We start from the raw sequence: 57,671 nt of genomic DNA, 5'->3' as shown, positions 1-57,671 counted from the left end.
ACCCAGGGGGGTACTTGACATACCCTAGGGGGTATATGCCACCCTTGTCTACATCGAGACCGAAACGACCTTTACGGAGGAGTCCATGATTCTCGAGCAGTACTACATCGAGTGCCTCTCCCACGCGTCCTACCTCATCGGCGACGAGAGCGCGGGCCGGGCGATCGTCGTCGACCCCCGTCGCGATATCACCGAATACCTCGACGACGCAAGAAAATACGGACTGACCATCGAAGGCGTCATCAACACCCACTTCCACGCCGACTTCGTCTCCGGCCACCTCGAACTGGTCGACGCCACCGGCGCGTGGATCGGATTCGGCGAAGCCGCCGAGACCGACTACCCCATCCGCCGCCTGCACGACGGCGAGAAGCTGTCGCTCGGTGAGGTCGAACTCGAGATCCTGTCGACCCCGGGACATACCTGGGAGTCGATCTCGGTGCTGGTGCGCGAGCATTCCGAGGCTGTCCCGGCCGCGGTGCTCACCGGCGACTCGCTGTTCATCGGCGATGTCGGCCGCCCGGACCTGGTCAACCTCGGGGACGGCTCGACCAGTGATCTGGCGCGGGCGATGTTCCACACCGTGCACGCGAAGCTGCTGACGCTGCCCGACGAGGTCGTCGTCATGCCCGCCCACGGTGCCGGTTCGTCTTGCGGGAAGAACCTGTCGACCGAACTCACCTCCACCATCGGGGAGCAGCGCGCCACCAACCCGTCCGTGCAGCCGATGAGTGAGGACGACTTCGTTGCCCTGGTCACCGAAGGTCAGCCGGCTGCCCCGGCGTACTTCTCGGTCGATGCAGCGATGAACAAGCGGATCCGTCCGCTCCTGATGCAGGACCATATGATTCCGGAGTTGACTCCGGAGCAGGTGAGGGCCGAACTCGTCGTCGGCACGCGTGTTCTCGATGCGCGCAGCGTCGATGATTTCGCCGCCGGGCATCTGCGTGGTTCGGTCAACGTCGGGTTCGACGGGCGTTTCGCGGAGACCGGTGGCATGGTCGCCGAGGTCGGTGAGAAGATCGTGCTGATCACCTATCGCGGTGAGGAGCAGGACGCCGCGATGCGTCTGGCCCGTATCGGATCCGACGGCGCAGTAGGCTATCTGAATGTCGACCACGATGGGGTATTTCCCGCGGAACTGGCCGATTTGATCGAGACTGCACCCCGGACGACGGTCGACGAGCTCGACCGGTTGCTTGCTGCCGATACGGTCACCCTCGTCGATATCCGCAATCCCGGTGAACTCGAATCCGGAACCATTCCGGGTGCGGTTCCGATCCCGTTGGCGCAGTTGCGTACTCGACTCGACCAGGTTCCTTCCGGTAAGCCGATCGTGGTGCACTGCGCGGGTGGGTGGCGTTCGAGCGTGGCGGCGTCGCTGCTGCGTGCTCAGGGTTTCGAGAACGTCACAGATCTGCTGGGAGGCTACAACGCGTGGGCCGAATCCCACGTACCCGCCTGATTGTTCCGGCGTCGAAGAAGGAACGGAACCCATGACAACGAAGAACCTCACGATGGCGGACTTCGAATCCACCATCGCCGGCAACGGCATCGTGCTCGTCGACTTCTGGGCACCGTGGTGCGGCCCGTGCCGTGCTTTCGCTCCGGTCTTCGAGAAGTCGTCACAGACGCACCCCGAGATCGTGCATGCCAAGGTCGACACCGAAACCGAGCAGCAACTCGCCGCCATGGCGAACATCCGCTCGATTCCGACGATCATGGCCTTCCGAGAAGGCGTGCTCGTCTACTCACAGCCCGGCGCGTTGCCGGCACCTGCTCTCGAGGACCTGGTCACCTGGATCGAGGCCCTCGACATGGCCGAGATCCACAACCGGATTGCCGAACAACGCGCGGCCTCTCGCTCCTGACCCCTGTACGGCAGGATCCAACTCTCATCGAGGAGAACTCTCATGTGTTACCCCGTCACCTGCTCGAACTGCGGAAGAACCGGATGGGGTGGATGCGGACAGCATGTCGACGCGGTCATGCGTTCCGTGCCCGCCGCCGATCGCTGTACCTGCGGCCAGGTCACCGCCGAACGCCGCACCTTGCGTTCGCTGTTCCGGCGCTGACCATCGCCGCACACACGATGTCCATCCGTCGACTCCTAGTAGCGGTCGAAGCGGTGCTCTCCGGCCCGGAGACGGGATCGTCAGCCCAGGCCGTGGAGGCCGGGTCGTGAGCACCAGGGACACCCCCCGGCCTCCGGTGCTGGGTCTACGTGCCAACGCCGCCCAGTTCGCACTCCTCGTGGCCGTCAATGCTCTGGTCGGAGGCATGGTCGGTCAGCAGCAGACGGTACTTCCGTTGCTGGCTGAGGGCGAATTCGGTTTGAGCGGTTACACATTCATTTTCACCTATGTAGCGGCCTTCGGTATCACCAAGGCGATCGCCAACTACTTCGCCGGGACCTTCTCCGACCGCTACGGACGCAAACCCGTACTACTGGCGGGATGGTTGTTCGCCCTACCAGTGCCCCTGATGCTCGTTCTCGCCCCCGACTGGTGGTGGGTGGTGGCCGCCAACGTGCTGCTGGGTATCAATCAGGGACTGACCTGGTCCACGACGGTCGTGATGAAGATCGATCTGGTCGGCCCGTCGCGGCGCGGCCTGGCCATGGGCCTCAACGAGGCTGCCGGTTACGGCGCCGTCGCCGTGACTTCGTTGTTCGCCGGTTACCTGGCCGAGCATTTCGGTCTGCGGCCAGCGCCCTTCTTGCTGGGGCTGGCATATGCCGCTCTGGCACTGCTGTTGTCGGGTGTCTTCGTGAAGGAGACCCGGGCGCACGCGCTGCTCGACGCCGGGCATCACGTGGCTCGCGCCGACGGTCTCCACGACCATCTCCACGCGGATCTGACCGACCGGCAGATCCTGGTCCAGACGAGCCTGCGGGAGCCCGCTCTGTCCTCGGCGAGCCAGGCAGGACTGGTCAACAACCTCAATTTCGGTCTCTCGTGGGGTTTGTTCCCATTGTTGTTCGCCACCGCGGATCTCACCGTGGCACAGATCGGCCTGCTGTTCGCTCTGTATCCGGCAGTGTGGGGAGCAGGCCAATCTGTCACCGGAGCCGTCTCGGACCGAATCGGACGCAAACATCTGATCACCGCAGGGATGATCACTCAGGCGGCCGCTCTGGTGGTCATCGCGCAGAGCGACACGTTCACAGGCTGGGCGATCGGCACCGTGCTGCTCGGTGCGGGTACCGCCATGGTCTATCCGACCCTTCTGGCTGTGATCGGCGACGTCGCTCACCCGCTCTGGCGTGGACGCGCCGTCGGCGTCTACCGTGTCTGGCGCGATCTGGGCTATGCGGTCGGGGCGATCCTCGGTGGGATCGTCGCCGACCTGATGGGACTGCACGCGGCCGTCTGGATGGCCGCCGCTGCCAGCGCTACGTCCGCGCTGATCGTGTCGGTGCGCATGTACGAAACCCACCAACCGCTCCCGGCCGATCGGTAGGACAAGGACCGCTGCACGATCGGGCGCTCGGTGTCCTCCCTCAGTCTCATCGACGGGGCACCGCGGACAGGGGGCAACCGACGCTGCTCAGTCTCTGGGCCTGGTGGTGCGCACCGGGTCGCAGCGAAACCGACTACCTTGAAAGGGCTTTCGGCGCTAGCTGCAACCTGGACGTGCAGTTTCTCGGAATCAACGTCCGCGATCCCCAGCGTGACCAGACGCAGGACTTTGTCATCGACATCCAGGTCACCTACCAGACGATCTACGACCCGCCGATGCGCGCCCTGACCGTCCTCGGCGACAATTCCCCACCAGGGTCATCCCGTGCTCGGTCGGCAGCATCGGGTGGCTGCGGTATTTCTACGAGCGCTGTTGAAGAGGACCTGCAACCGGTCATCGAACGAGTAGCGGCCGAACCGGCGGCGGTCGAACCATGATCGTGCTCGCCCGAGGAATCGGTGCCGGTTTTCAGGACCCGGCTGCGTCCGGGCCCTTGCCGTTGGTCCACGGCAGGCCCCGCCGCAGGCACTACGCGACGATCAGCAGCACTCCGCGGGCTGCGGTGGCGCCTTCGGTGCGGCGGCCCCGGACAGCGTCGGGCCCAGGTACGGCGTCCATCCAAGAGTGAACACCACGGTGCATCCCTCGACGAACAGACCGGCGGCGACGGTGACCCGCCCCCGCGGTACGCATCCGATGGTCATGGGCGGGTCGGTGCGTTCTTCAGTTGTCTGCCGGGGCATCGGCGCCGGAGATTTCGGCCAGATACGAGAGGTAGCCCGCGCCAAAGGCACCACGCACGGGAAGGCGAACGAGATCAACCCCACCAACACACACTCGCCGACCCGCTTCGCCCGCGGCGACATCGACATCGACGAATTCATGGCCAGCCGGCAGGTGCTGATGCACCCTGACGCCACCGCGACCGAACACCCGAGGGGCAGGTTCATGGCTGAGCTGGCCCGCCGATCCTTCCTTCTCGGATCAGTACCTGCCGGCGCCGGAGTCCTGGCGGACTGTTCCGGATCGGGAGCGGCGACCGGCGTCCCCGTGCAGCCCTCGTCGAATGCGGTGCGTCGCGCCGAGCAAGCGCGCCGCACCCCTGGTGGCCGGCAGGTGGTCACGGCCCGGTTGACGCCGCGCCCGGTCCAAGTGGACCTCGGCGGGCGCATCTTCTCGACCTGGGGCTACGACCAGAATCTGCCCGGGCCACTGATCCGGGCCCGTGCCGGGGATCTGCTGCGGGTGGAGGTCGACAACCAACTTCCGGCCGAGACGAGCGTGCACTGGCAGAACCTGGATATCGGCGATGATTCGGAACACACTGTCTGACCGGTTCCGTCGGCATCTCGCCACCGTGCAAGCGAAGCTGGGGGAGGACGTGGTACCGACCATCCGGGTGCATGACCTGCGCCACCCTCACGCGTCTGGTCTGGTGCGTGAGGGTTCCCGGCGAAGGTGGTGGGACCACGAGCGGTGTCTATGAGGCGGGAAGAACCACTGGCGGGACCACGGCCACTGTCTACCACGCGGATAATGTTGTGACCTGTATGAACCTTGGTGCCCCCGGTGAGACTCGAACTCACACTGGACGGGTTTTGAATCCGTTTCCTCTGCCAATTGGGATACGGGGGCGTGGTGCGGAGACCACTGTAAGGGATGGGTGTGCGGGAGGCGAACACCGGTACCCTTCTAACGTTCGATTCCCTCACGGGGGCATCCGCAGCGAGAGGGGAAGGGTCCGCCATGACAGCCGTGCCGCAGGACGACAACGCCGGGGCGAAGAGAGTCGTCGTCGCCGAAGACGAGGCGTTGATCAGGCTCGATCTGGTCGAAATGCTGCGCGAAGAGGGATACGACGTGGTCGGCGAAGCGGGCGACGGGCAACGCGCCGTCGAACTCGCCGAGGAGCTGAGACCCGACCTCGTGATCATGGATGTGAAGATGCCGCGCCGCGACGGAATCGACGCCGCATCGGAGATTGCGCAGAAGCGCATTGCCCCTGTGGTCATTCTCACAGCATTCAGTCAGCGCGAACTCGTCGAGCGCGCGCGCGATGCGGGGGCGATGGCGTATCTCGTCAAGCCGTTCTCGAAGAGCGATCTGGTTCCGACCATCGAGGTGGCGGTCAGTCGGTTCGCCGAAGTCCGTGAACTCGAACGCGAAGTACAGGGGTTGTCCGAGCGGTTCGAGACCCGCAAGCTCGTCGACCGGGCCAAGGGAACGTTGATGGACAAGCATGCGATGACCGAGCCGGAGGCGTTCCGCTGGATCCAGCGCGCGGCGATGGACCGGCGCACCACGATGAAGCAGGTCGCCGAGGTGATCATCGAGAGCTTGGGGGAGACCGCCGGCTGAGTGTCGACGCGGGTCGCACCGCGCAGTTCGTCCGGGTGGTCGTGGACGTCGTACGCGGTCCCTAGACTGACACGCGTGACCCGTGCATCCGCTTCTCCCTCGACCACCCCGGCCGCCGACGACCGCCCGACCCTTCTGCTGCTCGACGGCCATTCGCTGGCGTTCCGCGCGTTCTATGCGCTGCCGGCCGAGAACTTCAGAACTACCAGCGGGCAGACCACCAACGCGGTGTACGGGTTCACCTCGATGCTCATCAATCTTCTGCGCGACGAGAAGCCGTCTCACGTCGCGGCAGCATTCGACGTGAGCCGCAAGACGTTCCGGGCCGAGATGTATGCCCCCTACAAAGCGCAGCGCAGCGCAGCACCCGACGAGTTCAAGGGCCAGATCGACGTCACCAAAGAGGTACTCGGCGCCATGGGCATCCCCGTCATGGCGGAGGAAGGGTACGAGGCCGACGACATCATCGCGACCCTCACCACCCAAGCCACCGCCCTCGGTTACAAGGTGCTCATCGTCACCGGCGATCGCGATGCTCTGCAGTTGGTCACCGACGACGTCACCGTGCTCTATCCGAAACGGGGCGTTTCCGAACTGACGCGCTTCACCCCCGAAGCCGTCGAAGAGAAGTACGCACTCACCCCGGCGCAGTACCCGGACTTCGCCGCGCTGCGCGGCGACCCCAGCGACAACCTCCCCGGCATCCCCGGAGTCGGCGAGAAGACCGCCGCCAAGTGGATCCGCGAGTTCGGTAGCCTCACCGACCTCGTCGACCGGGTCGACGAGGTGCGCGGAAAGACCGGGGATGCGCTCCGCGAGAACCTGTCGAACGTGCTGATGAATCGTCAGCTCACCGAGATGGTGCGGGAAGTGCCGCTGCCGTACACACCGGAGGCTCTCGCGCTCGCACCATGGGACCGAGACAAGATCCACCGGCTCTTCGACGACCTCGAATTCAAGGTCCTGCGTGATCGACTCTTCGAGACCCTCGCGTCTGCCGAACCCGAAGCCGACGAAGGATTCGAGGTGCGCGGCGGCGTCGTCGAGCCGGGTGCCCTCGGCGACTGGCTCGCGGAGCACGCCGTTGCAGGGCGGCGGCACGGACTGTCCGTTGCCGGGCCGGGTACTCCGTACGGCGGCGATGCAGTGGCCGTCGCGATCGCGGCCGACGACGGAGAGGGCGCCTACGTCACGACCGTGGCCCTGACACCGGAAGACGACAGTGCGCTCGCTGCATGGCTCGCCGACGCCGCCGTGGAGAAGGCCCTACACGAGGCCAAGTCGGCCATGCACGCGCTGCGTGGGCGGGGCTGGACTCTCGCCGGAGTCACCAGCGACACGGCGCTGGCGGCGTATCTTGTGCGCCCGGGGCAGCGCAGCTTCAAACTCGACGATCTCTCGCTGCGCTATCTCAAACGGGAACTGCGAGTGGAAGATTCCGGCGCCCAACAACTTTCCCTGCTCGACGACGAAGACGCGGCGGACAACCAGGCCGCAGAAGGTGAAATATTGCGGGCTCGCGCGGTCGTCGACCTCGCGGCGGCGCTCGACTCCGAACTCGCAGACATCGAATCGGTGCGGCTACTGACCGAGATGGAGTTGCCGTTGCTCGAGGTCCTGGCCGATCTCGAGGCCACCGGCATCGCCGTCGACGCCGATCACCTGCACGACCTGCAGGCAGGCTTCGCCGCCGACGTCGCCGCCGCCGCGAACTCCGCGTACGAGGTGATCGGTAAGCAGATCAACCTCGGTTCGCCGAAGCAACTGCAGGTCGTGTTGTTCGACGAACTCGAGATGCCGAAAACCAAGAAGACCAAGACCGGCTACACCACCGACGCCGATGCTCTGCAGAACCTCTTCGAGAAGACGGAACATCCGTTTCTCGAGCATCTGCTCGCGCACCGTGAATCCACCAAGATGAAGACCACCGTCGACGGTCTCATCAAGTCGGTGGCCGACGACGGCCGCATTCACACCACGTTCAACCAGACGGTCGCGGCGACCGGACGACTGTCGTCCACCGAACCGAACCTGCAGAACATCCCGGTCCGCACCGACGCAGGCAAACAGATCCGCAACGGCTTCGTCGTCGGCGCCGGATACGACCTGCTCCTGACTGCCGATTACAGCCAGATCGAGATGCGCATCATGGCGCATCTATCCGGCGACGAAGGCCTGATCGAGGCGTTCAACACCGGAGAGGATCTACACAGTTTCGTCGGTGCCCGAGCGTTCGGCGTGCCGATCGAAGAGGTCACCCCCGAACTACGCCGACGGGTCAAAGCAATGTCCTACGGTCTGGCGTACGGTCTGAGCGCTTACGGTCTCGCGCAGCAGCTCAAGATCTCCACCGACGACGCCCGCGAGCAGATGGAGGCATACTTCACCCGTTTCGGTGGTGTGCGCGACTACCTCCACAACGTCGTGGAAGAGGCACGCAAGGTCGGTTACACCTCCACCCTCTACGGGCGTCGCCGGTACCTGCCCGACCTGACCAGCGACAACCGGCAGCGGCGCGAGGTCGCCGAGCGAGCCGCGCTCAACGCGCCGATCCAGGGCACCGCAGCCGACATCATCAAAGTTGCGATGATCGAGGTGCAGAAAGCACTCGACGACGCAGGCCTGCGCTCACGGATGTTGTTGCAGGTCCACGACGAACTCGTTCTCGAAGTCGCCGAAGAGGAGCGTGAACGTGTCGAGGAGATGGTCCGCAGCAAGATGGACTCGGTGATCGACCTGTCGGTGCCGCTGGAAGTATCGGTCGGCTACGGCCGCAGCTGGGACGCCGCCGCCCACTGAGCCAAGCGCCCGCGCAGGAGTGCCACTCACAGCGACGCGGCTCGATTCCCGTACAGGAATCGAGCCGCGTCGCGGTCGTCCGAGTCAGCTCTGAGCGTTCGACGCTTCGTCGATCTGCTTGCGCACATCGTCCATATCGAGAGCCTTGACCTGTGAGACGAGGTCTTCGAGTGCTGCAGGTGGCAGTGCACCTGCCTGGTTGTACACCAGAATTCCTTCACGGAAAGCCATGATCGTCGGGATCGAGCGAATGTTCGCGGCTGCCGCGATCGACTGTTCGGCCTCGGTGTCGACCTTTGCGTGCACAACGTCCGGATGCTGCTCGGACGACGATTCGAAGGTCGGTGCGAACTGCTTGCAGGGGCCACACCAATCGGCCCAGAAGTCGACGAGCACGATGTCATTGCTGGTGACGACCTCGTCGAAGTTCTGCTGAGTGAGAGCTTGGGTTGCCACGGTGGTCCTTTCGGTTCGGGCGTGTCGACGGGTGCAACAGCGAGCCGCCCCCATTTCTTCCGCCACGCTACGCGAGGTGGGCAACCCGGGGGTGGCGGTTGCGGGGTTCACGTCACTCCACCGGGGCCGACTCCGCGGATCGAAAGGTTCGGCGGTACTCGTGGGGAGTGGTGCGGCGAAGACGCAGGAAATGCTGCCTGAGCACCGGCGCGGTGCCGAAGCCGACTCGGTCGGCGACGACATCGATCGGCAGATCCGTGCTTTCGAGAAGCTGCTGCGCTGCGAGCACCCGCTGCCCGCGTATCCACCGCGCCGGGGTGGTGCCGGTTTCCTCCGTGAACCGTCGCGCGAAGGTCCTGGGCGACATGTGTGCCTGCTCGGCGAGCACGGTCACCGGCAGTTCGCGGTGCAGATTCTCGGCGATCCAATCGAGCAGCGGGCCGATCGAGTCATCGGTGCACTCGGGAAGTGGTCTGGATATGTACTGGGCTTGCCCGCCGTCGCGGTGCGGTGGTACGACCATGCTCCGCGCGATCGTGTTGGCGACCTGCGAACCCTGGGTGCTACGCACGATGTGCAGGAGCAGATCGATGCTGGCGGCGGTGCCCGCACTCGTCAGCACCGGATGCTCGTCGACGTAGAGCACATCGCGATCGACTCGGGCCGACGGATACATCGAGGCGAGCCGGTCCGCGTACCGCCAATGGGTGGTGCATCGGCGGTCGTCGAGGAGGCCGGCGGCGGCGAGAACGAATGAGCCTGTACACAGACTCGCTACCGGAGTGCCCCGATCGACCGCGGTCCGCAGTTTCTCGAACAGCGGCTCGAGGACAGCTAGGTCGGAGCTCCCGCTGCGCACGAACTCGGGATCGGTCAGGTCGCCGGCCTCGGTGCCGCCGGGCGGCACGATGATCAGGTCGGCGTCGTCGAGGCGGTCGAGGTCGTACGGCACATCGATGGAGTAGCCGTACTTCGTGGTGACGGGTTCGGTGCTACCTGCGACGTGCACGAACTCGTAGTCGGGCAGGCCGTCGTCCGCGAGGTCACCTCCGAAGACCTCGCAGGCAACGCCGAGTTCGAACATCACGATGCGTGGGAGGACGGGCACGACCACGTTGCGGAGCACGAAACCCAGTCTCCCCGCGCAGTGGCAGAAAATCGAACGATTGCCTGAAATCTGCCACCGAGGCCGTCGGTCGGGTCAGCAGAGCCGCCACTCCCGTTTCGCGGTGCCGTCCCAGCGCCGGATTCGGTCCGCCGTACCGGCCGGGTCACCCGGGGTCAGGTGGGCGGCGACCACTGCGGCGCCGACCCGATCGGCGGGGACCCGCCGTGCCAGCGTCACATGCGGAGTCCATTCACCCGGACGGATGTGCGCGGGAATCCCGGGACACTGCGAGAACGTGGCGAACAACCGGGCCTGCAGGTCCAGCAACGGCGCCGAGGGCACAACGAGGCGCGCCACCGTCGCGTGGCGCCCCCCGAACAGCACCACACCGCCGAGGAGTATCGGCAGTTCGACACTCGAGACGGCTTCACTCGCAGCCTCCTCCACAGCAGGCGAAATCGTTTCCGCCACGAACAGCGTGACGTGTGGCCGATTCGATTCGGCCCGGACCCGCTGCTGACTGTCGATACCGGCCGTGTGCAGGCTCTCCCACTGCGCGCGGACATAACCGTCGAGGCGGTCATCGAGTAGTAGCTCCACCGACTGCACCATGATGCGCAATGATGGCGCGGTGACCCACGAGACTGCAACGGCAAACCATGAGACTGCACTCTCGCAGCCCCAGCGCATCGGCCTGATCGAAGGTGATGGCATCGGCCACGAGATCGTTCCCGCAACCCGCCGTGTCGTCGACGCGGCGGTCGCCGCTGCGGGAGGGCCGGGCGTCGAGTGGGTGCCGTTGCCGCTCGGGGCCGATGCCATTGGCAGTCACGGCACCCCGGTACCGGAATCGACTCTCGAGGTGCTGACCGAGCTCGACGGCTGGATCCTGGGGCCGCACGACAGCGCGTCCTACCGCGACCCCTTTCGCACAGCGCTACCTCCGGGTGGCCAGATCCGGAAGCACTTCGACCTGTACGCGAACATCCGTCCCGCCCGAGCGCTGCCGGGCACCGGCGCCGTGGTACCCGAGATGGATCTGGTCGTCGTACGCGAAAACACCGAAGGCTTCTACGCCGACCGCAACATGGCGGAAGGCAGCGGTGAATTCATGCCGACACCCGACGTCGCCCTCGCCGTCGGTGTTGTCACCCGTGCGGCCTGCGAACGAATTGCGCACACCGCCTTCGATCTGGCCTCACGTCGACGAAAACGAGTCACCATCGTGCACAAGGCGAACGTGCTGTCGAAGACGACCGGGTTGTTCAGGGATGTGTGTCGCGAGATCGGACGCATGTATCCGAGCGTGGACGTCGACGACGAGCACGTCGATGCGATGGCCGCGCTGCTCGTCCGACGCGGCGGTGAGTTCGACGTTATCGTGACCGAGAACCTCTTCGGAGACATCCTGTCCGACCTCGCAGGTGAACTGTCCGGCTCACTCGGCAGCGCCCCTTCGATCAATGCGTCCGCTCGTAGGACGATGGCGCAGGCGGTCCACGGCGCCGCACCCGACATCGCCGGATCAGGTCGCGCCAATCCGACCGCCCTGTTCCTGTCCTCGGCGATGCTCCTCGACCGCCTCGCCGTCAGCGGGGACCCGTTCCTCGGCGGTGCGGCGCGCGCGCTCGAGCGAGCCGTCACGGAGACGATCGGAGCCGGTGTCGCCACCGCAGACCTCGGCGGGAGGGCATCGACAATCGAGTTCACGGATGCGGTGATCGAGCAGATCAGCGCCCCATGAGGGAGTGCGTGCGACGTTCGTAACACGGCACTGGATCGGCCCGCGACATCACACAGCACAGATTTGCAGACACACAGAGCGCTCCGGTCTACTGTGCGGATGTGGATGGACCAGCTCACTCTCGTGCCCGACGGCCCCGGCTCGCCGGCGTCGTAGCCGCAGTGCTGCTGCTCCTCGTGGCCGTGACGGGTTGCGTGGTCAACACCGAATCCACCGTGCCTCCCGGCGACCGGGTACATGCCCAGCGCGTCGATGCGCTCGCTGCGCAGCTCCCACCCTCGACGGCGGCGGCAGGCGTATTGAAGGTCGGCGCGAATGTGCCATACGCACCCAACGAATTCAAGGACGACGACGGCACCATCGTCGGGTTTGCCGTCGAACTCGTGCAGGCCCTCGGCGATGTGCTCGGTGTCGAAGCCGTGTTCTACGAGTCGGACTTCGACCGGATCATTCCCGCAGTGCAGTCCGGTACCTTCGATGTCGGCTCGTCGTCGTTCACCGACACTCTCGAGCGCGAGCAGTCCGTCGACTTCGTCACCTACTTCAGCGCAGGAATTCAGTGGGCGCAGCGGGTCGGTGAACCGGTCGACCCCGACAACGCCTGCGGATTGAGAGTGGCCGTGCAAACGACCACCATCGAAGACATCGAAGAGGTCCCCGCGAAGAGCGAGGCCTGTGTGGAGGCGGGCCTTCCGCCCATCGAGAAGATCAAGTACGACAGCCAGGACGAAGCCGCCAACGCCCTGATCCTCGGCCGCGTCGACGCGCTGTCCGCCGATTCCCCGGTGACCGCCTACGTGATCGAGCGCAGTGAGGGCCGGCTCGAATCTGCCGGCCCGCTGTTCGACGCCGCACCCTACGGATTCGTCGTCGGAAAGGGTGCTCCGATCGGCCCTGTCCTGCAGCAGGCGATGCAGCACCTGATCGACTCGGGGACGTATCAGCAGATCGCCGACCGCTGGGGCATGACCGAGGGGACGATCACCATGTCGCAGATCAATGCGGCGACGAGCTGAGGAAGGGTTCCGATGAGCCAGCACACGCACTCCGGTGCGGCCGAATCCGAACCGGAACCGATCCGGGCGGTCCCGCTCCGTCGTCCCGGTAGGTGGATCGCGGGCGTCGTCGTCGTGATCGCGGTGGTGTTGCTCGCGTGGGGGGCAGCCACCAACGACGCCTACCGCTGGGACATCTACGGGCAGTACCTGTTCGACCGCCGGATCACCGAGGCGGCATGGAACACGGTGCAGTTGACCGTGCTTGCCATGTTCATCGCCGTCGTGCTCGGCGTGATCCTCGCCGTGATGCGCTTGTCGTCGAATCCGGTGCTCAAATCTGTGGCGTGGGTGTATCTGTGGGTCTTCCGCGGCACTCCGGTGTACGTCCAGCTCGTGCTTTGGGGTTTGTTCCCGTCGATCTACAAGCAACTCGACATCGGAATCCCGTTCGTGCATCAGTTCTTCCACATCGATCTGCAATCGCTCAATGCGGCATTCCTGTTCGCTGTGATCGGCCTTGCGCTCAACGAGGCCGCGTACATGGCCGAGATCGTCCGCGCCGGAATCGGTTCGGTGCCCGAAGGTCAGCTGGAAGCCTCCACTGCGCTGGGAATGTCGTGGTCGCAGACGATCCGACGGACGGTGCTCCCTCAGGCCATGCGTGTGATCATCCCGCCCACAGGCAACGAACTCATCAGCATGCTCAAGACCACCTCGCTGGTCGCTGCCGTCCCGTACACCGCCGAGCTGTACGCCCGGGCGCGAGACATCGCGGGCGCGAACTTCCAACCGATTCCGTTGTTCCTCGTCGCAGCGACCTGGTACCTGGTGATCACCAGCATTCTCATGGTCGGTCAGTACTTCGTCGAGAAGCACTATTCGAAGGGCATGACCCGACGCCTGACCGCACGCCAGCTCCAAGCCATCGCCGACGCCGAGGGCAAGGCCGTCGTCATCCAACCGGAACCGCCGACAGACCCGACCATCCCCGGAGGTGAGCGCAAATGACCGCGCCAGGCCAGATGACCGAGCCGGAGAACGCTCCCATGGTGCGGGCCGATAGGGTGTGCAAGAACTACGGTGCCGTCAAAGTGCTCAAAGGTATCTCGCTCGAGGTGCAGCGCGGGCAGGTCACGTGCCTGATCGGCCCGTCCGGCTCGGGTAAGTCGACGTTCCTGCGGTGCATCAACCACCTCGAACGCGTGAACGCCGGACGGCTCTATGTCGACGGCACGCTCGTCGGCTACGCCGAACGCGGAGGCAAACTCCACGAACTGCATCCCCGCACGGCCGCGAAACAACGCCGCGACATCGGGATGGTCTTCCAGCATTTCAACCTGTTCCCGCACCGGACGGTGCTCGCCAACGTCATCGAGGCGCCGATCCTGGTGAAGAAGATGCGTCGCAGCGAAGCCACGGAGCGGGCACATGATCTGCTGTCGAAGGTCGGGCTGGGCAACAAGGCCGACGCCTATCCGGCCCAGCTGTCGGGTGGTCAGCAGCAGCGTGTCGCGATAGCGCGAGCGCTGGCGATGGAACCGAAACTCATGCTGTTCGACGAACCCACCTCGGCGCTGGATCCGGAACTGGTGGGGGAGGTGCTCTCCGTGATGCGCGATCTCGCCGATGGCGGCATGACCATGGTGGTGGTCACCCACGAGATGGGGTTCGCTCGGGAGGTCGCCGATCAACTGGTGTTCATGGACGGCGGAGTCGTCGTCGAGGCAGGGCTGCCCCGGGACGTGCTCAGCAATCCGCAGCAGGAGCGGACCCGCGAATTCCTCGCCCGCGTGCGGGGTTGACGACGAATAGCCGAGATCAGAGCCCGGATACCGGGCTCGACTCCCCACTGTTCGCGATGCGGGCGCAGAAGATCGCGGTGCCGGGAAAGATCTCGCCGCGCAGCGGGCTCCACTGGCCCCACTCCCGGTCGAGATGTTCGGGCCAGTCGGGTTCGACGATGTCGTAGACCTCGAAACCGGCTGCGACCAGTTCCCGGACCCGATCGCCGATGGTGCGGTGATGCTCTACGTAGGTGGCGACGCCGTCGTCGTCGACCTCCACATACGGGGTGCGGTCGAAGTAGGGGAACATTGCGACCAGTCCGCGCTCGCCCGGATCATCGGGGAATATCCACCGCATCGGGTGGTTGACCGAGAACACCCACCGTCCGCCGGGACGCAGCACCCGCGCGACCTCCCGCATCACCTGTGCCGAATCGGCGACGAACGGGACCGCACCGAAGGCCGAACACGCGATATCGAAACTGTTGTCGGCGAACGGCAGGTTCTCCGCGCCGGCCTGCACGAGAGGCACGTGCGGACCACCCCGGTTCATCGCGTCTACGCCCCGCGAGAGCATGCCCATCGACAGGTCGAGTCCGACGGCACGGGCACCCTCCTCGGCGAGCCAGCGTGCGCACGGTGCAGACCCGCAGCCCAGTTCGAGGATGTCCTTGCCGTGGACGTCACCGAGGAGATGGACATCGCCTTCGTGCAGGCCCTCCGGGCACCACACGAATTCGCCCGCGACCGAATCCACTCCGAGGAACTCGCCGTGTGTGCGGTGGTAGTCGCCGGCGTCGGCGTCCCACCAGGTGCGACTCGCGTGTTCACTGTCGCGGCTGCCCACGCGTGCGCGGCCGGCCTTCGATGTGCCGAGCAGTGCGTTGGCGGTGGCGTGACGAGGATCGGGTGGCAGGGGCGCGTCGGACATGTAAACAGCGTAGGACGTGCACTGTAGACGGTTCCCCATCGGGATTCGCAATTGGAAGGCGTTGCCGTGAATGGCGCGCGATGATGCAGGAGCAGAGCAGAGAATCGGGTCTGATGACCATCATGCTCGCGGAACGCGGGGCGGTTCCTGCCGGGTGAGTTTGCCGGGGCGATACCGGACCGCGTAGCCTGGTGCACGCGAGTATCCCGAGTTCTGTCCTTCACCGGCCTGCACGAGGGTACTCGTGGTGGAAAGCGCGTGATGTGCACGTCGGCGCCGGTCCACCTGTCCGAAAGCGTTAATCAACCGACTATCAACCCGTCCGGAGCAACTCAAACACATGGCCTCCACCACCGTCACCTCGCCGCAGGTAGCCGTCAACGACATCGGCTCCGCCGAGGATTTCCTCGCCGCCATCGACGCCACGATCAAGTACTTCAACGATGGCGACATCGTCGAAGGCACCATCGTCAAGGTCGATCGCGATGAGGTGCTGCTCGACATCGGTTACAAGACCGAAGGCGTCATCCCGTCCCGCGAGCTCTCGATCAAGCACGACGTCGACCCCAATGAGGTCGTGTCGGTGGGCGACGAGGTCGAGGCCCTGGTCCTCACCAAGGAGGACAAGGAAGGCCGCCTGATCCTGTCCAAGAAGCGTGCGCAGTACGAGCGCGCGTGGGGCACGATCGAGGAGCTCAAGGAGAAGGACGAGGCCGTCAAGGGCACCGTCATCGAGGTCGTCAAGGGCGGCCTGATCCTCGACATCGGTCTGCGCGGCTTCCTGCCCGCATCGCTCGTCGAGATGCGTCGCGTCCGCGACCTCCAGCCGTACGTCGGCAAGGAGATCGAAGCCAAGATCATCGAGCTCGACAAGAACCGCAACAACGTGGTTCTGTCGCGCCGCGCATGGCTCGAGCAGACCCAGTCCGAGGTCCGCAGCGAGTTCCTGCACCAGCTCCAGAAGGGCCAGGTCCGCAAGGGCGTTGTGTCCTCCATCGTCAACTTCGGCGCCTTCGTCGATCTCGGCGGTGTCGACGGCCTCGTGCACGTCTCCGAGCTGTCCTGGAAGCACATCGACCACCCGTCCGAGGTTGTCGAGGTCGGCACCGAGGTCACCGTCGAGGTTCTCGACGTCGATCTCGACCGCGAGCGCGTGTCCCTGTCGCTCAAGGCGACGCAGGAAGATCCGTGGCGTCAGTTCGCCCGGACCCACGCGATCGGCCAGATCGTTCCGGGCAAGGTCACCAAGCTCGTTCCGTTCGGTGCGTTCGTCCGCGTCGAAGAGGGAATCGAAGGCCTCGTGCACATCTCCGAGCTGGCCGAGCGCCACGTGGAGGTTCCGGACCAGGTTGTCGCAGTCGGCGACGACGCGATGGTCAAGGTCATCGACATCGATCTCGAGCGTCGTCGTATCTCCCTGTCGCTCAAGCAGGCGAACGAGGACTACACGGCCGAGTTCGACCCGTCGAAGTACGGCATGGCCGACAGCTACGACGAGCAGGGCAACTACATCTTCCCCGAGGGCTTCGATCCCGAGACCAACGAATGGCTCGAGGGCTTCGAGAAGCAGCGTGAGGAGTGGGAGTCCCGCTACGCGGAGGCCGAGCGTCGTCACAAGATGCACACTGCGCAGATCGAGAAGATGGCTGCCGACGAGGCGGCCGAGGCTGCTGCAGGCGTGTCCAGCAGCAACTACTCCTCGGATTCGGCCCCCGAGGCCGGCGAGGCCGAGACCACCGGTGGCGGCTCGCTCGCCAGCGATGCTCAGCTCGCTGCACTGCGCGAGAAGCTGTCGGGCAACGCCTGATAGAGCGCTTAGATGGACGACCCCGCACCGGAAGGTGCGGGGTCGTCCGCTTTTTCCGGGACCGTGTGGCATGGCGCAGATGGGCCGGGGGAGTGAGCCCCTGTGACGTCGACGGCCCCTCCCGCAGGGGAGGGGCCGTCGGTCGAGTCGTGCCCGGCATCCGTGTGGTGTCGGATGCTCTCCGGGTGATCAGCCCACAGCGGGTGTCGCCCACTGGGCAGGCAGTCCGGTTGCGCGCTTACGAATGGCGGCCTGGCTGTGGCGCGCGTTGGTCAGGAGCATCGTGAACCAATTGCGTCGGTGCTCTGTGAGTGCGGCGGCCACCTCGGGGATGAGGATGCAGTGAACACCGTTTTCCATACCGAGGCGATGCCGACCGGGTGATGACTGGGAGGATCGCATTCTTGCCTTCTCGAGTGGACTGGACTCCGTGGTCGGACGCTTCTGGACGACGATATCCGACCGAGAGACGCGAATGCTGCATTTGGCGCAGGTGAGAGGCGTGTTTCACTCGCGGTGGATCAGTCGCGATCGGCCTGTGACCCGCTCGTGACCGCGATGTGACTGCGGCAGCCCGAGTTCCGGTATCACGGTCGGTGATGCAAGACTGGGCGACGTGTTGCGAATGGGGTTGACCGGAGGCATCGGCGCGGGGAAGTCGACCGTGGCGAGGGAGCTTGTTGCACTCGGAGCGGTTCTCGTCGACGCCGACGTGATCGCGCGGGAAATCGTGGCGCCGGGATCGGAGGGGCTCGAAGAACTCGTCGATGCGTTCGGCGACGAGATCCTGCTTCCGGACGGTTCTTTGAATCGCCCGGTGCTGGCGGAGAAAGCGTTCGTGACCGACGAAGCGCGCGCGGTGCTCAATGCGATCACGCACCCCCGGGTCGGTCGTCGTACGGTCGAACTCGTCGAGGAAGCCGCAGACGATGCGATTGTCGTGCAGGATATTCCGCTGCTCGTCGAAGGTTCCATGGCCCCCTCGTTCCACCTCGTCGCGGTCGTGCATGCCGGTGAGCAGGAACGCCTGCGTCGCCTCGTGACGCTGCGGGGTATGCCCGAATCCGATGCGAAGGCCCGGATCCGCGCGCAGGCCACAGAAGAGCAGCGTCGTGAAGTTGCCGACATCTGGCTCGACAACACCGGTGAGCCCGACGCCGTTGTCGAGGTGGTCCGACAGCTGTGGGAGCAGCGACTGGTGCCGTTCGAGGAGAACCTCCGCACCCGCACAGCCGTGTCGGCCGAGCCGGTTCTCGAACCGGCACAGGCTCGATGGGAGCCGGAGGCCCGGCGTCTCGTAGCGCGACTGGCTCTCGCGTGTGGTGGGCTTGCGGTGCGCATCGACCACGTGGGATCGACCGCGGTGCCCGAACTCGACGCGGTGGACATGCTCGATCTTCAGGTCACCGTCGCCGATCTCGCGGACGCCGATGCATTGCTCGAGCCGCTCGCGGCGGCGGGCTTCCCGCGGATCGAGCAGATCGACCATGACACCCCGAAGCCGTCCTACAGTGCGAGCGGTGAGACCGATCCCGCAGTGTGGTCGATGAGGTTGCACGGTAGTGCCGATCCCGGCCGCCCCGCGCGGGTGGCGCTGAGAGTTGAAGGGTGGCCCGGGCAACGGTTCTCCTTGCTTCTGCGAGATTGGTTGCGGGCCGACGCGGAGGCCGCTCAGGAGTATGCGGAAGTCAAGCGCGCAGCGGCGCGGTCGGCTGCCGACGAGCCCGATCCCCTGCGTGCCGCGGCGGTGTACCGAGAAATCAAGGAGCCGTGGTTCGACCGGGCTTACCGCCGGGCGTCGGATTGGGCTGACGCAACCGGCTGGTCGATCTAGTACCTTAGGCATCGACGAGGCAGGTCGTCGCGCCGAGCGAACGCAGTCAGGGAACAAACCGCCGAAGCGGACCGTTAAGGTAGTTGACTGTTCAACGATCTAACGGAGGTTCGGGGCATGCAATTCGGGATTTTCACCATCGGAGACGTGACCCGCGATCCCACGACGGGGCAGGTACCCACCGAACACGACCGCATCGTCGCCATGACGAAGATCGCTCTGAAGGCCGAAGAGGTCGGGCTCGATGTCTTCGCCACCGGCGAGCACCACAATCCGCCCTTCGTGCCGTCCTCTCCGACGACGATGCTCGGCTGGGTTGCAGCCAGGACCGAGAACCTGGTCCTCTCGACAGCGACGACCCTCATCACCACCAACGATCCGGTCAAGATCGCCGAAGACTACGCGATGTTGCAACACCTCTCCGGCGGGCGCGTCGATCTGATGATGGGACGCGGCAACACAGGGCCGGTCTACCCGTGGTTCGGCAAGGACATCCGGCAGGGCATCCCCCTTGCGATCGAGAACTATCACCTGCTGCGCCGCCTGTGGCGTGAGAAGGTCGTCGACTGGGACGGCAAGTTCCGCACCCCGCTGCACGGCTATACCTCCACACCGATGCCCCTCGACGGCATCCCGCCCTTCGTCTGGCACGGATCGATCCGCTCACCCGAGATCGCCGAGCAGGCCGCCTTCTACGGCGACGGGTTCTTCCACAACAACATCTTCTGGAACAGGGAACACATCCAGCAGATGATCTCGCTCTACCGCACCCGATTCGAGCAGTACGGGCACGGCGCCGCGGAGCAGGCAATCGTCGGGCTCGGGGGACAGGTGTTCATGGCCGACACCGAAGCCGAGGCCAAGAGCCGCTTCCGGCCGTACTTCGACAACGCACCCGTGTACGGGCACGGACCGTCGCTCGAGGAGTTCGGTACGATGACGCCGCTGACGGTCGGTACGCCCGAGCAGGTCATCGAGCGTACCCTCGGATTCGCCGACTACGCCGGAGACTACCAGCGTCAACTCTTCCTCATGGACCATGCGGGTCTGCCGCTCGATGTCGTTCTCGAACAGATCGAGATCCTGGGTCGCGAGGTGGTTCCGGTGCTGCGTACCGAGTTCGAGCGTCGCCGTCCGGCGCACGTGCCTTCGGATCCGCCGACCCATGCCTCCTTGCTGGCGGCCGGACCGGACTCGCCGCATCGGCTCGTCGTGCCCGCCACGATCGACACGGAGACCACCGGAGCGTCGACCACGGGAGCGTCGAAGTGACTCGCCGCGTGATCGTGGTCACCGGGGGGCTGTCGCAACCGTCGTCCACCCGACTGCTGTCCGATCGGATCTCCGGCGCGGTGATCGCCGCGATCGAGGCGCGCGGTGAATCGCTGGACGTCGATATCGTCGAAGTGCGTGACGTTGCCGGAGACCTTGCAACCATGATGAGCACGCAGGTGGCGACATCCGCGCTGGCCGACATCCGTGAACGCGTGTCACGCGCGGACGGGCTCATGGCTGTGACCCCGGTGTTCACCGCAAGCTACAGCGGACTGTTCAAGATGTTCTTCGACGCCCTCGACCCCGATGTGCTGCGCGGCACGCCGACGATCATCGCGGCCACCGCGGGCAGTGCACGGCACTCGCTCGTGCTCGACCACGCGATGCGCCCGTTGTTCGCGTTCCTGGGCGCGGTCGTGGTGCCTACGGGAATCTTTGCCGCCACCGAAGATTTCGGGGGCGGGGCGAACCGGGGTGAGGACGGACTGCCGCGACGTATCTGCCGAGCCGCCGACGAACTCGCGGCGATGATGGTGACCGGCAACACCGCGTCCGGTGTGTCGGAGGACAGGAGCGGTTCGGCATTCGAAGCGTTCCTCGGGTCTCATCTGAAGTGACCACTGTCCTTGCGTGACTAGGCCCTTGAGTGACTCGGCCCGCAGGACGACGGCAGTGTCGTTCCTGCGGGCCGAGTCGGATGCGCCACGAAGGTGGATCAGACCAGATCCTCACCGTTCCGCCGGGATTCGAGCCATTCCTTGGCGAAGCCGCGGCCGAGAACGAGTAACACCAGCGCCACCAGAAGCGGCCAGATCAGGACGTAGATGGTCAGGGCAACGGTACTCATGCGCGGTCCTTCGTCAGGGTCGGGTCGTTGTCGGGATCCTCGTCGGAGTTGGCCTCCGCGGGGTCGAAATCGCCGACACGCTGTGCGATGACATCGAAATCGAACTCTTCCTTGCTGTTCACCGACATTGCCCAGCACGCCACCGTGCTCACCGCGTACGCCACCAGCGACGCGCTGAGGACCGCGTAGTCGTGCAGGAAGCCGATCGAGAACGGAGCGGCGATCAGCGCGGCCACGACGCCCACGATCTGCGCGACCCGCAGTCCGAAGAAGCCGAATGCCATCAACCCGGCGATCACGCCTACGCCGACGACCGAGACGACATCGACGAGGTAGCCGACCGCGCCGTCCATCGCGATCCACTCGAATCGCACCGGAAGGAACAAGGCGAGTGCGAGCACCACCGAGGTGGTGAACGCCTTGTTGGTGACCTTGCCCCAGTAGAAGCTGGCGATCACGGGAAAGACGAGTGCGCCCCACAGCGCGCCGACGAACACCAGCAGGTCGAGGATGTTCAGGCGCATACTGGCGAATCCGACTGCTGCCGCGGTGGCAAGCACCATCGTGGCCCGACCTACGAACAGCATGCGCTGGGGGTCGGCGTGCTTCTTGCCGCCGGCGATGTTCTGGCCGTACACATCGGCCATCATGATCGACGAAAGGGCGGCGAGATCGGAATCCGCCGTCGACGAGAGTGCCCCGATGATCATGACGAAGAACAGCACCACCAGGACCGTCGGTAGATACGAGGCGACCATCTGCGGAATGATGTTGTTGACGTCCCCGTCCATCGGGTCGATCCCGAGGTACAGCGCGAGGACACCGAACATTCCGACGCCGATGACCGTCGCGCCGTAACCCACGGTTGCGGTGATGAACGTGGGCTTGATCAGGTCTTCACGTACCGCGAACAGACGCTGTGCGATGGTCTGGTTTCCGATCGCATAGGCGAGCACCGCTGCGATATAGGGGGCACCCTGGTTGAGGAACGCGTCGCTGGAGAAGAAATTGCTCTGCTGCTCGCTGAGGTTGCTCGCACCTGTCTCGAAGGCGCCGGGGAATCCTGTGATGAAGAAGACGGCCGGGATGATCACCACAACTGCTCCGAGCATCGCCACCACTTGGACGAAGTCGGTGAGTACCGACGCTCGGAACCCCGACCACAGCGTGTACAGGAGCACGCCGGCTGCGATGAACACGATGCCCTGGACGAACGAGAACGGCGAAAGCATCGAGATGAGGACGCCGCCCGCGATGAAGTTCGACATCAGACTGATGAGGCTGCCCACCACATTCGATCCGGCGAGCATCAACTGGCTCGACGCGCCGTGTCGTGCGTACATCACCTCGGCCAGGGTGTGTGCCTTGGGTGCGACCGCGCGGATCCTCTTGCCGAAGGGGTAGATGAACAGAATCATCAACGCGCCCCAAAGTCCGTAGTGGATAGGACCGGAGATTCCGTAGGTATATCCCGAGGTTGCGGACGCGTAGAGCGAGGACGCCCAGATCCACGTGGCCGTCATACTCGCGGCCGAGACGCCGAATCCAATTTTGTTTCCGGCAGTCATGTACCCGTCGGCATTTTCTTCTTTTTTGCCGATCCGGGCCGAAATGATAAAAGTTCCACCATAGAATAAGACAAGCAACAGAACAACTGTCACGGCACTGAACTGAACGAGCTCGGTGCTGTTCAATGCAACCTCCTTCGTATCGACATGGTGCCCGGCGCGGGCACAGTGCGACTCGAAATCGGTTTCGGCTATCCACCGGTGGGCGGACGGTATACCCGTACGGCCAGGGGATGCGACGCTGCCGCGGCCCGCTCCGGACACGCGGGGCACGTATCCTGCTGGTCAACGCCCATTTGTGGGCGCACGTCAACGGGACAGCAGCGGTGCTGCTGCGCGCTCGAGAAAGTGTTTCGGCGCCACGCGTGCCGGCAGGAAGGGGTTTCCTCGCTCTGCCGGCACCGATTGCCCTCCGGTCGTTCGTCCGGAGATTTTTCACGTGTGATGCAAATGCTCGCTGACCGCGAAACAGTAACATGCGGGGTCTGCAGATATTTGCGTGGGTCTCGTCGCGGCTGTCGAATTATGCGATTTCCAGGGGTTTTCGGATGTTATGCCCAGCGATATCGCGCGAGAATGCGTGTGAACGGTTCATTGTGCGCATCGAATCGTTTCAGCGCCATTCGACAGGAAAGCCCTGGGCGGTGAGCCACGCGTCCAGATCATGACCGTGGGAGGCGATTCCGTCGACCGCCGCGACAGTGGTGGCGACCGCTCGCTCGGCATCGTCGGTGTCGAGCACACCGGCTGCCACGGCCGCGAACAACTCGTCGATGTCTTCGACACGGGTGCTGCGCCCCGTCGAAACCACCAGATCGAGGTAGTGGTCGCGTGAATGCCAGACGTCACCGTCGCGCCAGAAGGCTCCGACGTCGACGTAGCGGTCCTGATCGCGTTCGTGTCCGGGCCGGAAGTGGAAGATCGATGCTCGCAGATGCAGAGAGGGCAACAGCCAGGATTCGAGGTAGTCGAACTGGACATGATCTGCGGTTCGGGCCATGTACAAGCCCCACGGAAGCACTCGGAAACACTCGACCGGTCGCACTGTGCCCTTCGGGTCGGTGTTGGTCCGGGCGGTCACGTCGAATCGTTCCACCTTGATCGGATGAAGACGGTGCGCCATGTGGGCACGCTACCGCGACCTGTTGCCGGCCAGTGCGGGACCGTGTGCTCGGTGGTGCCGGAATTGTCGGTGGCAGCGCCTACCCTGGATCGCATGGCGTTCGCAAGCGAGCATCCTGTTGTTGCCCATTCCGAGTTCCGCCCGGTCGGAGAGATCGAGCGCACCGACGCACGTTTCGAAGTGGTCAGCGAGTACGAGCCCGCGGGCGACCAGCCCGTCGCCATCGACGAACTGGAGCGCCGCCTGAAGTCGGGGGAGAAGGACGTAGTACTCCTCGGTGCCACGGGCACCGGTAAGTCCGCGACCACCGCGTGGCTGATCGAGCGGGTGCAGCGCCCCACCCTGGTGATGGCACCGAACAAGACTCTCGCCGCGCAGCTCGCCAACGAGCTGCGCGAGATGCTTCCCCACAATGCGGTCGAGTACTTCGTGTCCTACTACGACTACTACCAACCCGAGGCGTACATCGCCCAGACCGACACCTACATCGAGAAGGACTCGTCCATCAACGACGACGTCGAACGATTGCGGCACTCCGCCACCTCGGCGCTGCTCTCGCGGCGCGATGTCGTGGTCGTTGCGTCCGTCTCGTGCATCTACGGACTCGGCACGCCGCAATCCTATCTCGACCGGTCGGTGCAGCTGGAGGTCGGTGTCGAAGTACCCCGTGACGCCCTGCTCCGTCTGCTGGTCGACGTGCAGTACACGCGCAACGACATGGCATTCACGCGCGGATCTTTCCGCGTGAAGGGCGACACCGTCGATATCATCCCTGCTTACGAAGAGCTCGCAGTCCGCATCGAGTTCTTCGGTGATGAGATCGACGCCCTCTATTACCTGCATCCGCTCACCGGCGACGTGATCCGCAAGGTGGATTCGCTACGCATCTTCCCCGCAACGCACTACGTGGCGGGTCCCGAACGCATGGAACGCGCCTTGAACTCGATCGAATCCGAACTCGAGGAGCGTCTCGCCGATCTCGAGAACCGCGGAAAGCTCCTCGAGGCGCAACGGCTTCGGATGCGCACACAATACGATCTCGAGATGATTCGTCAGGTCGGCTTCTGCTCGGGCATCGAGAACTACTCGCGACACATCGACGGGCGCGGTCCGGGGTCTGCGCCCGCCACCCTCATCGATTACTTTCCCGAAGACTTCTTGCTGGTCATCGACGAGTCCCATGTGACAGTGCCGCAGATCGGCGCGATGTACGAGGGCGACATGTCGCGCAAGCGCAACCTCGTCGAGTTCGGGTTCCGGCTTCCGTCCGCCGTCGACAATCGTCCCCTGACCTGGGAGGAATTCTCCGAACGGATCGGCCAGACCGTGTATCTGTCGGCGACCCCCGGCGAGTACGAACTCGGGCAGGCCGGCGGCGAGTTCGTCGAACAGGTCATTCGTCCCACCGGGCTCGTGGACCCGAAGGTTGTCGTCAAACCCACGAAGGGGCAGATCGATGATCTTCTGCACGAGATCAGGGGGCGTGTCGAGCGCGACGAACGCGTTCTCGTGACCACTCTGACGAAGAAGATGGCCGAGGACCTCACCGACTACCTTCTCGAGCTCGGGGTGCGCGTACGGTACCTGCACTCCGATATCGACACCCTGCGGCGCGTGGAACTGCTCCGCCAACTCCGACTCGGGGAATACGACGTCCTCATCGGCATCAACCTTCTTCGAGAAGGTCTCGATCTTCCCGAGGTGTCGCTCGTGGCGATCCTCGACGCTGACAAGGAAGGTTTCCTCCGCTCGACCCGGTCGCTGATCCAGACGATCGGTCGTGCGGCCCGCAACGTTTCCGGCGAAGTTCACATGTACGCCGACAAGATCACCGACTCGATGGCGCGCGCCATCGACGAAACCGAACGGCGCCGTGAGAAGCAGATCGCGTACAACGTCGAGCACGGTATCGATCCGCAACCGTTGCGCAAGAAGATCGCCGATATCCTCGATCAGGTCTACGAGGAGGCCGAGGACTCCGAGAAGATCGAGGTGGGCGGGTCGGGCCGCAACGCCAGCCGCGGCCGCCGGGCCGCAGGCGAATCGGGCAGGACCGGCAGTGCAGGTGTGGTCGAGGGTCGCGACGCGAAATCGATGCCTCGCGCGGAACTCGCCGATCTCGTACAGCAACTGACCGACCAGATGATGCAAGCGGCTCGCGACCTGCAGTTCGAGCTCGCCGCCCGTCTACGCGACGAAATCTCGGATCTCAAGAAGGAGTTGCGAGGTATGGACGCCGCTGGACTCCAGTAATCACCCCCGACGGCAATCACGTCCGGGTCGCGCCGGCCGGGTGCCGTAGTGTCCCGATTCATGGATTCTGCTGCCGCCGGTCGCGCCGCTCGCGCCCTCGAGCTCCTTCATTCGTTCACGTATTTCGCTCCGGAAGTGCATTCGGAGCTGGGGGAGCTCGGGCTGAAGGGCTCTGCGATGAAGTATGTGGCGTCGCGGGTCGCGCCGATGGGCACGGTCGGGCCGGCTGTTGCGACCGCCACCTTCTACAACTTCGCGCCGCGACTGATCGGCGCGGCGTTGCCCGCGGCATGGGAGATCGCCGCACCGTCCGCGGTGTATGCCGCTCGCGTACGTGGAGTGGATGCCGCGATGACCCGGTGGCTCGGAGCGGATGTCATCGCTTCACCGGAGATGGTCGAGGCCGCGGAGTTGGCTGCGACCATTGCCCGGTCGATCCCCGGCGTCGACGGCAGGGCACTCTACGCCGGGTACGCCGATCAGCCGTGGCCGGAGGCGCCGCACCTGGTGTTCTGGCACGCGTTGACCCTGCTTCGTGAATACCGTGGGGACGGACACGTCGCAGCGTTGCTGGGCGCCGGGCTCACGGGACTCGACGCGCTCGTCACACACACCGCCAGCGGGATCGGTTTCACCGCAGAATTCGTGAAGGCGAACAGAGGCTGGACCGCCGAAGAATGGGACGGGGCCGAGTCCGCCTTGCGTGAGGCGGGACTGCTCGACCGCGCAGGTGCGTTGACGGGCGACGGATTCGAAGTGCGTGAGCTGGTCGAGGACCTCACCGACGATCTCGGGGTTGCGCCGTGGGCGGCAGCCGGTGAGGAGGTGGTCGAGCGGCTGCTCGACCTTGCCGTACCGTGGCGCGACACGATCGCCGATGGCGGGCCGCTCCCCGGAGGCATGTTCGGACCACGTTTCGGTGACGCGAGGTAACACACACAATGGGGGCGGATGAGGTGTCCACCCCAAACACCCCACCTGTATCCCCGCGACCGCTAGTGTCTTTGCCAGCATCAGGTGTGGGGGATCGCCTGTTCGATCCGTCGCCACCGATCGGCCACCGCGCCGACACATCATCGATGGAGGACTGAATGACCGCTTACCGGACCATTGTCGTCGGCACCGACGGCTCGGAGTCGTCGTACCGCGCCGTGGAGAAGGCAGCTGCTCTCGCTGCGGACGCCGGGGCCAAACTGGTGATCGCATGCGCGTACTACCCTGTTGACGCCCGTGATACCGCCCAGGCGGCCGACGTCCTCCGCGACGAGGCGTACCAGGTCACCGGGTCCGCACCGACCTACGACATCCTCCGCACCGCTCGGGAGAAGGCGACGGTAGCGGGCGCGAAGGACGTCGTCGAGCGGCCGATCGTGGGCGCGCCCGTCGACTCCCTGCTGACCCTCATCGAAGAGGTCGAAGCAGACCTCGTCGTCATCGGCAATCGCGGACTCAACACTCTGACCGGTCGCCTTCTCGGGTCGGTGCCGTCGGACGTTGCCCGCAAGTCCACCTCCGACGTGTTGATCGTGCACACAGTGCGCTGACGTCAGCAGAACTTCTCGCGCGTGATCATGATGTAATGCCGGGCGGCGTCGTCGCCCGGCATCGTCGTCTCCGAGACCGTCGCGGCATACGCCGCGATCGGTCGGACCATCCCGATCACCTCGTCCTCCGGAGCGCCGGATGCCAGTCGACTGCACACCCCTCGGCCCACGGCGAGCAGTGTCTCGTCGGGTACGCCGGCTGCCAACCCGGAGTCGGCCAACGCATTCTTGAACCGAAGGGCATGCGCATCGAGTAACGGCGCCTTCTGCTCCGGACGGGCAGTCGTCGTCGAGGTCGTGGCGGCGGCGTGTGCGTGTTCCACGTGATCGGGGGAGTCGGCACACGAGGCCGCCGCGGCGACGAACCCCGCCAGCACCGCCAGCACCATCGGCCGAGCTACTCGACGGCCGACCTCCCGGGGCGACGATCGCCCACGGATCAGCACGGCGCCGGATTCTCCGCCGCGTCACTCGCCCCGACCGAGGTCGCGAGCCCGCCGAGTACCTGTGGGAGTGGTGCAGTGTGGACCACCCCGAGGCGCTGGGTCGCGCGCGTCAACGCCACATACAGGTCGTTGAGTCCGCGCGGAGATTCCTCCTGGATCTCGGCCGGCTCGACGAGCACCACTGAATCGAATTCGAGTCCCTTCACATCCTTGACGGTTGCCACCCGCACCGACTCCGAGGCCAGGTGCGCCCATTCGTGCACCAGGCGCGGCGGAACGATCACCGCCGTGAGGCCGGGGCCGACCTCGGCATCGAGGGCCTCGCGGACCACGTCGACGAGGTGATTCCGATCGACTTGGCGTGCCCAGGGCTCGAATCCGGAATCGCGCACCGAGCGAGGCGGAACCTGGTCGGGATCGATCTCGGCGAGCACGTCGTGCGCGATTCGCATGATCTCGGCGGGTGTCCGATAGTTGACCGTCAGCTCTGCCTTGCGCCACCGGTTCTTCACGTAGGGCTCCAGGATGCGGTGCCACGACGAGGTTCCGGCAGGGTCACCTGTTTGAGCGGTGTCTCCCACCAGGGTCATCCACCGGTTCGGGATCCGGCGCATCAGCATGCGCCACGCCATGGCCGACAGTTCCTGCGCCTCATCGACGATCATGTGCCCGTAGGTCCAGGTGCGGTCACCCGCCGCTCGCTCGGCCGTGGTCCGGTGCTGCTTCATATCCTGACGCTCGGCGAGTTGCGACGCATCGATCAGGTCGTATGCCATCAACAGTTCGGGATCGAGTTCGTCCTCCAGATCCTGTGGCGCCGAACCGGTGAGGATGTCCAATGCACCTTGGGCGTCGGCGATCTGCCTTCGCCACCGTTTGGCGGCCCCTTCGCGTTCTGCCGCATCGTCGATGCCCAGCAGTTCGGCGAGCTCGTCGAGCAATGGCGCGTCCGCGGCACTGAAACCGGCGTGCGGACCTGGGCGATGGAGGGCGTCGATCTGCGCTTCGGTGAGACCGGGGGCGGCTGTGGTCAGACGCTTCTTCGACGCCAGCAGGTCTGACAGCACGCGTTGCGGTGACAGTGTCGGCCACAGTGCATCGATTGCGGTCACGATGTGGGGATCGGACCGCATCTCCGAGCGGATGTCGTCGATGTCGTCGCGGCTCAGGAGATTACCGCCATTGACGAGATCCGCTCCGATGAGCTCCGCCATCTGATCGGCGAGCGCTTCGATGACAGCGGAGACGAAGATGGGCCGTGCCAGATTGTGGGGGCGACGGGACGACCGCGCGCGGCCTCGGGCGCGCGTGACGATCTTGCGGTCGAGCGTGAGTCGATAGGTGTCGAAGGTGAGGGGCACGGGCTTCGGTGGCACTTCCTGCCGGTCGCGGACCGCCGTCTTCAGGATGTCCACCATGTCGAGGGAGCCTTTGATCGCACCGGCCTCGAAGCCGTCGTCGAGGGTGGCCGTGACCCCGGGATAGAGGTCGCCGACAGTGGACAGCAGCACGCCGGTTTCGCCGAGGGACGGAAGCACCTGACCGATGTAGTCGAGGAACGTCGAGTTGGGCCCGACGATGAGCACACCACTCTTGGCGAGTTGTTTGCGGTAGGTGTACAGAAGATAGGCGGCGCGATGCAGAGCGACCGCGGTCTTGCCGGTGCCGGGCCCGCCTTGAACCACGAGCACGCTCTTGTGCTCGGAGCGGATGATCGCGTCCTGTTCCGATTGAATGGTCGCGACGATGTCGTGCATCTGCCCCGTGCGGGCTGCGTTGAGCGCGTCGAGGAGCGCAGACTCACCGGCCATGCCACCTGCGGAGCTGACGCTCGCGTGCTCGCGTGCAGTGTCGAGGTCGAGGTACTCGTCGTTGAGGGCACTCACGGTGCGGTTGCGGCTGCGGATGTGTCGGCGCAGTACCACCCCCTCCGGTGCTGCGGGTGTGGCCAGATAGAAGGGTCTGGCGAGAGGAGCGCGCCAGTCGAGCAACAACGATTCGTAGTCGTTGTCCTCGTCGAGGATGCCGATGCGTCCGACGTACCGCGCTTCTATGCTCTTGCTGTCACCGTCCGGATCGCCGTTGTGTGCTGATTCACGGACGTCGACGCGGCCGAAACACAGTCCGTGTTCGGCCGCGTCGTACTTGGCGAGATCCTCGGTGTACATCTGGGTGAACGATTCACGCTCGCTACGCGCCTGGGGGGTGCCGCCCGTCTCCAGTAGCACTCGCTTCAAGCGCGTGCCGGTGTACTCCCGCAGCGCGTCGAGGTGTGTGTACAACATCGACAGGTAGCGCTGCTCGTGCTCGAGGTCGGGATGGGGCGCGCCATCATCCGGCACATGAACTCCTCGGGTTGGAACGATTCGAACGCGCAGGCACGTCGAGGAAAGTGTCCAAGGAGTCTAGTTCGGCGGGCGCCGGTGTGCAGAAATCTCGGTGTGTCAGCCGAGGCTCCGGTCGCTATCCGAGTTTCTTCTGAAGCGTCTTCTCGGCCTTCGCTCGCGCTTTCTCTGCCTTCGTCCGCGCCTTCTCCGCGCGTGCTTGTGCCCGGTGCGCGTTCTCGAGCGCTTTCGCGTTCAGTTCCGAGGTTCGTTCCTCGGCCAGATGCGCCAGTTCGGTCCCTCGATCGCGGGTTGTCTCCCACAATTTCGAGCCGCGCCGACGCGCGACCTCGGCGTACCCGGGGGCGCGGTTTCGTGCACGTTCGAGCAGTTCGCTGCTGCGATCCTTTGCGGCGTCCGTGAGCTCAGGGGTGTGCTCCCTGGCTGCGTCGATAAGCTCGGCGCCGCGTTCACGCGCGACCGAGGCGAGCTCAGGACCTCGCTCACGGGCAACCCCCAGGATCTCCGTTCCGCGCTCGCGCGCTACCTCGGCGAGTTCGGGTGCACGTTCCTTGGCCTTCTCGAGGAGAGCGCTTCCCTGCTGGCTCGCGTCATCGGTGAGCGATTTCACTCGCTCGGAAACAGTGTGCAGGGCGTCGCCGGTCGCATGGTCCGACGTCGATCCGGGCAAGGCTGCCACAACGGCTTCCTGGGCATGACGCGCGGCGCGCCTGCCTCGCCAGCCGAGTGACGGCTTGCCTTCGGTATCGACGGATGCGAGGAGCAGTCCACCGAGTAGACCAACGTTCTTGAGGAACTGTGTGCGGTGCTGGGCGCGTGCGGCTGGGTCGTCGTAATTCCAGAAATCGTGGCCGGCGATGGTGGTCGGGACAACGGAGCCTGCCAAGGCCAGGGCAGAGATCCGGGGCCACTTGCCGATGGCGAGAAGCGCGCCGGCTCCGATCTGGACCGCGGCGTTGATCTGCACCAAGGTCTCCGGATTGCTGGGTAGCCGGTCGGTCACCGAATCGGGTGCGACGCCGAGCATCTGGTCCAGCCCTGTCTGGGCCGCGGTGGCCTTCGGGGTGGGATTGCGCAGGGCATCGACTCCTCCTGCGATGAAGATGGATGCGAGCATCGGGCGAGCAATCCTTCGGACGATCATGTGCAGCCTCTTTCTCCGCGGTCGCTTGTTTCAGACCCTGCCATGTGTACCCGGATCGGGTCGGAAGTATGCGAGATCTTGCTGCCGGATGTGCTCTCACCGAATTTCGGATAGGACGGAATCGCAGAATATATCGAACAAATGTCGGTGGGTGACTACTCGCCGCCCCCCGACGGCCTCGCTCATGATCCCGGTCCGCGTCTCCCGCCGGTCATCCTCGAATCGATGAAGCGACACGGATGGACAGGCGGGAGACACGCGTTGCGCTTCCGTGAACGCGCGGAGGTGGAGTGCTGGCACCGATATGTGCGTATGCGGTTGTGCTCCTGCAGGATCCGGGATCGGGCAGACGGGTCGACTCAGGATGTCCGGCGGTGATCGTCTCGGAGGCTACCCCTGCGACGTCACCAGCCGCGCTCACGCCACTGTTGCAGATGCGGACGCTCGGCTCCGAGCGTGGTGTCCTTGCCGTGGCCGGGGTAGATCACCGTGTCGTCACCGAACCGTCCGAAGAGCTTCGCCTCGACATCGTCGAGCAGTGAAGTGAACTTCTCTGTGTCGGCGGTCTTTCCGATCCCACCGGGGAAAAGGCAGTCGCCGGTGAACACGTGATGACGTCCGGTACCGGCCTCCTCGAGCACGAGTGCGATCGAACCGGGGGTGTGCCCGGACAAGTGCAGCACCTCGAGGTCGAGCTCGCCGATCCGGATGGTGTCGCCCTCTTCGAGGAGACGATCCGGGGTCACCGGCAGCGGTTCGGCGTCGAGCGGGTGCGCAGCGGTCGGTACCTTCGTGGCGGCGGCGACCTGCTCCAGCCCTTGCCAATGGTCCCAGTGCTGATGCGTGGTGAGGATGAGTTCGAGATTCGGCGCGTGCTCGGCAAGATAGGGCACGAGCAGGTCCGGTTCGTTGGCTGCGTCGATGAACAGCGATTTGCCGGTTCGGGTGTCGGTGATGAGGTAGGTGTTGTTGTCCATCTGGCCGACCGAGAGCTTGACGATGGTGGCACCGGGGATGCTGCGTCGCTGCGCGGGGCCGCCTGGGGAGACCTCGCCGGTGTAGTGGTCATCGATGATGAGGGGCTGCTGCGTCATGTGCCGCACGTTACCTCTGCGCCGCATCGCCCGAGGTCGAGTGGTCGCAGACCGGAACGTGTCGGTGCACGCGCCTACGATGGGCAAGGGCCCGAATGCGGCCTTGTCGACAAGGAAGGAACTGGCGTGGCGGATCGCCTGATCGTACGAGGGGCGCGCGAACACAACCTGCGCGGTGTCGACCTGGATTTGCCGCGCGACAGCCTCATCGTGTTCACCGGCCTCTCCGGGTCGGGTAAGTCGAGCCTTGCATTCGACACGATTTTCGCGGAGGGCCAGCGCCGCTATGTCGAGTCGCTGTCCGCGTATGCGCGGCAGTTCCTCGGCCAGATGGACAAGCCGGATGTCGACTTCATCGAGGGGCTTTCGCCTGCGGTGTCGATCGACCAGAAATCGACCAACCGGAACCCCCGTTCCACTGTCGGCACCATCACCGAGGTCTACGACTACCTCCGACTGCTGTATGCGCGTGCCGGTACCCCGCATTGCCCCGTGTGCGGCGAGAAGATCGCCCGCCAGTCGCCGCAGCAGATCGTCGACCAGGTTCTCGAAATGGAAGCCGGCCTGCGCTTCCAGATCCTCGCTCCCGTGGTCCGGACCAGGAAAGGCGAGTTCGTCGACCTGTTCGAGCACCTCACCCTGCAGGGCTACTCCCGGGTCCGGGTGGACGGGGTGGTGTACCCGCTCTCCGAGCCGCCCAAGCTCAAGAAGCAGGAAAAGCACGATATCGAGGTTGTCGTCGACCGTCTTGCGGTGAAGCCCTCCGCCAAGCAGCGTCTCACCGATTCCATCGAGACCGCGTTGCGCCTCGCGGAAGGCATCGTCGTCCTCGACTTCGTCGACCGCGACGAGGACGCCCCCGATCGTGAACGTCGCTTCTCCGAATCGCTGGCCTGCCCGAACGCGCACCCCCTCGCGATCGACGACCTCGAGCCGCGCTCGTTCTCCTTCAACTCTCCGTACGGTGCGTGCCCCGACTGCGCCGGCCTCGGCGTACGTAAAGAGGTCGATACCGACCTGGTGGTACCCGACCCGGACCGCAGCCTTGCCGACGGCGCGATCGCGCCCTGGTCGATGGGGCAGAGTTCCGAATATTTCACCCGTCTGCTGACCGGACTGGCCGACGTCATGGGCTTCGACATCGACACACCGTGGAAGAAGCTGCCCGCAAAGGTTCGTAAGGCGGTACTCGAGGGCAGTACCGAGCAGGTGCACGTCCGCTACAAGAACCGTTACGGCCGCGTCCGCTCCTACTACGCCGAATTCGAAGGCGTGATGCCGTTCCTGCATCGCCGCATGGAGCAGACCGAGTCGGAACAGATGAAGGAACGCTACGACGGGTACATGCGCGACATTCCGTGCCCGACGTGTAGCGGCACCCGGCTACGACCCGAGATCCTGGCGGTCACGATCACCGCGGACGACCTCGGCGCCAAGTCGATCGCCGAGGTGTGCGAGCTGTCGATCGCCGAGTGCGCCGACTTCCTGAACAGCCTCACCCTCGGGCCCCGGGAGGCGGCGATCGCCGGCCAGGTCCTCAAGGAGGTGCAGGCACGTCTCGGGTTCCTGCTCGACGTGGGTCTCGATTACCTCACCCTCGCTCGAGCGGCCGCTACCCTGTCCGGTGGCGAAGCTCAACGTATCCGGCTCGCTACCCAGATCGGCTCAGGTCTCGTCGGTGTCCTCTACGTACTCGACGAGCCGTCCATCGGTCTACATCAGCGCGACAACCGTCGATTGATCGATACTCTCACCCGGCTGCGCGATCTCGGAAACACCCTGATCGTCGTGGAACACGACGAGGACACCATCCGCGCGTCGGACTGGGTGGTCGATATCGGACCGCGCGCCGGGGAGCACGGTGGGCAGGTCGTCCATAGCGGCACCTACAAAGGGCTTCTCGACAACTCCGCGTCCATCACCGGCGCGTTCCTGTCGGGTCGCGAATCGATTCCCGTTCCACTCGTGCGCCGACCCGCGGACCCGAAACGTCAGGTCACCGTGATCGGTGCCAGGGAGAACAACCTCCGTGAGATCGACGTCGCATTCCCGCTGGGGGTACTCACCTGCGTGACCGGCGTGTCGGGCTCCGGCAAATCGACGCTCGTCAACGAGATTCTCGCGACGGTGATGGCCAACAAGCTCAACCGTGCGCGGCAGGTGCCCGGTCGGCATACCCGCATCAATGGCCTCGATCAGCTCGACAAGCTCGTGCAGGTCGACCAGTCACCGATCGGGCGGACACCGCGGTCGAACCCCGCGACCTACACCGGAGTGTTCGACAAGATCCGCACCCTCTTCGCTGCGACCACCGAGGCGAAGGTACGCGGTTATCAGCCGGGACGTTTCTCGTTCAATGTCAAGGGCGGCCGTTGCGAAGCGTGCTCGGGCGACGGCACCCTCAAGATCGAGATGAACTTCCTCCCCGATGTGTACGTGCCGTGCGAGGTATGCCATGGCGCCCGCTACAACCGGGAAACGCTCGAGGTGCATTACAAGGGCAAGACGATCGCTGAGGTGCTCGACATGTCGATCGAGGAGGCAGCCGGGTTCTTCGAGCCGGTCACCTCGATCCACCGCTACCTTGCGACCCTCGTCGAGGTGGGTCTCGGATACGTCCGACTGGGCCAGCCGGCGACGACGTTGTCCGGTGGTGAGGCTCAACGCGTCAAACTCGCCGCCGAACTGCAGAAACGTTCCAACGGACGAACCGCCTACATCCTCGATGAGCCGACTACCGGTCTGCACTTCGACGACATCCGGAAGTTGCTCGGCGTCATCAACGGTCTCGTCGACAAGGGCAACACGGTCATCGTCATCGAACACAATCTCGATGTGATCAAGACATCGGACTGGATCATCGACATGGGCCCGGAAGGTGGATCGGGCGGCGGCACCGTAGTTGCGGAGGGCACCCCCGAGGACGTTGCGGCAGTCGAGCGCAGTTACACCGGTCGATTCCTTGCGGAATCTCTCGCCGAGTCCGCTCCGGCCCCGCAGAAGAAGCCCGCTCGTCCCGCCCGCAAGCGTGCGCCACGGAAGAAGGCCGCCGCCGGCTGAGCAAGCGGGACGAGCACGCGCCGAACGTCAGTAGACGGGGCCGGTGTATTTTTCGCCGGGGCCCTGACCGGGTGAATCGGGCACCGAGGACGCTTCGCGGAAGGCTTTCTGAAGCGCCTGTAGGCCCTCACGGATCGGACCGGCGTGCGGGCCGAGGTATTCCACCGAGGCAGTGACCAGCCCGGCGAGGGCCGTGATCACGCGGCGTGCCTCATCGAGGTCCAGGCGGTCGCTCGCGTCGGGATCGTCGTCGGCGAGGCCCAGCTTCTCCGCGGCGGAGCTCATCAGCATCACCGCAGCGCGGCTGATCACCTCGACTGCGGGAATGTCGGCGAGGTCGCGAATATCTGCGGGCTGATCATCGTGGCGGGGGGCATCGGGGGTGTCGGTCATGTCCTCGAGGATCCCACCAGCGCAGCGGTGCTCGTGTTCCGGGTGCGTGCTCCGAGGTCCGATTCGGCGCCGACGTGCATCTTTTGTTAGACTGATCGCCACGACCGCCTGCGCGTACCCGCGCGGGCAGCAAGTGGAGTCCGACTCCCACCTCTGGCCGCGTGTTTCTTGCGGCGCAGTGGTCCGGTCCTTCGAGCGTTACGGCGCTCGGAGAGTCCATGCCCTCGAGGGTATGGAACGTTGGTCGCGGCGGTGCCGCGTCGCGTCGACCGGTCGGTACGGACCCCGCCAGGTGTATCAGCACTGCAGCGGGGTTTTTTCGTCGAGGAATCGCCGGGCCCCGCGTGCTGCGGTGCGGTCAGCAAGACCACACCGCATTTCTACCTAGGAGGCCCCATCAGCGCTGAGACCCGCATCAACGAACGCATCCGTGTTCCCGAGGTCCGACTCGTCGGACCGGGTGGTGAACAGGTCGGAATCGTGCGTGTCGAAGATGCACTCCGCCTGGCCATCGAAGCCGACCTCGACCTCGTCGAGGTGGCCCCCGACGCCCGCCCGCCGGTCTGCAAGATCATGGACTACGGCAAGTTCAAGTACGAAGCCGCGCAGAAGGCGCGCGAATCGCGCAAGAACCAGCAGCTGACCGTGATCAAGGAGCAGAAGCTCCGCCCCAAGATCGACGACCACGACTACGAGACCAAGAAGAAGAACGTCGTTCGCTTCCTCGAGGCCGGCTCGAAGGTCAAAGTGACCATCATGTTCCGCGGTCGTGAGCAGTCGCGGCCCGAACTCGGATTCCGTCTGTTGCAGCGTCTCGGCGCCGATGTCGCCGACCTGGGATTCATCGAGACGTCCGCGAAGCAGGACGGCCGCAACATGACGATGGTCCTGGCCCCGCACAAGGGAGCGAAGACCCGCGCCAAGGCTCAGGAAGCCGCGCACGCCGCTCCGGCCAAGTCTTCCCGGCCTGCCCCCGCGGCACCTGCAGAACCCGCCGCACCTGCGGCGCAGGAGCAGCAGGGTCAATCGGGACAGGCACAGACCAGCTAGCCGCTCCGGCAGCACATCCGGTGCTGCGCGCGAGCACCGATGTATCCACGACAAGAACTGAGGACTCCATGCCCAAGTCGAAGACCCACAGCGGCACCGCAAAGCGTTTCAAGGTGTCCGGTAGCGGAAAGATCCTGCGCCAGAAGGCCGGTCGCCGCCACCTGCTCGAGCACAAGTCCTCGCGTGTCACGCGTCGCCTCGACGGGACCGCCGTCGTCTCGCCCGCCGACGCGCCGCGCATCAAGCGCCTGCTCGACATCTGAGCCTTCCCGACCGATCATCCCGGGGGCCGAGTACCAGCCCCCCGAACCTGACAGGACATATCAGTGGCACGCGTGAAGAGGGCCGTCAACGCCCAGAAGAAGCGCCGTTCGATTCTCGAGGCCTCCAAGGGCTACCGCGGGCAGCGCTCGCGTCTGTACCGCAAGGCCAAGGAACAGCAGCTTCACTCGCTGACCTACGCCTACCGCGACCGTCGCGCGCGCAAGGGCGACTTCCGCAAGCTGTGGATCACCCGTATCAACGCTGCGGCCCGCGCGAACGACATCACCTACAACCGGTTCATCCAGGGCCTCAAGGCTGCCGGTGTCGAGGTCGACCGCAAGATCCTTGCTGAGCTTGCCGTCTCCGACGCCGAGGCATTTGCCGGCTTGGTGGCTGTTGCGAAGGCTGCGCTGCCCGCCGACGTCAACGCTCCGGCTGCCTGAGCGCGACGCTGAACGAGAATCCAGCACAGGAACGGCCCGTGGACCCGCTCACCGAGCGCACCCCACGGGTCGTTTCTGCTGTCAAATTGCTCCGCGCCGCTGAGCGGCGTAGAACCGGACGCTTCCTCGCGGAAGGTGAGAACTCGGTCACCGCGGCCCTCGCCACGGGGGTGGTGCACGACATATTCGTGACCGAAGGCGCCGCCGAGCGCTACCGGGATCTCGTCACCACCGCGCAGAACCGCGGCATCCGCGTGGGCCTCGTGACCGACCGCGCCGGCGGGCGACTGTCCGACACCGTCTCACCGCCGGGACTCGTCGCGGTGTGTGACACCCTCGACGTGCCCCTCGACTCGGCGCTCGACTCCGGGGCGCGGTTGCTCGCGATCCCGGTCGAGATGGGGGAGCCCGGCAACGCAGGGACCCTCATCCGCGTCGCCGACGCTGTCGGTGCCGACGCGGTGATCCTCGCTGGAGACAGCGTCGATCCGCACAACGGAAAATGCGTGCGCTCCTCGGCAGGCAGCGTGTTCCATCTGCCGCTCGTGAGAGAACGCGACACCACCCGCGTGCTCGACGCGGTGACCGCCGCAGGAGTTCGGGTCCTCGCGACCGCGGCCGACGGTGAGGTCGATCTCGACGAGGCCGACGAACTGCTCGCAGGTCCCACCGCTTGGCTCTTCGGCAGTGAAGCCCACGGGTTGCCGCCCGAGGTCGCCGCCCGCGCCGATCATCGGGTGCGCATTCCGATCCGCGGTCGTGCCGAGTCCCTCAACCTCGCGACCGCCGCCGCGATCTGCATGTATGCAAGTGCCAGGGTGCAGCATCGGTCGGCTACGCGCTTAACCTAGGATTTCTACGGTGCAGCCTTGCTGTACCCGCTTCACCCACCGACGAAGAACCGTTCGCCCCAAGAAGGAGTTGCACCGGTCGTGGCCAAGAAAGAGGGCGGCACTCCGCCGGCAGTCGATCCCCGAGCGCTGACCGAGGACGCCCTCGCGGCGGCACAGAAAGCGGCCCTCGAAGGATTCGGTGCGGCCCGCAACCTCGACGAACTCGCCCAGGCGAAGATCGCGCACCTGGGGGACAAGGCGCCTATCTCGTTGGCGAAGCGTGCGCTCGGCTCCCTGCCCGGTCCCGAACGCGCCGACGCCGGGAAACGCGTCAACGTCCACCGCACCGCAGTGCAGGCTGCCTTCGACTCGCGTCGCGAAGAACTGCAGGCGCAGCGCGACGCCGCGGTGCTCGTCGCCGAGTCGATCGACGTGACCCTCCCCGCGACCCGCCGTGCGCTCGGCGCGCGACATCCCATCACCATCATCTCCGAACAGGTCTCCGACGTGTTCGTTGCGATGGGCTGGGAGATCGCCGAGGGGCCCGAAGTCGAAACCGAGCACTACAACTTCGACGCACTGAACTTCTTGCCCGACCACCCGGCCCGGACGATGCAGGACACGTTTCACATCGCCCCCGAAGGGTCGAGGCAGGTGTTGCGCACGCACACCTCCCCGGTGCAGGTCCGCACGATGCTCAGCCGGGACATCCCGATATACGTGGTGTGCCCCGGGCGTACCTTCCGCACGGACGAACTCGACGCTACCCACACCCCGGTGTTCTCGCAGATCGAGGGACTCGCGGTCGACAAGGGCCTGACCATGGCGCACCTCAAGGGCACACTCGACGCCTTCGCCCGTGCCCTGTTCGGTCCGGAGACCACTACTCGGATGCGGCCGAACTACTTCCCGTTCACCGAACCGTCCGCCGAGGTCGACGTGTGGTTCCCGAACAAGAAGGGTGGCGCAGGCTGGGTCGAGTGGGGCGGCTGCGGAATGGTCAACCCCAATGTGCTCCGCGCGAGCGGTATCGACCCCGATGTGTACGGCGGATTCGCGTTCGGCATGGGCCTCGAACGCACCCTGCAGTTCCGCAACGGTATCTCCGACATGCGCGACATCGTCGAAGGCGACATCCGCTTCACCCTTCCCTTCGGGGTGCAGGGCTGACGCCCTGACCCGTGACCGACGGGATCCGGCGCCGATGCCCCGACCCGTGACCGACATCGAACGAGAAAGCTGAGCTCAAGTGCGAGTAGCGCAATCGTGGCTGGCGGAAATCCTGCAGCGCGCCACCCCCGAGTGGAACGTCACCCCGGAGGAACTCGACGCAGGCTTCGTCCGGGTGGGTCTCGAGGTCGAAGACATCGAGACGCTGGGGCGCGTCGACCATCTCGTCATCGGACGTGTCGTGGAGATCACCGAACTCGAGGGCTTCAAGAAGCCCATTCGGTTCTGCCAGGTCGACGTCGGTGAAGACGCTCCCCGCGGAATCGTGTGCGGTGCCCGTAATTTCGCGGTAGGCGACCTCATCGTCGCCGCGTTGCCCGGCGCGGTGCTCCCGGGCGGGTTCGCCATCGCGTCGCGCAAGACGTACGGCCAGGTGTCCGACGGCATGATCTGCTCGGTCGCCGAACTCGGCATCGGCAAGGACCATTCCGGCATTCTCGTCCTCGAGGCGGGATCCGGAGAACCCGGTGACGACGCGAACGACCTGCTCGGACTCGGCGATACCGTCATCGAACTCAACATCACCCCCGACCGCGGTTACTGTTTCTCCCTGCGCGGCCTCACCCGCGAACTCGCGTGTGGTTTCGACCTCGAGTTCCTCGATCCGGCGCAAGTCCCGTCGCTGCCGTCCGATGGCGGACCGAGCTACCCGATCCGGCTCGAACCAGAAGCAGGAGCGACGCGATTCGCGGCGCGGAAGGTTACCGGTATCGACCCCACCGCGGTCACACCGTGGTGGATGCAGCGTCGCCTGCACACCGCTGGTGTCCGCCCGATCTCACCGGCTGTCGACGTCACCAACTACGTGATGCTCGAACTGGGCCAGCCCCTGCACGCGTTCGACGCCGCGACCTTGCAGGGCGAGATCGTCATCCGTCGCGCTGTCGCGGGGGAGAAGCTCACCACGCTCGACGGGGTGGAACGCGTGCTCGATCCCGAAGATGTCGTCATCGCCGACGACAGCGGTGTCATCTCCCTCGCCGGAATCATGGGTGGCGCCACCACCGAGGTCGGGGACGACACCACCGACATCCTCCTCGAGGCTGCGACCTGGGATCCGCTTGCGGTCTTTCGCGGCAACCGCAGGCACAAGCTCAGCAGCGAGGCAGGCAAACGGTTCGAGCGCACCGTCGACCCCGAGGTTGCGCTTGCGGCGCTCGACCGTGCGGCGTCGCTGCTCACCTCGATCGCGGGCGGTCGTGTCGAGTCGACACTGACCGACATCTCCGTGCCGACCGAGAGCGTTTCGATCCGGATGGATATCGACCTCCCCGACCGCACCGCCGGTGTCGGCTACGCGAACGGCACCGCCGCACGGCGACTCACACAGATCGGGTGTGCAGTCGAGGTCGGTGTCGCTGACGACGGGAAGGGCCAATTGGTCGTCGCACCTCCGTCGTGGCGTCCCGATCTGCGCCAGCCCGCGGATCTCGTCGAGGAGGTCCTTCGTCTCGAGGGACTCGAGCAGATCCCGTCTGTCGTTCCCGCCGCACCCGCGGGACGCGGACTGACTCCGAGTCAGCGTCGTCGTCGCGCGGTGGGTCGCGCGCTCGCTTCCGACGGCTACATCGAGGTACTCGCTCCGGTGTTTCTGCCTGCGGGCGTGTTCGACACGTGGGGGCTGGACGCTGAAGACCCGCGCCGCACCACCACCAAAGTCCTCAACCCGCTCGAGTCGGATCGACCCGAGTTGGCGACAACCCTGCTGCCGGGCCTGTTCGAAGTGCTTTCGCGCAACGTGTCGCGCGGTCAGCGTGACGTCGCGCTGTTCTCGATCGCGCAGGTGGTCCATCCCGGCCCCGAGACAACCTCGGTCGCGGCGCTCCCCGTCGATCGGCGCCCCACCGACGGCGAGATCGCGCTCCTGGAACGGTCCCTGCCCGAGCAACCCGTGCATATCGGCGGTGTCCTGTCCGGTTTGCGGGAGCCCGCAGGCCCCTGGGGGCCGGGCCGGGTCTCCGACGCGGCCGACGCGTTCGCAGCCGCCGAGACCGTTGCCCGGGCTGCCGGCGTGCAACTCGAGCGTCGGCAAGCGCAGTACCTGCCGTGGCACCCGGGTCGTTGCGCGGAACTGATCGTCGACGGGGTCGTCGTCGGCCACGCCGGTGAACTTCACCCGGCCGTCGTCGAACGATCCGGGCTACCCGCCCGGACGTGCGCCTTCGAGCTGAATCTCGATGCGCTGCCGATCGTGGAGTTGCTGCCCGCCCCCATCGTGTCGCCGTTCCCCGCAGTTCTCCAGGACGTCGCGGTCGTGGTCGCCGACGAGGTGCCTGCTGCGCGAGTGGAAGCGGCTTTGCGTAGCGGTGGCGGCGAATTGCTCGAGGACATCCGGTTGTTCGATGTCTTCACGGGCTCCCAAGTGGGCGACGGACGCAAGTCACTGGCCTTCGCACTGCGGTTCCGTGCGTACGACCGCACCCTCACCGAGGATGAGGCGAGCGCGGCTCGTGACGCTGCTGTCGCTGCTGCGTCGGCCGCGGTAGGAGCGGAACTTCGCGGCTGACGCGGCAGTGGCGATTCGCGGCTGACGCGGCAGCGGCGAGCGGGTGCGCGACGTAGCCTGAGGAGATGAGCACGCACGAATCGTCTCCCGGGCGCGTACCGGATCCCGACAATCCGGAGGAACCAGTACCGGACGTGACACCGGCGGGGCCCGAGACGCCGTCGGTGCCCGATGTGCCGCCCGGCCCATCGATACCCGACGTTCCACCTCTCGATCCGGAACCGTCGCCCGATCCCGACATCACACCGAGCGGGACACGAGCGCCGACGATCGAGGAGGTGACCGGGTACACCGAGGGCGGGGTACCGACGTTCGACTCGGTACGCGACAAGATCGAGCGGCGAGTCGGTACAGCGACCGGAATGGAGGAGCTGGCCCACGAGAGTGCCGCCGGACGGAGCCTCGAGGAGAAATACGAGGAGCGCAAGAAGGCCGCAGCCGACCGATTGGACGAGATCCGGCAGTCGATGAAGAAGACCTGACCGGGGAAAGCCCGGTATGACAACCCAGTGATGAAATAATTTGCATGAGCGTGCATAATCAATCGTATGGGTAACTCACCGGCATTCACAGCGACACCGCAGTCGCCACTCCGGGTCGCAGTAGCGGGCGCCAGCGGCTATGCGGGTGGCGAGGTTCTGCGCCTGCTGCTCACGCACCCCGCCTACCTGGACGGATCTCTGGTCATCGGCGCGCTGACCGCGGGTGGCAACGCGGGCGCCGCCCTGCGCGAGTTCCATCCGCACCTGCACCCGCTCGCGGAGCGAGTGCTGGCGCCGACCGACCTCGACTCGCTTGCCGGCCACGACGTCGTCTTCCTCGGCCTGCCGCACGGCCATTCCGCCGCCCTTGCCGAACAGCTCCCGGATACCACTGTCGTGATTGACTGCGGCGCAGACTTCCGGCTCGAGAGCGCCGACGATTGGCAGCGCTGGTACGGAACCGACCATGCCGGCACGTGGCCCTACGGACTTCCGGAACTCACCGGAAAGCGGGAGCAGCTCACCGGTGCCACCCGCATTGCGGTCCCCGGCTGCTACCCGACGTCCGCGACACTCGCGCTGGCCCCGGCCGTCGCGGCAGGCCTCGTCGAGCCGGCCGTCCAAATCGTCGCGGTCTCCGGAACCTCCGGCGCAGGTAAGTCCCCGCGGGTCGACCTGCTCGGTTCCGAAGTGATGGGCTCGGCGCGCGCCTACGGCGTCGCGGGCGCACATCGGCACACACCGGAGATCAAGCAGAATCTGTCCGCGCTCGCAGGCACACCGGTGACGGTCTCGTTCACCCCCGTGCTGGCCCCTATGCCGCGCGGGATCCTCGCGACGTGCACGGCACCGACCGCAGCGTCGGCTGCAGAGGTGCGCACCGTATACGAAAAGGCCTATGCCGACGAACCATTCGTGCATCTGCTTCCCGACGGCGTGCTCCCCGCGACCGGTGCAGTCGTCGGATCCAACGCCGTGCAGATCTCGGTCACCGTCGACACCGACGCCGGACTTCTCGTCGCAATCGCCGCGATCGACAATCTCACCAAGGGCACCGCAGGTGGTGCCGTCCAATCCATGAACCTCGCCGTCGGTCTACCCGAGACCGCAGGCCTGCCCACCGTGGGAGTCGCACCGTGACCGAGAGCACCGACAAGCACGCCGACCACGTCTACAGCGACGCGGTCGACACCGCCGGGGGACGACTCATCCGCACCCAGGGCGTCACCAGCCCCGCCGGATTCCGCGCCGCAGGTATCCCCGCAGGTATCAAGGTCTCCGGCAGGCCCGATCTCGCACTCGTGGTCAACGAAGGCCCCGACCTCACCGCCACCGGTGTGTTCACGGCAAACAAGGTCAAGGCCGCACCCGTCCTGTGGTCCCAGCAGGTGCTGGCCTCGCACGCACTACGCGCCGTGGTCCTCAACTCCGGTGGAGCCAACGCATGCACCGGACCCGGCGGATTCCAGGACGCCCACGCCACCGCCGAAGCCGTCGCCGAGGCGCTGAGCAACTGGGGTACCGAGACCGGCGCCGGCGAGGTCGCCGTGTGCTCGACCGGACTCATCGGCGACCGATTGCCCATGGACAAGGTCCTCTCCGGCGTCCACGACATCGTGCACGAACTTGCCGGCGGCATCTCCGGCGGAACCGACGCCGCCTACGCCATCATGACCACCGACACCGTGCCCAAGCAGGCTGCTCTGCACCACGCCGACAAGTGGAATGTGGGTGGCATGGCGAAGGGCGCGGGCATGCTGGCACCAGCGCTTGCCACCATGCTGTGCGTGGTGACCACCGATGCCGTCGCCACCGCAGACCAACTCGGCCGAGCGCTGCGCGGCGCGACCCGCATGACATTCGACCGACTCGACATCGACGGTGCCACCAGTACCAACGACACGGTCCTGCTCCTCGCATCCGGCGCCAGCGGTGTGGTCCCGACCCAGGACGAACTCGATGCTGCCGTCCTCGCCGTATGTGACGACCTGGCAGCGCAGATGATGGCCGACGCCGAAGGCGTCACCAAGCGCGTCACCGTCACGGTGCGCGGTGCCGCCTCCGAGACCCATGCCCTGATCGGCGCCCGCACGGTCGCCCGCGACAGCCTCGTCAAGACCGCGCTTTTCGGCTCCGATCCCAACTGGGGCCGTGTCCTCGCTGCGATCGGCATCGCCCCCATCGAACTCGACCCCGACAAGATCTCGGTGACGTTCAACGGAAGCCCGGTGTGCATCGACGGCGTCGGCGCTCCCGGCGCCCGTGAGGTGGACCTGTCCGGCATCGACATCGCGTTGGAGATCGACCTAGGTGTCGGCGAGGCCGAGGCCTCCATCCGCACCACCGACCTCTCGCACGCCTACGTGGAAGAGAACTCGGCCTACTCGTCCTGATCGAGCGGCCCCCAGATCACCGGTCGATACAGGAGACCCCATGACAGACGACCTCATCGCGAGCCTGACCTCGCACCAGAAGGCGTTCGTACTCGCCGAAGCTCTGCCGTGGCTGCAGAAATTCCGCGACAAGATCGTCGTCGTCAAATACGGCGGCAACGCCATGACCGACGATGCCCTCAAAGTTGCGTTCGCCGCCGACATGGCGTTCCTGCGCACCGTCGGCATCCACCCGGTGGTGGTGCACGGCGGAGGCCCGCAGATCAACACCATGCTGAAGCGGCTGGGCATGGAAGGCGAGTTCCGCGGCGGTTTCCGCGTGACCACCCCCGACGTCATGGATGTCGTACGCATGGTGCTGTTCGGGCAGGTCGGCCGCGAACTCGTCGGCCTGATCAACAGCCACGGACCCTACGCGGTCGGGATCTCCGGTGAGGACGCGCAGCTGTTCACCGCGACCCGGCGCACCGTCGTCGTCGACGGAACCGACACCGACATCGGGCTCGTGGGCGACGTCACCACCGTCGACCCCGCGGCCGTGCTCGACCTCATCGCGGCAGGTCGCATCCCCGTGGTGTCGACCATCGCTCCCGACGCGGACGGCGTCGTGCACAACATCAACGCCGACACCGCGGCCGCAGCCCTCGCCGAAGCGCTCGGCGCGGAGAAACTCGTCGTCCTCACCGACGTCGAAGGTCTCTACACCGACTGGCCGGACCGAAGCTCGCTCACCTCGTCGATCGACACCGCCGCACTCGAGGTGCTCCTGCCGTCCCTCGACTCCGGCATGGTCCCGAAAATGGAGGCGTGCCTGCGCGCCGTGCAGGGCGGAGTGCCCAGCGCGCACGTCATCGACGGGCGCCAGCCCCACTCCGTTCTGCTCGAACTGTTCACCGAAGAAGGTATCGGCACCATGGTGGTGCCTGCCCACGACCAGGAAGGCGCCGCATGACCGGCACGTCCGAGCTCCAGCAGCGCTGGGCCGGCTCACTCATGAACAACTACGGGGTGCCGAAGGTCGCGCTCGTCGCGGGCGACGGCGCCGTCCTCACCGACGCCGACGGTAAGCAGTACCTCGATCTGCTCGGCGGCATCGCCGTCAACAGCCTCGGTCACCGGCACCCCGCCGTCATCGATGCCGTCACCGCGCAATTGGGCCAACTCGGGCACGTGTCGAACTTGTATGCGTCGCAGCCGGTCCTCGACCTTGCCGAGCAACTCCTCGGTCTCTGGGGTCACCCGGGTCGCGCGTTCTTCTGCAACTCCGGCACCGAAGCCAACGAGGCCGCGTTCAAGATCGCGCGGCTCACCGGTCGCCCCAAGATCATCGCCGCAGAGAAGGCGTTCCACGGCCGTACCATGGGGGCCCTCGCACTCACCGGTCAACCGGACAAGCGCGCCCCGTTCGAACCGATGCCCGCCGGTGTCGAATTCGTCCCTTACGGCGACCTCGACGCACTCACCGCTGCGATCGACGACACCACCGCCGCAGTGTTCCTCGAACCGATCATGGGCGAGTCCGGTGTCGTCGTACCGCCCGAGGGATACCTGGCAGGCGCTCGTCGCCTCACCTCCGAACACGGCGCGCTGCTCGTGCTCGACGAGGTGCAGACCGGCATCGCCCGCACCGGCACCTTCTTCGCACACCAGGCGGCAGGAATCGTCCCGGATGTGATGACCCTTGCCAAGGGGCTCGGCGGAGGCCTGCCCATCGGCGCGGTCCTCGCAACCGGGCCCGCCGCCGACCTACTGACGCCCGGCAAGCACGGCACCACCTTCGGCGGCAACCCGGTGTGCGCCGCCGCCGCGCTCGCCGTGCTGCGCACCATCGACGAGCAGAATCTGCTCGACCACGTGGATTCGGTGGGCAAGACACTCTCCGCCGGAATCGAAGAACTCGGCCATCCGCTCGTGGATCACGTGCGCGGTTCGGGGCTACTCCTCGGCATCGTGCTCACCGACACCAAGGCCGGTGCCGTCGAAACTGCCGCGCGCGACGCGGGATTCCTGGTCAATGCGGCCGCATCCGACGTGATTCGTCTCGCGCCACCGCTCATCCTCACCCAGGAACAGGCGGCCGGATTCGTCACCGCACTGCCAGGCATCCTCGACACCGCATCCCAGGAAGGGGGCCGGTGACCATGGTCAGGCATTTCCTCCGCGACGACGATCTCACTCCTGCCGAACAGAACGAGGTCCTCGAACTCGCCGCCGAGTTGAAGAAGAACCCGCTCTCACGTCGTCCCCTCGAAGGCCCGTACAGCGTCGCCGTCCTGTTCGACAAGACGTCCACCCGGACCCGCTTCTCCTTCGACGCGGGCATTGCACAACTCGGCGGACATGCGATCGTCGTCGACACCGGCGCCACCCAGATCGGGAAGGGCGAGACGCTGGAGGACACCGCCCGCATGTTCTCCCGCTTCACGAAGGCGGTGGTGTGGCGCACATACGGTCAGGACCGTGTCGAGACGCTCGCGGCCCACTCCGAGGTGCCCGTGGTCAACGCCCTCACCGACACCTTCCACCCCTGCCAGGTCCTGGCCGATCTACAGACCATTCGAGAGAACAAGGGCAGTACCGCAGGTCTGACGATGACGTACTTCGGTGACGGTGCGAACAATATGGCGCACTCGTTGATGCTCGGCGGCGTCACTGCAGGCATGCACGTCGTCATTGCCACCCCGGGCCGGTTCGCACCCGATCCGGCGGTCGTCGAGGCCACCCGCGCCCGCGCCGAGCAGACCGGCGGAAGCGTCACGGTCACCGATGACCCACGGGCGGCAGCTGAGGGCGCCGACGTCCTCGTCACCGACACCTGGGTGTCCATGGGGCAGGAGAACGACGGCCTCGACCGCGAGGCGGTGTTTCGGCCGTTCCAATTGAACGACGAGATCGTGGCACTGTCGAAATCCGATTCGATCGTGTTGCACTGCCTTCCCGCTTACCGCGGCAAAGAGATCACAGCCGAAGTCATCGATGGTCCCCGCGCGGTCGTGTGGGACGAAGCGGAGAACCGTCTGCACGCGCAGAAAGCGCTGCTCGTGTGGCTGCTCGAACAGAGCCGGAGCTGACGATGAGCACCGCGCCCGACCGAGACGACATTGCGGTGAGCGCTCCGACCCGGGCCGCCCGGCAAGCACGCATCATCGCGCTGTTGGCCACCCGCGCGGTGCGCAGTCACACCGAGCTCGCGGCCATGCTTGCCGACAACGGCATCGAAGTCTCGACCGCCACGCTCTCCCGCGATCTCGAGGAACTCGGAGCCGTCAAGCTCCGGGCGGCCGACGGGGGAGCGGGCGTGTATGTCGTCCCCGAGGACGGAAGTCCGGTCCGCGGCGTCACGGGTGGCACCGACCGACTGTCGAAACTTCTCGGCGAACTGCTCGTGTCGACCGACTCGAGCGGCAACATCGCGGTGCTTCGTACCCCGCCCGGAGCAGCGCACTATCTGGCCAGTGCACTCGATCGTGCATCATTACCGGAAGTGGTCGGCACGATCGCGGGTGACGACACCATCGCGGTGATTGCCCGGGAACCGAACACCGGAGCCGACCTGGCTGCGAAAATCGAATCACTCGCCTGACCTACCACTGATCGACAGACATCAAAGATAAGAAGGAGCACAATCACCATGGCCGATCGCGTCGTACTCGCCTACTCGGGCGGGCTGGACACCTCCGTTGCCATCAGCTGGATCGGCAAGGAGACCGGCAAGGAGGTCGTCGCCGTCGCCATCGATCTCGGCCAGGGCGGCGAGGACATGGAGGTCGTGCGTCAGCGCGCCCTCGACTGCGGTGCCGTGGAATCCGTGGTCGTCGATGCCAAGGACGAGTTCGCCACCGAGTACTGCCTGCCGACCGTGCAGGCCAATGCTCTGTACATGGACCGCTACCCGCTGGTGTCCGCGATCAGCCGCCCGCTGATCGTCAAGCACATCGTGCAGGCTGCACGGGAGCACGGCGGCACCATCGTGTCGCACGGCTGCACCGGCAAGGGCAACGACCAGGTTCGCTTCGAGGTCGGTTTCGGTGCCCTCGCTCCCGACCTGCAGGTCATCGCCCCGGTCCGCGACTACGCCTGGACCCGCGAGAAGGCCATCGCATTCGCCGGTGAGCACGGTCTGCCGATCAACGTGACGAAGAAGTCTCCGTTCTCTATCGATCAGAACGTGTGGGGTCGCGCTGTCGAGACCGGCTTCCTCGAAGACCTGTGGAACGCTCCGACCAAGGACGTCTACGACTACACCGAAGACCCGACCCTCAATTGGCAGGCGCCCGACGAGGTCATCATCAGCTTCGAAGCGGGACGTCCCGTCGCCATCGACGGCAAGCACGTCACCACGCTCGAAGCGATCCAGCAGCTCAACAAGCGTGCCGGCGCCCAGGGGGTGGGCCGACTCGACATGGTCGAGGACCGTCTCGTCGGCATCAAGAGCCGTGAGATCTACGAGGCTCCCGGCGCGATCGCGTTGATCACGGCTCATCAGGAGCTCGAGCACGTCACTCTCGAACGCGAACTCGGCCGCTACAAGCGTCGCGTCGAAGAGCGGTGGAGCGAGCTCGTCTACGACGGCCTGTGGTTCTCCCCGCTCAAGTACGCGCTCGACGCATTTGTCGAGAAGACACAGGAACGCGTCACCGGCGACATCCGCATGGTCATGCACGGCGGTCATATCTCGGTCAACGGTCGCCGCAGCCCCGAGTCGCTGTACGACTTCAACCTCGCCACCTACGACGAGGGGGACAGCTTCGATCAGTCGAACGCCAAGGGCTTCGTGCAGATCCACGGCCTCTCCTCGAAGGTCGCGGCCAAGCGCGATCTGGGCTTGTAACAATGACCCAGGCTCACGGCACCAACGAAGGTGCCCTGTGGGGCGGTCGGTTCGAATCGGGACCGGCCGCCGCCATGGCGGCTCTGAGCAAGTCCACGCACTTCGACTGGGTGCTTGCCCCGTACGACGTGCGCGCCTCGCAGGCCCACGCGAAGGTCCTGCACCGTGCGGGACTACTGACCGAGTCCGATCTGGCGACGATGCTCGACGGACTCGAACAACTCGCCACGGACGTCGCCTCAGGGGCGTTCACGCCGGCAGAATCCGACGAGGACGTCCACGGTGCGCTCGAACGCGGACTCATCGAGCGCGTCGGTCCCGAGATCGGTGGGCGGCTGCGGGCGGGACGGTCGCGAAACGATCAGGTCGCCACGTTGTTCCGTATGTGGCTCCGAGACGCGGCCCGGCGAATCGGTGACGGAGTTCTCGACGTCGTCGAGGCGATCGCCGGGCAGGCTGCGGCGCATCCGGACGCAATCATGCCGGGCAAGACGCACCTGCAGGCCGCGCAGCCTGTGCTCCTCGCACACCACCTGCTCGCGCACGCGCATCCGCTGCTGCGAGACGTCGACCGCCTGCGCGATTTCGACAAGCGCGCGGCCGTGTCGCCGTACGGGTCGGGTGCGCTGGCGGGGTCGTCGCTGGGGCTGGATCCGGACGCGATCGCCGAAGATCTGGGATTCGCCTCCGCTGCGAACAACTCGATCGACGCGACCAGTTCGCGCGACTTCGCGGCCGAGGCCGCGTTCGTGTTCGCGCAGATCGCGGTCGACCTGTCGCGGATGGCGGAAGAGGTGATCCTATGGAGCACACCCGAATTCCGGTACGTCACACTCGCCGATGCGTGGTCGACAGGGTCGTCGATCATGCCGCAGAAGAAGAACCCCGATGTGTCCGAGCTCACGCGCGGAAAAGCCGGGCGCCTGATCGGCAACCTCACCGGCCTGCTGGCCACGCTCAAGGCACAACCGCTCGCCTACAACCGAGATCTCCAAGAAGACAAGGAACCGGTCTTCGATTCGGTCGCGCAGCTCGAGTTGTTGTTGCCCGCCATCACGGGGCTGATCGCGACACTGACGTTCCACACCGACCGCATGGCAGAACTCGCGCCGGCCGGTTTCACTCTCGCCACCGACATCGCCGAGTGGATGGTCCGGCAGGGTGTGCCCTTCCGGGTCGCACACGAAGCGGCCGGGGCGTGCGTACGTGTCGCAGAAGCACGCGGGGTCGGACTCGCTGACCTCACCGACGACGAGCTCGCTGCGGTCGATCCCGCCCTCACTCCTGCTGTTCGTGAAGTGCTCACGGTCGAGGGATCGGTGGCCTCGAGGAATGCGCGCGGTGGCACGGCAGGTGTCCGCGTCGCCGAGCAACTCGACGATGTCCGGGCCGAAACGCAGAGCCTGCGCTCGTGGGTGCGCGCCTGACCGGGTAGAGCTCGAACACGACCGTTGCCATCGAGCGACACTTCGTCGGGCGCCACCGACAGGGGCAGGCCGTGTGGCACTCTGAGACCGTGAACCGGGACGTCGGACGCCAGGTGGAGGGGGCGGTAGGTGGAACTCAGTGGTGACGCGGTGATCGGGTCCCTGCGGCGCATCATTGCCACGGCACAGAACGGTCTCGAGGTGGTGCGTTTCGGCGGCCTGGAATCGGGGGCAGCGCCGTCTCCGTTCCAGGTCGTCGTGCGTACCCCGATGTACCGGCTCCGTCGGTACTTTCCCGAAGCCGATACCGCTCGCTCGGGAATTCCGATCGTGCTCGTGCCGCCGATGATGATGGCGGCCGATGTATACGACGTCACCCCCGACACGGGTGCTGTCGGTATGCTGCAATCGCTGGGACTGGACCCGTGGGTGGTCGATTTCGGGTCGCCCGACCAAGAAGAAGGCGGGTGGGGACGCACGCTGACCGATCACATCGTGGCCCTCGACGACATCATCGATCGGGTCCACGAATACACGGGTCGTGACGTCCACCTGTCCGGATACTCGCAGGGCGGGATGTTCTGTTATCAGACTGCGGCATACCGGCGGAGCCGCAACATCGCGAGCCTCGTGACCTTCGGCAGCCCCGTCGACACCCTGGCAGCGCTCCCATTCGGCATTCCCGATGCCCTCGCGGTCAGATCCGCGGACTTCCTGGCCGACCACGTGTTCAACCGGCTTGCGATCTCGGGCTGGATGGCGCGCACCGGCTTCCAGTTCCTCGATCCCGTCAAGACCGTGCGCTCACGCATCGACTTCCTCATGCAGTTGCACGACCGTGAGGCACTACTGCCGCGTGAACCGCAGCGCAGGTTCCTCGATACGGAAGGCTGGGTGGCATGGTCGGGCCCGGCCGTCGCCGAACTGCTGCGACAGTTCATCGCGCACAACCGGATGATGAGCGGCGGGTTCGTGATCAACGACCGCGCGGTCAGCCTCGCGGAAATCACCTGCCCGATCCTCGCTTTCGTCGGTGAGGTCGACGACATCGGCCAGCCGCTCGCGGTTCGCGGCATCCGCAAGGCCGCGCCCCGCGCCGACGTGTACGAGTATTCGCTGCGCGCGGGTCATTTCGGTCTTGTCGTGGGATCGGCTGCTGCACAACAGACGTGGCCTGCCGTGAGCGAATGGGTGCACTGGCGTGACGGCCACGGAGACCGGCCCGTCGGAGTGGTTCCGATGGAAACACCGGATCCGCACGGAGAAGACGAGACCGGTGTGACAATCGGTAGTCGCATCACCCATACCGCCACGACGATCGCCGAGGTCGGTACCGAACTCGTCGAAGGCGTCGCAGACATTGCCGTCGGCGCTGTGCGGGGTGTCCGCGAATTGTCGGGGGAAGCGGTACGGGCCCTGCCCCGGCTTGCTCGGTTGCGGCAACTCGAATCACACACTCGGGTCTCTGTCGGGGGACTGCTGGCTGAACAGGGCCGTAAGGCCGCTCAACGCGAGTGCTTCATCTACGACGACCGCGTCTACACGTACGCGGTCGTCAACGCTCGAATCGACACCATCGTCCTCGGCCTCGTCAGTTGTCGAATTCGCCCCGCCATGCACGTCGGCGTCCTGATGGGAACTCGTCCCAGCGCGATGGCGGCTGTTGCTGCGGTGTCGCGGCTCGGCGGGGTGTCGGTGATGCTGGCCCCGGGCCCGGACCTCGCCGAGTCCATCAGGCTCGGCGCCGTCGAGAAGGTCATCACCGATCCGGAGAACCTCGACCGCGCCGCCTCCACCGGTCTGCCCGTGTTGGTTCTCGGCGGTGGCGACGTTCGCGACCTGGATGTTCCGAACGGTGCCGACGTCGTCGATCTCGAACGGCTCGACGTGTCGGCCGTGGAGCTGCCGGGCTGGTACGTGCCGAACCCGGGGCTCGCTCGCGAACTGGCATTCATCTTGTTCACCGGTAGCGGCGACGCACTCGAGATGAAGCGGATCACGAATCACCGATGGGCGTTGTCGGCCTTCGGCACTGCGACCGCGGCGGCCCTCGACCGCGGCGATACCATGTATTGCCTTGCGCCTCTGTATCATTCGTCGGGCCTGCTGGTCGGGCTCGGGGGAGCTCTCGCAGGGGGCGCCCGAATCGCGCTGTCGCGGGAATTGGACCCGGCGCGGTTCCGCGAGGAAATCCACCGCTACGGGGTGACGGTGGTGACCTACACCTGGTCGATGCTCCACACTGTCCTCGACAGCTCCTCCTGGCATTCCGACGATATCCACCCCATCCGATTGTTCCTCGGGTCCGGTATGACACCGGGCCTGTGGCGGCGCACCCTGGAGCGATTCGCGCCGGCGCGGGTCCTCGAGTTCTACGCGTCAACCGAGGGCGACATCGTGCTGGCGAATGTGTCCGGGACCAAGATCGGTTCGAAGGGGCGTCCTTTGCCGGGCAGCGCCGAGGTCCGATTGGCTGCCTACGACCCGATTGCCGGACGGCTCGTCGAAGGCGACCGCGGGTTCGTCCGTGAATGTGACCCCGATGAAGTCGGGTTGCTGCTCGGCAGGCGGGGCCACTCGGCGGAGAGCCTCACCGCAGTGATGCGCGGTGTGTTCGAGGCGGGCGACAGTTGGGTCCCCACCGACAATCTGTTCCGGCGCGATGCCGACGGGGACTTCTGGCTCCTCGACAACAAGCGCTCGGTCATCGTGACACCGCGCGGCCCGGTCTACGCGCAACCGATCGTCGATGTTCTCGGTAGTCTCCCGCGCGTCGACCTTGCAGTCGCGTACGGAGTGTCCGTCGGTCATGCCGACATCGCAGTGGCGGCAATCACCCTTCGCGAGAATCGGGCGCCGACCGCGTCCGAGATCACAGTGGCCCTCGACGCCCTGCCGGTCGACGAGCGACCGGATCTGGTTCACGTGGTCGCCGAGATCGCTCTCGGACCGTCGTATCGCCCGGTCAGCGAGGCTCTGCGTGCACGAGGGCTACCTGCTCCCAGCGTCCGGTCCTGGTACGCCGACCCGGCGACGGGGGCGTACCGACGGTTCACCAAGGCGGTATGGACGAAGTGGACGTCGGGCACGGACCGCTCCGGCCCGGTTGCGCGGTAGCCTGAGCGCGTTCACCACCCACCGTCGAGAGGACCTCCGTGGCCGTCGATCCCGCACTGTTGAGCATCCTGGCCTGCCCGCAGGACAAGGGTCCGCTTCTACTCGTCGACGACACGGTGCTCTACAACCCGAGACTGCGTCGCGCTTATCCCATCGAGAACGGAATTCCGGTTCTGCTCGTCGACGACGCACGTGACGTCTCCGACGCCGAGCACGAGGATTTCGTCGCGCGCGGTGTCGCCGGATGGGTGGCGAGCTGAGCTCGGACCGCCTCTCGACGCTCGATCCGATTGCTGCAGCGCGCGCCCTGCTGGCTGCTCACATCAGAGTTGGCGAGGTGACACTGCGTGTTACCGAGGTCGAGGCCTACGGCGGACCCGAGGACGGTCCGTGGCCGGATCCGGCCGCGCATTCGTATCGGGGCCCGACCGGTCGCAATCGGGTCATGTTCGGTCCTGCCGGTCACCTGTACGTCTATCGGAGTTACGGAATCCATCACTGCGCGAACATCTCGATCGGTGCCCCCGGCGTGGCGTCCGCGGTGCTGTTGCGCGGTGCCGAAGTGATCACCGGTGAAGCAGCAGTACGGACCCGGCGGACTCCCGGCACCCCGGTGGGAAATCTTGCGCGGGGTCCGGGAAATCTCGCGCAAGCACTCGGGCTGACCCTCGAGGACAATGGTCTGGATGTATTCGCGCCCGGTGCGCGGGTATCCGTCACCCTCGCCGAAGTGGTGACACACGTGGAGGCGGGGCCGAGAGTGGGAATCAGTGTCGCTGCCGACCGGCCGTGGCGGTTCTGGATCCGTGGTGGGATCGGTGTCTCCGCATACCGAAGGAGCCCACGCGCTCCGATCCTCTGAGTCGTAGTGGGATGATCGAACGGTGACTGAGCAAATTCTGGACGAACTGACCTGGCGCGGGCTCATTGCCCAATCGACCGATCTCGACGCACTTCGACGGGACCTCGATGCAGGTCCGGTCACGCTCTATGCCGGATTCGATCCCACCGGGCCGAGCCTGCATGCAGGTCACCTCGTGCCGCTCCTCGCACTCAAGCGTTTCCAGCGAGCCGGCCATCGGCCGATCGTGCTCGCCGGTGGTGCGACCGGCATGATCGGCGACCCACGTGACGTGGGGGAGCGCACCATGCAGTCCGCCGATACAGTCGCCGATTGGTCTGATCGCATCCGCGGACAACTCGAACGGTTCGTCGATTTCGGGGATCCGGACACCGGCGCGGTAGTGGTGAACAATCTCGACTGGACCGGTCAGCTCAGTGTCGTCGATTTCCTGCGTGATGTCGGTAAACACTTCTCCGTCAATGTCATGCTCGCGCGCGACACGGTCAAGCGTCGCCTCGAGGGCGACGGAATCTCGTACACGGAGTTCAGCTACATGCTGCTCCAGGCCAACGACTACGTCGAGCTTCGCCGCAAACACGGGTGCGTGCTCCAGGTCGGCGGCTCCGATCAGTGGGGCAACATCATCGCGGGCGTCGAACTGAACCGGCGCACCGACGGAGTCTCGGTGCATGCCTTGACCGTTCCGCTCGTGACCTCATCGGACGGCAAGAAGTTCGGAAAATCGACCGGCGGTGGAAGCCTGTGGCTCGACCCCGAGATGACGAGCCCGTACGCGTGGTACCAGTACTTCGTCAACGCGGCAGACGCCGACGTCATGAAGTACCTGCAATGGTTCACATTCCTCTCGCAGGAGGAACTGGCCGAGCTCGCGACCGCGACCGCTGAACGCCCCCACGCACGCGAGGCCCAGAAGCGTCTCGCAGCAGAGATGACGACCCTCGTCCACGGTGAAGCGAACACTCGCGCGGTCGAACACGCCAGCCGCGCATTGTTCGGGCGTGGTGAACTCGCGGAGCTCGACGAGGGGACGCTGGCTGCCGCGTTGACAGAGGCTTCGGTCGCCGAAGTCCGGGCCGGCGATCCCGACACCATCGTCGACCTCCTGGTCGCAACGGGACTGTGTGAGAGCAAGGGAGCGGCTCGACGGACAGTCAAGGAGGGCGGTGCGTCGGTCAACAACGTCCGCGTCTCCAGCGAGGACTGGACGCCGTCGGACAACGATCTGCTCCACGGCGAGTGGATGGTCGTACGTCGCGGCAAACGGAACTTCGCCGGTGTGCGTGTCGTGAAGAACTGACAACGTAGCAGCGCCACCGCTCGCAGGCCGTCTACCAGGCGATTTGACGCTCTGTTAGCGGTGGCGTAACTTTGTCGTTGTTCGAGCGACAGGGACACCAACCCGAACCGACAGGGTCGGGGATATGGTAGTGTTCAAGTCCGCAAGAGCGATCACGGTCAGAAGCGAACGAGGGTTTGCGCCCCGGATGTTGGCTGTGATAGGTTGGAACGGTTGCCCCGGAGCTGGTCGAAGAAAATTCGAACAGTGATGGTGTGCGCGTGTTCTTTGAGAACTCAACAGTGTGCCGATGAATGTCAGTGCCAAATTTTTTTGGTGCGATCACCGAAATTGTTTCGGTGATCGAATTGTGCTGACTATCACATTCTTCCGTCTGTGGTGGTCAGTGTTTTGCTAGTTTGAGTTTTTTTTGCTAGTGATTTGGCTCTTTTGTCTTTGACTGATTGACTCTTTCGGGAGTGAAATCAAGAGTCTTTAACGGAGAGTTTGATCCTGGCTCAGGACGAACGCTGGCGGCGTGCTTAACACATGCAAGTCGAACGATGAAGCCCAGCTTGCTG

General features: G+C 65.5%; 50 protein-coding genes, 1 tRNA gene, 1 rRNA gene and 2 pseudogenes. 39 read left to right on the top strand and 15 right to left on the bottom strand.

Annotated features, from left to right (window positions below):
• Nucleotides 1-85: 85 nt before the first annotated feature.
• From MWU77_RS18460 to MWU77_RS18445, 4 genes and pseudogenes are all read left to right on the top strand, one after another.
• A complete protein-coding gene (locus tag MWU77_RS18460; RefSeq protein ID WP_247274434.1) occupies nucleotides 86-1,465 on the top strand; it encodes a rhodanese-like domain-containing protein in 1,380 nt (459 codons plus the stop codon).
• 31 nt (nucleotides 1,466-1,496) lie between these two features.
• Complete coding sequence (trxA, locus tag MWU77_RS18455; RefSeq protein ID WP_247274433.1) at nucleotides 1,497-1,871, top strand: thioredoxin; 375 nt, start codon at nucleotides 1,497-1,499, stop codon at nucleotides 1,869-1,871.
• 310 nt (nucleotides 1,872-2,181) lie between these two features.
• Nucleotides 2,182-3,462, top strand: coding sequence for an MFS transporter (locus MWU77_RS18450; protein WP_247274432.1), 1,281 nt, complete (start codon nucleotides 2,182-2,184; stop codon nucleotides 3,460-3,462).
• Nucleotides 3,463-3,533: 71 nt separating this feature from the next.
• Nucleotides 3,534-3,899: pseudogene (locus MWU77_RS18445) on the top strand (TlpA disulfide reductase family protein); the annotation flags it as partial.
• 94 nt (nucleotides 3,900-3,993) lie between these two features.
• Here MWU77_RS18445 and MWU77_RS25150 read toward each other — a convergent pair.
• A pseudogene (locus MWU77_RS25150) lies at nucleotides 3,994-4,346 on the bottom strand (cytochrome c biogenesis protein CcdA); the annotation flags it as partial.
• On the opposite strand from MWU77_RS25150, the gene MWU77_RS25010 reads away from it, so the two are divergent.
• Nucleotides 4,345-4,794: a multicopper oxidase domain-containing protein gene (locus MWU77_RS25010; protein WP_374229910.1), complete on the top strand. Its 450-nt coding sequence runs from the start codon at nucleotides 4,345-4,347 to the stop codon at nucleotides 4,792-4,794. The pseudogene MWU77_RS25150 and the gene MWU77_RS25010 overlap by 2 nt on opposite strands.
• Nucleotides 4,795-5,020: 226 nt before the next feature.
• Here MWU77_RS25010 and MWU77_RS18430 read toward each other — a convergent pair.
• Nucleotides 5,021-5,097 (bottom strand) — tRNA-Leu (locus MWU77_RS18430).
• Nucleotides 5,098-5,208: 111 nt separating this feature from the next.
• Between MWU77_RS18430 and MWU77_RS18425 the strand changes: the two genes are divergently transcribed.
• Nucleotides 5,209-5,820, top strand: a complete 612-nt coding sequence (locus MWU77_RS18425) for an ANTAR domain-containing response regulator (RefSeq protein ID WP_169686674.1) — start codon at nucleotides 5,209-5,211, stop codon at nucleotides 5,818-5,820.
• A 75-nt stretch (nucleotides 5,821-5,895) separates the two neighbouring features.
• Nucleotides 5,896-8,619, top strand: a complete 2,724-nt coding sequence (gene polA, locus MWU77_RS18420) for a DNA polymerase I (RefSeq protein ID WP_374229909.1) — start codon at nucleotides 5,896-5,898, stop codon at nucleotides 8,617-8,619.
• 84 nt (nucleotides 8,620-8,703) lie between these two features.
• Here the strand turns inward: polA and trxA (MWU77_RS18415) are convergent, their stop codons facing one another.
• The 3 genes from trxA (MWU77_RS18415) to MWU77_RS18405 all read right to left on the bottom strand — a co-directional run bounded on the left by trxA (MWU77_RS18415) (nucleotide 8,704) and on the right by MWU77_RS18405 (nucleotide 10,795).
• Nucleotides 8,704-9,075 (bottom strand): thioredoxin, encoded by a 372-nt coding sequence (gene trxA / locus MWU77_RS18415; RefSeq protein ID WP_169686676.1) that lies wholly within the window; start codon nucleotides 9,073-9,075, stop codon nucleotides 8,704-8,706.
• A 112-nt stretch (nucleotides 9,076-9,187) separates the two neighbouring features.
• Complete coding sequence (locus MWU77_RS18410; RefSeq protein ID WP_247274431.1) at nucleotides 9,188-10,201, bottom strand: GlxA family transcriptional regulator; 1,014 nt, start codon at nucleotides 10,199-10,201, stop codon at nucleotides 9,188-9,190.
• A gap of 75 nt (nucleotides 10,202-10,276) precedes the next feature.
• Entirely contained in the window at nucleotides 10,277-10,795 is a 519-nt protein-coding gene (locus MWU77_RS18405) for a 2'-5' RNA ligase family protein (RefSeq protein WP_169686678.1), read from the bottom strand.
• Here MWU77_RS18405 and MWU77_RS18400 point away from each other — a divergent pair.
• From MWU77_RS18400 to MWU77_RS18385, 4 genes are all read left to right on the top strand, one after another.
• On the top strand, nucleotides 10,794-11,927 hold the full coding sequence (locus MWU77_RS18400; protein WP_169686680.1) for an isocitrate/isopropylmalate dehydrogenase family protein: 1,134 nt from the start codon (nucleotides 10,794-10,796) through the stop codon (nucleotides 11,925-11,927). The two genes, MWU77_RS18405 and MWU77_RS18400, sit on opposite strands and share 2 nt — an antisense overlap.
• A 101-nt stretch (nucleotides 11,928-12,028) precedes the next feature.
• On the top strand, nucleotides 12,029-12,943 hold the full coding sequence (locus tag MWU77_RS18395; protein WP_169686682.1) for an ABC transporter substrate-binding protein: 915 nt from the start codon (nucleotides 12,029-12,031) through the stop codon (nucleotides 12,941-12,943).
• A 12-nt stretch (nucleotides 12,944-12,955) separates the two neighbouring features.
• A complete protein-coding gene (locus tag MWU77_RS18390; protein WP_169686684.1) occupies nucleotides 12,956-13,933 on the top strand; it encodes an amino acid ABC transporter permease in 978 nt (325 codons plus the stop codon).
• A 38-nt stretch (nucleotides 13,934-13,971) separates the two neighbouring features.
• On the top strand, nucleotides 13,972-14,727 hold the full coding sequence (locus tag MWU77_RS18385) for an amino acid ABC transporter ATP-binding protein (RefSeq protein ID WP_169686875.1): 756 nt from the start codon (nucleotides 13,972-13,974) through the stop codon (nucleotides 14,725-14,727).
• A gap of 16 nt (nucleotides 14,728-14,743) precedes the next feature.
• Here the strand turns inward: MWU77_RS18385 and MWU77_RS18380 are convergent, their stop codons facing one another.
• Nucleotides 14,744-15,640 (bottom strand): class I SAM-dependent methyltransferase, encoded by an 897-nt coding sequence (locus MWU77_RS18380; protein ID WP_169686686.1) that lies wholly within the window; start codon nucleotides 15,638-15,640, stop codon nucleotides 14,744-14,746.
• Between the two features lie 340 nt (nucleotides 15,641-15,980).
• Between MWU77_RS18380 and rpsA the strand changes: the two genes are divergently transcribed.
• Nucleotides 15,981-17,447 (top strand): 30S ribosomal protein S1, encoded by a 1,467-nt coding sequence (gene rpsA, locus MWU77_RS18375; RefSeq protein ID WP_169686688.1) that lies wholly within the window; start codon nucleotides 15,981-15,983, stop codon nucleotides 17,445-17,447.
• A gap of 189 nt (nucleotides 17,448-17,636) precedes the next feature.
• On the opposite strand, the gene MWU77_RS18370 is transcribed toward rpsA, so the two are convergent.
• Nucleotides 17,637-17,849: a hypothetical protein gene (locus MWU77_RS18370; RefSeq protein WP_169686690.1), complete on the bottom strand. Its 213-nt coding sequence runs from the start codon at nucleotides 17,847-17,849 to the stop codon at nucleotides 17,637-17,639.
• A gap of 214 nt (nucleotides 17,850-18,063) precedes the next feature.
• Here MWU77_RS18370 and coaE point away from each other — a divergent pair, with 214 nt between their 5' ends.
• The 3 genes from coaE (at nucleotide 18,064) to MWU77_RS18355 (ending at nucleotide 21,173) form a co-directional block, all read left to right on the top strand.
• The gene (coaE, locus tag MWU77_RS18365) at nucleotides 18,064-19,281 is read left to right on the top strand and encodes a dephospho-CoA kinase (protein WP_247274430.1); all 1,218 of its coding nucleotides are present in this window, start codon (nucleotides 18,064-18,066) and stop codon (nucleotides 19,279-19,281) included.
• Nucleotides 19,282-19,398: 117 nt separating this feature from the next.
• Nucleotides 19,399-20,553: an LLM class flavin-dependent oxidoreductase gene (locus MWU77_RS18360; protein ID WP_247274429.1), complete on the top strand. Its 1,155-nt coding sequence runs from the start codon at nucleotides 19,399-19,401 to the stop codon at nucleotides 20,551-20,553.
• Complete coding sequence (locus MWU77_RS18355; RefSeq protein WP_247274428.1) at nucleotides 20,550-21,173, top strand: FMN reductase; 624 nt, start codon at nucleotides 20,550-20,552, stop codon at nucleotides 21,171-21,173. Before MWU77_RS18360 ends, MWU77_RS18355 begins: the two co-directional genes overlap by 4 nt.
• A gap of 98 nt (nucleotides 21,174-21,271) precedes the next feature.
• Here MWU77_RS18355 and MWU77_RS18350 read toward each other — a convergent pair whose 3' ends face one another.
• The 3 genes from MWU77_RS18350 to MWU77_RS18340 form a co-directional block, all read right to left on the bottom strand.
• Complete coding sequence (locus MWU77_RS18350; protein WP_240958888.1) at nucleotides 21,272-21,403, bottom strand: putative transporter small subunit; 132 nt, start codon at nucleotides 21,401-21,403, stop codon at nucleotides 21,272-21,274.
• The gene (locus MWU77_RS18345) at nucleotides 21,400-23,097 is read right to left on the bottom strand and encodes a sodium:solute symporter family protein (RefSeq protein ID WP_169686698.1); all 1,698 of its coding nucleotides are present in this window, start codon (nucleotides 23,095-23,097) and stop codon (nucleotides 21,400-21,402) included. Before MWU77_RS18345 ends, MWU77_RS18350 begins: the two co-directional genes overlap by 4 nt.
• Nucleotides 23,098-23,584: 487 nt before the next feature.
• Entirely contained in the window at nucleotides 23,585-24,094 is a 510-nt protein-coding gene (locus tag MWU77_RS18340) for a DUF402 domain-containing protein (protein ID WP_169686700.1), read from the bottom strand.
• 93 nt (nucleotides 24,095-24,187) lie between these two features.
• On the opposite strand from MWU77_RS18340, the gene uvrB reads away from it, so the two are divergent.
• The 3 genes from uvrB (at nucleotide 24,188) to MWU77_RS18325 (ending at nucleotide 27,891) form a co-directional block, all read left to right on the top strand.
• Entirely contained in the window at nucleotides 24,188-26,347 is a 2,160-nt protein-coding gene (uvrB, locus tag MWU77_RS18335; protein WP_247274427.1) for an excinuclease ABC subunit UvrB, read from the top strand.
• Between the two features lie 60 nt (nucleotides 26,348-26,407).
• Complete coding sequence (locus tag MWU77_RS18330; RefSeq protein WP_247274426.1) at nucleotides 26,408-27,280, top strand: hypothetical protein; 873 nt, start codon at nucleotides 26,408-26,410, stop codon at nucleotides 27,278-27,280.
• A gap of 158 nt (nucleotides 27,281-27,438) precedes the next feature.
• Entirely contained in the window at nucleotides 27,439-27,891 is a 453-nt protein-coding gene (locus tag MWU77_RS18325; RefSeq protein ID WP_169686706.1) for a universal stress protein, read from the top strand.
• 2 nt (nucleotides 27,892-27,893) lie between these two features.
• Here MWU77_RS18325 and MWU77_RS18320 read toward each other — a convergent pair whose 3' ends face one another.
• The 4 genes from MWU77_RS18320 to MWU77_RS18305 all read right to left on the bottom strand — a co-directional run bounded on the left by MWU77_RS18320 (nucleotide 27,894) and on the right by MWU77_RS18305 (nucleotide 32,920).
• Nucleotides 27,894-28,280, bottom strand: coding sequence for a DUF732 domain-containing protein (locus MWU77_RS18320; protein WP_247274425.1), 387 nt, complete (start codon nucleotides 28,278-28,280; stop codon nucleotides 27,894-27,896).
• A gap of 50 nt (nucleotides 28,281-28,330) precedes the next feature.
• Nucleotides 28,331-30,679 (bottom strand): ATP-binding domain-containing protein, encoded by a 2,349-nt coding sequence (locus tag MWU77_RS18315; RefSeq protein ID WP_374229907.1) that lies wholly within the window; start codon nucleotides 30,677-30,679, stop codon nucleotides 28,331-28,333.
• Nucleotides 30,680-30,800: 121 nt separating this feature from the next.
• Nucleotides 30,801-31,826, bottom strand: a complete 1,026-nt coding sequence (locus MWU77_RS18310; RefSeq protein ID WP_206039506.1) for a DoxX family protein — start codon at nucleotides 31,824-31,826, stop codon at nucleotides 30,801-30,803.
• Between the two features lie 404 nt (nucleotides 31,827-32,230).
• Nucleotides 32,231-32,920, bottom strand: coding sequence for an MBL fold metallo-hydrolase (locus MWU77_RS18305; protein WP_247274424.1), 690 nt, complete (start codon nucleotides 32,918-32,920; stop codon nucleotides 32,231-32,233).
• 126 nt (nucleotides 32,921-33,046) lie between these two features.
• Between MWU77_RS18305 and uvrA the strand changes: the two genes are divergently transcribed.
• Complete coding sequence (gene uvrA, locus MWU77_RS18300; RefSeq protein WP_169686733.1) at nucleotides 33,047-35,980, top strand: excinuclease ABC subunit UvrA; 2,934 nt, start codon at nucleotides 33,047-33,049, stop codon at nucleotides 35,978-35,980.
• A gap of 27 nt (nucleotides 35,981-36,007) precedes the next feature.
• Here uvrA and MWU77_RS18295 read toward each other — a convergent pair whose 3' ends face one another.
• Entirely contained in the window at nucleotides 36,008-36,373 is a 366-nt protein-coding gene (locus MWU77_RS18295) for a DUF1844 domain-containing protein (RefSeq protein WP_169686735.1), read from the bottom strand.
• 396 nt (nucleotides 36,374-36,769) lie between these two features.
• Here MWU77_RS18295 and infC point away from each other — a divergent pair, with 396 nt between their 5' ends.
• From infC to MWU77_RS18195, 20 genes are all read left to right on the top strand, one after another.
• Nucleotides 36,770-37,423 (top strand): translation initiation factor IF-3, encoded by a 654-nt coding sequence (gene infC / locus MWU77_RS18290; RefSeq protein ID WP_247274519.1) that lies wholly within the window; start codon nucleotides 36,770-36,772, stop codon nucleotides 37,421-37,423.
• A gap of 68 nt (nucleotides 37,424-37,491) precedes the next feature.
• Complete coding sequence (gene rpmI, locus MWU77_RS18285; RefSeq protein ID WP_169686737.1) at nucleotides 37,492-37,686, top strand: 50S ribosomal protein L35; 195 nt, start codon at nucleotides 37,492-37,494, stop codon at nucleotides 37,684-37,686.
• 63 nt (nucleotides 37,687-37,749) lie between these two features.
• Entirely contained in the window at nucleotides 37,750-38,130 is a 381-nt protein-coding gene (rplT, locus tag MWU77_RS18280) for a 50S ribosomal protein L20 (protein WP_169686739.1), read from the top strand.
• A gap of 38 nt (nucleotides 38,131-38,168) precedes the next feature.
• Complete coding sequence (locus tag MWU77_RS18275) at nucleotides 38,169-38,981, top strand: RNA methyltransferase (protein ID WP_169686741.1); 813 nt, start codon at nucleotides 38,169-38,171, stop codon at nucleotides 38,979-38,981.
• An 81-nt stretch (nucleotides 38,982-39,062) separates the two neighbouring features.
• Nucleotides 39,063-40,133 carry a phenylalanine--tRNA ligase subunit alpha gene (pheS, locus tag MWU77_RS18270; RefSeq protein ID WP_169686743.1) on the top strand — a complete coding sequence of 357 codons (1,071 nt, stop codon included), beginning with the start codon at nucleotides 39,063-39,065 and terminating at the stop codon, nucleotides 40,131-40,133.
• 79 nt (nucleotides 40,134-40,212) lie between these two features.
• A complete protein-coding gene (pheT, locus tag MWU77_RS18265; protein WP_247274423.1) occupies nucleotides 40,213-42,699 on the top strand; it encodes a phenylalanine--tRNA ligase subunit beta in 2,487 nt (828 codons plus the stop codon).
• Nucleotides 42,700-42,764: 65 nt separating this feature from the next.
• Nucleotides 42,765-43,181 carry a PspA/IM30 family protein gene (locus MWU77_RS18260; protein ID WP_169686747.1) on the top strand — a complete coding sequence of 139 codons (417 nt, stop codon included), beginning with the start codon at nucleotides 42,765-42,767 and terminating at the stop codon, nucleotides 43,179-43,181.
• A 66-nt stretch (nucleotides 43,182-43,247) separates the two neighbouring features.
• A complete protein-coding gene (gene argC / locus MWU77_RS18255; protein ID WP_169686748.1) occupies nucleotides 43,248-44,321 on the top strand; it encodes an N-acetyl-gamma-glutamyl-phosphate reductase in 1,074 nt (357 codons plus the stop codon).
• A complete protein-coding gene (argJ, locus tag MWU77_RS18250; protein ID WP_169686750.1) occupies nucleotides 44,318-45,574 on the top strand; it encodes a bifunctional glutamate N-acetyltransferase/amino-acid acetyltransferase ArgJ in 1,257 nt (418 codons plus the stop codon). Before argC ends, argJ begins: the two co-directional genes overlap by 4 nt.
• A gap of 40 nt (nucleotides 45,575-45,614) precedes the next feature.
• Complete coding sequence (argB, locus tag MWU77_RS18245; RefSeq protein WP_169686752.1) at nucleotides 45,615-46,526, top strand: acetylglutamate kinase; 912 nt, start codon at nucleotides 45,615-45,617, stop codon at nucleotides 46,524-46,526.
• The gene (locus tag MWU77_RS18240; RefSeq protein WP_169686754.1) at nucleotides 46,523-47,713 is read left to right on the top strand and encodes an acetylornithine transaminase; all 1,191 of its coding nucleotides are present in this window, start codon (nucleotides 46,523-46,525) and stop codon (nucleotides 47,711-47,713) included. Before argB ends, MWU77_RS18240 begins: the two co-directional genes overlap by 4 nt.
• 2 nt (nucleotides 47,714-47,715) lie before the next feature.
• The gene (gene argF / locus MWU77_RS18235) at nucleotides 47,716-48,645 is read left to right on the top strand and encodes an ornithine carbamoyltransferase (protein ID WP_247274518.1); all 930 of its coding nucleotides are present in this window, start codon (nucleotides 47,716-47,718) and stop codon (nucleotides 48,643-48,645) included.
• A gap of 2 nt (nucleotides 48,646-48,647) precedes the next feature.
• Nucleotides 48,648-49,157: an arginine repressor gene (locus tag MWU77_RS18230; RefSeq protein WP_169686756.1), complete on the top strand. Its 510-nt coding sequence runs from the start codon at nucleotides 48,648-48,650 to the stop codon at nucleotides 49,155-49,157.
• A gap of 48 nt (nucleotides 49,158-49,205) precedes the next feature.
• Entirely contained in the window at nucleotides 49,206-50,405 is a 1,200-nt protein-coding gene (locus MWU77_RS18225; protein WP_169686759.1) for an argininosuccinate synthase, read from the top strand.
• Between the two features lie 2 nt (nucleotides 50,406-50,407).
• Nucleotides 50,408-51,832, top strand: a complete 1,425-nt coding sequence (gene argH, locus MWU77_RS18220) for an argininosuccinate lyase (protein WP_169686761.1) — start codon at nucleotides 50,408-50,410, stop codon at nucleotides 51,830-51,832.
• Nucleotides 51,833-51,961: 129 nt separating this feature from the next.
• Entirely contained in the window at nucleotides 51,962-54,949 is a 2,988-nt protein-coding gene (locus MWU77_RS18215; protein ID WP_247274422.1) for an alpha/beta fold hydrolase, read from the top strand.
• A gap of 38 nt (nucleotides 54,950-54,987) precedes the next feature.
• Entirely contained in the window at nucleotides 54,988-55,209 is a 222-nt protein-coding gene (locus MWU77_RS18210; protein ID WP_169686763.1) for a Trm112 family protein, read from the top strand.
• Nucleotides 55,206-55,811 (top strand): DNA-3-methyladenine glycosylase, encoded by a 606-nt coding sequence (locus MWU77_RS18205; protein ID WP_206039647.1) that lies wholly within the window; start codon nucleotides 55,206-55,208, stop codon nucleotides 55,809-55,811. The genes MWU77_RS18210 and MWU77_RS18205 overlap by 4 nt, the downstream gene beginning before the upstream one ends.
• A gap of 22 nt (nucleotides 55,812-55,833) precedes the next feature.
• The gene (gene tyrS / locus MWU77_RS18200; protein WP_247274421.1) at nucleotides 55,834-57,111 is read left to right on the top strand and encodes a tyrosine--tRNA ligase; all 1,278 of its coding nucleotides are present in this window, start codon (nucleotides 55,834-55,836) and stop codon (nucleotides 57,109-57,111) included.
• A 474-nt stretch (nucleotides 57,112-57,585) separates the two neighbouring features.
• Nucleotides 57,586-57,671, top strand: a 16S ribosomal RNA gene (locus MWU77_RS18195); the annotation flags it as partial.

The sequence above is a fragment of the Rhodococcus sp. F64268 genome (assembly GCF_023015605.1).
Classification (GTDB): domain Bacteria; phylum Actinomycetota; class Actinomycetes; order Mycobacteriales; family Mycobacteriaceae; genus Rhodococcus.
Note: the sequence above shows the minus strand (reverse complement) of the source record. Positions and strands in the feature narration are given on the sequence as shown.

Bases quoted from the DNA above. Each gene is read 5' to 3' on its own strand.
- MWU77_RS18295 (WP_169686735.1), bottom strand. From the start codon at position 36,373: ATGACCGACACCCCCGATGCCCCCCGCCACGATGATCAGCCCGCAGAT.
- MWU77_RS18305 (WP_247274424.1), bottom strand. From the start codon at position 32,920: ATGACGCAGCAGCCCCTCATCATCGATGACCACTACACCGGCGAGGTC.
- argB (WP_169686752.1), top strand. From the start codon at position 45,615: ATGACAGACGACCTCATCGCGAGCCTGACCTCGCACCAGAAGGCGTTC.
- rpsA (WP_169686688.1), top strand. From the start codon at position 15,981: ATGGCCTCCACCACCGTCACCTCGCCGCAGGTAGCCGTCAACGACATC.
- MWU77_RS18350 (WP_240958888.1), bottom strand. From the start codon at position 21,403: ATGAGTACCGTTGCCCTGACCATCTACGTCCTGATCTGGCCGCTTCTG.
- MWU77_RS18230 (WP_169686756.1), top strand. From the start codon at position 48,648: ATGAGCACCGCGCCCGACCGAGACGACATTGCGGTGAGCGCTCCGACC.
- argH (WP_169686761.1), top strand. From the start codon at position 50,408: ATGACCCAGGCTCACGGCACCAACGAAGGTGCCCTGTGGGGCGGTCGG.
- MWU77_RS18360 (WP_247274429.1), top strand. From the start codon at position 19,399: ATGCAATTCGGGATTTTCACCATCGGAGACGTGACCCGCGATCCCACG.
- MWU77_RS18390 (WP_169686684.1), top strand. From the start codon at position 12,956: ATGAGCCAGCACACGCACTCCGGTGCGGCCGAATCCGAACCGGAACCG.
- uvrB (WP_247274427.1), top strand. From the start codon at position 24,188: ATGGCGTTCGCAAGCGAGCATCCTGTTGTTGCCCATTCCGAGTTCCGC.
- MWU77_RS18340 (WP_169686700.1), bottom strand. From the start codon at position 24,094: ATGGCGCACCGTCTTCATCCGATCAAGGTGGAACGATTCGACGTGACC.
- MWU77_RS18325 (WP_169686706.1), top strand. From the start codon at position 27,439: ATGACCGCTTACCGGACCATTGTCGTCGGCACCGACGGCTCGGAGTCG.
- MWU77_RS18405 (WP_169686678.1), bottom strand. From the start codon at position 10,795: ATGGTGCAGTCGGTGGAGCTACTACTCGATGACCGCCTCGACGGTTAT.
- MWU77_RS18310 (WP_206039506.1), bottom strand. From the start codon at position 31,826: ATGATCGTCCGAAGGATTGCTCGCCCGATGCTCGCATCCATCTTCATC.
- MWU77_RS18260 (WP_169686747.1), top strand. From the start codon at position 42,765: ATGAGCACGCACGAATCGTCTCCCGGGCGCGTACCGGATCCCGACAAT.
- MWU77_RS18425 (WP_169686674.1), top strand. From the start codon at position 5,209: ATGACAGCCGTGCCGCAGGACGACAACGCCGGGGCGAAGAGAGTCGTC.
- MWU77_RS18370 (WP_169686690.1), bottom strand. From the start codon at position 17,849: ATGCGATCCTCCCAGTCATCACCCGGTCGGCATCGCCTCGGTATGGAA.
- MWU77_RS18400 (WP_169686680.1), top strand. From the start codon at position 10,794: ATGATGCGCAATGATGGCGCGGTGACCCACGAGACTGCAACGGCAAAC.
- argC (WP_169686748.1), top strand. From the start codon at position 43,248: ATGGGTAACTCACCGGCATTCACAGCGACACCGCAGTCGCCACTCCGG.
- argF (WP_247274518.1), top strand. From the start codon at position 47,716: ATGGTCAGGCATTTCCTCCGCGACGACGATCTCACTCCTGCCGAACAG.
- MWU77_RS18460 (WP_247274434.1), top strand. From the start codon at position 86: ATGATTCTCGAGCAGTACTACATCGAGTGCCTCTCCCACGCGTCCTAC.
- MWU77_RS25010 (WP_374229910.1), top strand. From the start codon at position 4,345: ATGGCCAGCCGGCAGGTGCTGATGCACCCTGACGCCACCGCGACCGAA.
- trxA (WP_247274433.1), top strand. From the start codon at position 1,497: ATGACAACGAAGAACCTCACGATGGCGGACTTCGAATCCACCATCGCC.
- MWU77_RS18240 (WP_169686754.1), top strand. From the start codon at position 46,523: ATGACCGGCACGTCCGAGCTCCAGCAGCGCTGGGCCGGCTCACTCATG.
- MWU77_RS18225 (WP_169686759.1), top strand. From the start codon at position 49,206: ATGGCCGATCGCGTCGTACTCGCCTACTCGGGCGGGCTGGACACCTCC.
- MWU77_RS18320 (WP_247274425.1), bottom strand. From the start codon at position 28,280: ATGGTGCTGGCGGTGCTGGCGGGGTTCGTCGCCGCGGCGGCCTCGTGT.
- MWU77_RS18330 (WP_247274426.1), top strand. From the start codon at position 26,408: ATGGATTCTGCTGCCGCCGGTCGCGCCGCTCGCGCCCTCGAGCTCCTT.
- MWU77_RS18380 (WP_169686686.1), bottom strand. From the start codon at position 15,640: ATGTCCGACGCGCCCCTGCCACCCGATCCTCGTCACGCCACCGCCAAC.
- rpmI (WP_169686737.1), top strand. From the start codon at position 37,492: ATGCCCAAGTCGAAGACCCACAGCGGCACCGCAAAGCGTTTCAAGGTG.
- MWU77_RS18385 (WP_169686875.1), top strand. From the start codon at position 13,972: ATGGTGCGGGCCGATAGGGTGTGCAAGAACTACGGTGCCGTCAAAGTG.